The organism is Peribacillus sp. NPDC097264 (genome assembly GCF_050277925.1).
Lineage (GTDB): Bacteria > Bacillota > Bacilli > Bacillales > DSM-1321 > Peribacillus.
The window spans coordinates 403,701-461,371 of sequence record NZ_JBNNSR010000001.1 but is presented as its reverse complement, the minus strand read 5'-3'; the positions used below and the strand labels follow the sequence as shown (position 1 = coordinate 461,371).

Here is a 57,671-nt window from a genome sequence, read left to right as displayed (position 1 = left end):
ATATCCCATTGCCTTTCGGTAATCCGCAACGCAGTATCGATATGATTGAAGAATTTGTAGACGGTGTGCTTGATGCCGGTAAATTCCCATTGGGCATGGGGGGAGAACACCTTGTTACATGGCCTGTCATAAAAGCCATGTTTAAAAAGTACCCCGATATGGCCATTATCCATATGGACGCCCATACAGATTTGCGGGAGGATTATGAAGGAGAGCCACTTTCCCATGCTTCCATCATCCGAAAATCAGCAGAGCTTATCGGGCCAAGTAATGTTTATTCATTTGGAATCCGTTCCGGGCTAAAGGAAGAATTTCAATGGGCAAGGGAAAATGGCATGCACATCTCTAAGTTTGAAGTGCTTGAGCCCCTGAAGGAAGTATTGCCGCAATTAGCGGGTCGTCCGGTTTATGTGACGATAGACATCGACGTGCTTGACCCTGCGCATGCGCCGGGTACAGGGACCGTCGACTGCGGTGGTATTACGTCCAAAGAGCTTTTAGCTTCGATCCACGAGATAGCCCGTTCAGAAGTGAATGTGGTTGGCTGTGATTTAGTAGAAGTGGCCCCGATTTATGATCCATCTGAACAAACGGCGAATACGGCAAGCAAGCTGATTCGTGAAATGATTCTTGGTTGGGTTCAAAAGGGTTAAATATGATAGGGGAGGCTGTTCCTGCATTTTAGCGGGAATGGCCTTTTTTGTATGTATTCGGGAAATATCATCGCTTTCCCTTCGTAATTAAGAGCTTGTCTTGCGTTACATTCAAATGAATTGCATACTAAGACAAGATATGAAACTTTATTTTCCGCTCCAAGTTGAAACTTCATTGAAGAATATTTATACTTATAAAGTTAAGAACGAGATGATGAAGGAAGTGTAGCTTTGACTCTTCATGATATAGATAAGCAGAATGTTAAAGTGACATTGCAGACAAAAATCAGGCATGGCTCTGAAACGGAAACGTATGAGCTTGTCACTTTTGGTACAAGGATGTATAAAGGATCCGATTTGTATTTGCAATATGCAGAGGAAAATGAAGCCGGCAAAACGCAGACAACCATCAAGCATAAAACGAACGAAACGATTCTGCTTAGGAACGGTGCCGTTAAAATGAGACAGCTTTTCCGCTTGCAGGAAGCGACAAATGGACATTATGAAAGTATATATGGCAGGTTGGGGCTATCGACGACCACAAAGAAAATTCAGCATCAATGGGATGAAAAGAAAAAGGAAGGGAAACTGATCCTTCGCTATGCACTACATATGCAGGGAAGCGAACCCGGGCAATATGAAATGACGATTTCCTACAAGGAGGAAGCTTAGAACATGAATATAGTAAATGAGGTACAGGCAAAACTGAAACAGGAAATTAAAAATGCGGTTATTAAAGCTGGTCTGGCAACGGAAGAACAGGTTCCCCAAGTAGTGTTGGAACTTCCAAAAGATAAGACACACGGAGATTACTCCACGAATATGGCAATGCAATTAACGAAAATCGCAAAAAAAGCACCGAAAATGATTGCTGAAGCGATCATCGAAAACTTTGACCAGTCCAAGGCATCCATTGAAAAAATTGAAATCGCAGGCCCGGGATTCATAAACTTTTACATGGATAATGCTTATCTGACAGAGTTGGTTCCAGTGATTCTGAAAGCAGATGAAGCCTATGGGGAAAGCGATTATGGTAAAGGCGAAAAAATCCAGGTGGAGTTCGTATCCGCAAACCCGACTGGTGACCTTCACCTTGGTCATGCGCGTGGTGCTGCTGTTGGTGACACGTTATGTAATGTTCTATCAAAAGCGGGATATGACGTTTCGCGCGAATACTATATCAATGATGCAGGTAACCAAATCAATAACTTGGCAATTTCAATCGAAGCACGGTACTTCCAAGCACTTGGCCTTGATAAAGAAATGCCTGAAGACGGTTACCGCGGCGAAGATATTATCGGGATTGGTAAAACGCTTGCGAAGGAATATGGAGATAAGTATGTTAACGTCGATGAAAAAGAACGTTATGACTTTTTCCGTAAGTACGGATTGAAATGTGAAATGGCTAAGCTGAAAACGGACTTGGAAAATTTCCGTGTCGGTTTTGATGTGTGGTTCTCGGAAACGTCCCTTTATCAAAATGGGAAAATCGACGAAGCACTAAGCGTTCTGAAGGAGAGAGGCCATGTTTATGAAGAAGACGGGGCAACTTGGTTCCGTTCAACAGAACTTGGCGATGATAAGGACCGCGTTCTTATCAAAAAGGATGGCTCCTACACATACCTGACACCGGATATTGCGTACCACCGCAATAAATTGGAGCGTGGATTCGACACCCTCATCAATATTTGGGGAGCGGATCACCATGGTTATATTCCACGTATGAAAGCGGCAATCGAAGCGTTAGGCTATAATCGTGAGCAGCTTGAAGTGGAAATCATTCAGCTTGTTCATCTATTCAAAGATGGCGAGAAAATGAAAATGAGCAAGCGTACCGGTAAAGCGGTAACGATGCGCGACTTGATTGAAATGGTCGGCCTGGATGCCACACGGTATTTCTTTGCCATGAGAAGTGCGGACACACATATGGACTTTGACCTTGATCTAGCTGTATCACAATCCAATGATAACCCGGTCTATTATTCACAATATGCTCATGCCCGTATTTCAAGCATCTTGCGTCAAGGTGTGGAACAAGGGATTAGCTATGAAGGCATCACTGATTTTACTGCTCTTTCTACGGAGAAGGAATTCGAGCTATTGAAGAAATTAGGGGAATTCCCACAGGCAATCGCGGAAGCGGCCGAAAAACGGATGCCGCACCGCATGACGAATTATATTTTCGACCTGGCTTCTACATTCCACAGCTTCTACAATGCGGATAAAGTATTGGATAGTGAGAAAATGGATAGAAGTAAAGCTCGTCTTGCTCTAGTGAAATCGGTTCAAATTACGTTGAGAAACGCACTGGCACTAATCGGCGTTTCTGCACCGGAAAAAATGTAATAAGAAAAAGCGGTCGTTTCCCGTGAAACGGCCGCTTTTTTATTTAATGAAAACAGATCCCCCGCTTACTCTTTTCACTCCACGGATTCTAGACATCTCTTCAATCAATTTCAGCATCGCCTGATCCTTCATTTTTGCTTCAATCATGAAATCAACATCCTTCCCCAACTCCGTGAGTGCTTTTAGGAGGGGCATAATGAAGGCTATATCAATATAATCGGCATGTGAACGAAACGCACTGGCTGACTTTGGGGAAGAAATATGGATTGTAGGGACCGAATTGCTGTCTTCCCATGTAGTGTAGACATCGGTGAGTAGCTCGTTAAGCGGCTCCACGGATAGATTGGCAAGATGGTGATGATAATCAAAGACGAAAGGAATGCCTTCCCGCTTACATACACGTAACGTTTCGGAAGCTGTATAGGTTTTATCATCATTCTCCAGGGTCATCCTTGCTTTTACATGTTCAGGGAGCGACCTGAGGTTGTCATGAAAGCGAATGATTGCTGAATCTTTATCACCGTAGGCGCCGCCAATATGGATATTGATGAAGGATTGGTCTGCAATGCCCATCGCTTGAAGCATTTTATAGTGAAATTCCATATCCTTCACGGCATTTTCAGTAATGCTTGGTTTCGGGCTAGTGAAAAGCGTAAATTGGTTCGGATGAAAGCTGACCCGCATGTTGTTCGCCAATACCCAATCCCCAAGTTTTTCCCATTCTTTTGCAAAAGGGGTGACAAAATCCCATTTTACGTCCGGGTGAGTCGCCAAGGGCACGATGGAACTGGAAAGTCGGTAAAGCTCGACCTGATGGGCCGTATTATACTGAAGGACCCGCAATGTGTTCTCGATATTTTGTTTGGTCACCTCCAATAGCTTTTGCCTTCCTTCTTCCTGACCAAGCTCGTTATATCGTTTGAAGGTCAGGGTCTTTGCAGGGGAGGCCTCCCAAAGACAGGTTGCATTGGAAACAAATCCGAATCGTATTTTCATTTTCTTCTCTCCCATTACCCGATTTTTAAAGAAAAGGGGAAAGGATGGCAGCTAGTGATTCTTTTGCTGAACGTAAGATATTAGGGGAGGAGAGTGTCTTTTCCGCTATTGGGTTAGATTCAGCAATGTCGATCGCCAATTCATCCTTCACATCTTCTATGCAGCGGCGGTCATATATTAAACAATTGATTTCGCTATTCAGGAATAAACTCCGTTTATCAAAGTTTGCCGTACCGATATCACACATAATATCATCGATCAAGATCACTTTAGAATGGTAGAACCCTCTCTGAAATTGCATGATGGAGGCGCCTTCTCTTAATAAAATTCTAAAGTAGCGGAATGATGCCTCTTTAACTAGGGCATGGTCCGAAACGTCCGGAACGATGACGGTGACCGCTACCTTTCTGGAAAGGGCTTCCCTTAATGCTTCAAACAATTTATGGCTTGGGATGAAGTAGGGTGTCCCAATAATAATTTCCGTATCAGCTTTTTGAATCAGGTTTATCAGAGTTTGTTCAAGGTCGCTTCCATTAGTCACGATGAACTGTTGAGCTTGTGAGCCAGGAACTAATTCAGGAAAATAGGCGGGAGTCCCCCTGAAATCTTCTTTTGTATCATAAAACCAATCAGAAAGGAAAACTTCCTGTAAATCCTTCACTCCTTCCCCCGTGATTTTCAGGTGGTAATCACGCCAAGGGTTTAGCTTTTCTCCTTGATTAATATATTCCTTCCCAATATTAAAACCGCCCAGATACCCAATCCTTCCGTCAATGACGGTGATTTTCCGGTGATTTCTTCTTTGCGTGGAATAGAAAAGGAAAGGGGTCTTCGGTTTAAAGCTATATGAAAAGTGAACATTGCTTTTCTTTAATTCTTGAATGGACTGCCGGGACATTTTTTTACCTCCGACCCTATCTACCAACAGCCTCACCTCCACACCCGATTCTGCCTTTTTTTGAAGCAACTTCAAAAAGTCATTGCTAAATTGATCCTCTTTCACGATATAAAAAAGAATATGTATGGACTCCTGGGCCCGTTCAATTTCTTTCAGGAAATCTTCGAATAGGATTTTCCCTGATGTAAAGACGGTCATTTCACTTTTACGGGGCGGGAAAGTGATGTTCGTTGCCCGCTTTACCTGCTGCTTATAGCCTAATTTGAAATCAACCCAGCACCAAGTGAGGATTAACATTAATATAGAAAAAAACGTAACGAACACCTTCAACACGATCCCCCCCTTAATGGTTTAAGTTAGTTTGACTCAAACAACCTATTTGTAACCATTAATTAAGTACAAGAGAAAGTGGATTTTTTTAAAAAATAAGAAGGGTAATTGACGGAATTGTCGAACTTTACTAGTGGGTGTAGAAAAATAACAATATTTACAAAGAAAAAAGTTGACTGAATGCTCATTCATTATATAATGGAGATAATCAAATTTCAGGAAAATGCCATTTTTTCTATAATTTTAAAGTGGTGATCTGGCATTTTTACACGATTCACGAATATATAAAAGGGGGAACGCATGCAATGGAAATGAATGGCCTGCTGTGGATTAACTTAATTGCATTTTTACTTGTAACCGCTTACGCTGCTGGATTATTTGTCTATTTAATCAGGACTCGAATGGCCTATATAAAGCTTGGCAAAAAGGTGGAATTCGATAATCGCGTCAAAGAACGGCTGGTTAAAATTGGGGTTTATGTATTCGGACAAAAGAAGCTCTTTAAAGACAAGAAGAGCGGGATCATACACTCCATGTTATTTTATGGTTTCATCTTAGTACAATTTGGAGCCATTGACTTTTTTATCAAAGGGTTAAAGCCAGGATGGCATTTACCATTTGGTCCGGTATACCCGGCGTTCACTTTCTTTCAGGAAGCCGTGACACTCACGGTTCTTGCTGCAATCTTATGGGCAGCATACCGCCGTTATGTTGAGAAGCTTGTTCGATTGAAAAGAGATTTTAAAGCAGGGTTGGTCGTCATTTTCATTACCGGAATCATGGTTACCGTATTAACAGGTAATGGAATGGGAATGATTTGGCACGGTCATGATGCAACGTGGTCAGAACCCGTAGCATCCAGCATTGCGTTTTTATTCAACTGGATCGGACCGACCGCAGCGACTGTCGTGTTTTACGTAGCTTGGTGGTTGCATTTAATCATCATATTATCGTTCCTTGTCTATATCCCGCAGTCCAAGCACGCTCATTTAATTGCTGGACCCGTTAATGTATTCCTGAATCGTTTGGATAATCCGGGTAAGCTGAAGCCGGTCGATTTAGAGGAAGAGATTTTGGATAAAGAAGGAAATCAATATTATGGTGCCAAATATATCGAAGACTTAACGCAATATCAAATGATTGACCTATATGCCTGCGTAGAGTGTGGTCGCTGTACGAATATGTGTCCGGCCACAGGTACGGGGAAAATGCTATCGCCGATGGATATCATTATCAAAATGCGTGATCACTTAACGAATACAGGGGCAGCCGTTACGACTAAGCAACCTTGGGTTCCGTCTTTCGTATTTGGAAATACAAAGGGCAACCAAATCGCTTTAGCGAGTGCGGGGCAGGGGGCGCAGGAGTCTGCAGCAGCAACCGAGGCCTATAGCGCTAGCCTTATTGGGGAAGTCATCACGGAAGAGGAACTATGGGCATGTACAACGTGCCGGAACTGTGAAGATCAATGTCCGGTCATGAATGAACATGTTGATAAAATCATTGATATGCGCCGTTACTTGGTGCTGACGGAAGGTCGTTTGGATCCCGATGCCCAACGTGCGATGACAAACATCGAACGCCAAGGTAATCCTTGGGGATTGAACCGTAAAGAAAGAGAAGACTGGATAGGTTTACGTGACGACGTTGTCATCCCAACCGTCAAGGAAATGAAAAAAGCGGATGAGGAATTTGAATATTTATTCTGGGTAGGCTCGATGGGGTCGTATGATAACCGAAGCCAAAAAATCGCCCTTTCTTTTGCTAAATTAATGAATGAAGCTGGCGTCAAATTTGCCATCTTAGGAAATAAGGAGAAAAATTCGGGCGATACTCCACGCCGTCTAGGAAATGAGTTTGTTTTCCAAGAACTGGCCATGAAAAATATCGAAGAATTCCAGAAAAACGATATCCAAAAAATCGTGACCATCGATCCACATGCATATAATATCTTCAAGAATGAATATCCGGACTTTGGACTGGAAGCGGAAGTGTACCATCACACTGAATTACTTGCTCAGCTTGTTAAGGAAGGAAGACTGGTACCGCAATTCCCGGTCAATGAAACGATTACCTTCCATGACTCCTGTTACTTGGGAAGATATAACGATGTATACAGCCCACCACGTGAAATCTTGCAATCCATTGAAGGCGTCAAACTTGTCGAGATGGAACGTAACCGTGAAAAAGGAATGTGCTGTGGAGCTGGGGGCGGCTTGATGTGGATGGAAGAGGAAACGGGTAACCGAATTAACGTTTCTCGTACCGAACAAGCTCTTGCAGTAAACCCAACTGTTATTAGCTCAGGTTGCCCATACTGTTTGACGATGTTGTCGGACGGGACGAAGGCAAAAGAAGTCGAAGAGAATGTGAAAACGTATGATGTTGCCGAATTACTCGAAAAGGCAATCCTGGGAGATAGTAAGCCAGTAGCGTCTTAAGTTAAATAGAATTGCCTGCTTCTTTTAAATGAATACATTCACTAGAAGCAGGCAATTTCTCTTTTATATAAACTAAATATTTTAATTTTTGTAAAAAATATGTAAAATGGAATTAAGCGCTTTCAAAATTTTTTATACGGACATCGAGCGAGCGTTCAATCAATTTACCTGAGGAGGAAATGAATAATGACGAAAACAGTGATCATTAGCGGTGTGAGAACACCTTTTGGTAAGTTCGGCGGGGGCCTCAGCAGTTTGACAGCCTCACAGCTTGGTGGAATAGCAATCAAAGAAGCGGTTGAACGGGCAGGGATTGATGGAAGCAAGGTAGGCGAGGTCATTATGGGGAATGTGCTCCAAGCGGGGCAAGGGCAGATCCCTTCTCGGCAAGCAGCACGTAATGCAGGGTTACCTTGGGAAGTGAAAACGGAAACGATAAACAAAGTTTGCGCCTCAGGTCTTCGAAGCGTGACATTGGCAGATCAGATTATTCGCTTAGGGGAGGAAGAAATCATCGTTGCTGGTGGAATGGAATCGATGAGCAACGCACCATACATTCTCCCGAAAGCGAGATGGGGACTACGGATGGGCGATGGTCAGCTGAAGGATACGATGATCTCGGATGGCCTTAGCTGTAGCTTTACAGGCGTACATATGGGGACGTATGGAAACAGTACAGCTGCAGAACTGGAGCTTACGCGTGAGCAGCAGGATAGCTGGGCTTATGAAAGTCACCAAAAGGCCATTAAGGCAATCGATGCCGGTATTTTGGCTGAAGAGATCATTGCCGTAGAGGTTCCGGTAAGAAAAGGAACGCCTATGACGATTGAGCATGATGAAGGCCCAAGAAAAGATACATCGGCCGAGAAGCTGGCCAAATTAGGTCCGGCCTTTAATAACGAAGGGACCATCACGGCTGGAAATGCCCCAGGGGTCAATGACGGAGCGGGAGCCCTTGTCTTAATGAGTGAAGAACGTGCAGAAAAAGAAGGGGTAACGCCTTTTGCCTATATTTTGAGCCATGCAGAAGTGGCTGTGGAAGCCAAAGACTTTCCAAAAACACCTGGTTTGGTCATCAATGAACTCTTGAAAAAGTCCGGTAAATCCATCGAGGACATAGATTTATTTGAAATCAATGAAGCCTTTGCCGCTGTCGCCCTAGCCAGTGGGAAGATTGCGAATGTCAATCCTGAAAAAGTAAATGTAAACGGTGGTGCCGTAGCATTAGGACATCCGATTGGGGCTAGTGGAGCCCGCATCATCATCACGCTTATGCATGAATTGAAACGTCGCGGCGGCGGATTGGGCATTGCAGCCATTTGTAGTGGCGGCGGTCAGGGAGATGCCATTTTAATAGAAGTGCCAACGCAGGGAAAATAGATTGCTAGATAACTAAGGAGGGATTTTGGATGGGCATTCAAAAGGTGATGGTCATTGGTGCAGGGCAAATGGGTTCTGGTATTGCCCAGGTATGCGCAATGAGCGGCTATGATGTTCTATTGCATGACTTGAAAGAAGAATATGTAGAAAAGGGATTAGGTACGATTACCAAGAACCTTTCCCGACAAGTAGAAAAAGGAAAACTGCCTGCTGAAGATAAAGAGGCAACGTTATCCCGGTTGGCAGCATCAACGGATTTGAATCAAGCGAAAGATGTGGATTTGGTCATTGAAGCAGCCATTGAAAATATGGAAATCAAAACGAAGCTTTTTGCCCAATTGGATGAAATCGCCCCGAAGCATGTCATACTGGCGACCAATACGTCATCGCTTCCCATTACGGAAATAGCTGCTGCGACAAAAAGGCCGGAGAAGGTGATCGGCATGCATTTCATGAATCCGGTTCCGGTCATGAAGCTGGTCGAGATCATCCGTGGCCTTGCTACAGCAGACGACGTATATGAAGAAATTGAGGAAATGGCAAAGTCCTTAAGTAAGGTCCCGGTCGAAGTGAATGATTTTCCTGGATTCGTTGCGAACCGGATACTGATGCCAATGATCAATGAGGCGGTTTATACCCTATACGAGGGTGTAGCAACCAAAGAGGCGATCGATGACGTCATGAAGTTAGGTATGAATCATCCCATGGGACCACTTACACTCGCGGACTTCATTGGCCTGGATACTTGTTTATACATAATGGAAACCCTCCATGATGGGTTAGGGGACGACAAATACCGTCCATGTCCGTTATTAAGGAAATATGTAAAAGCAGGTTGGCTTGGTAAGAAGTCAGGACGTGGTTTTTATGAATACAGTTAGTCTTCAGGTAGAGCAAGGGCATCAGGGGAGGAATGTAGGGATGGATTTCCAATTCACAGAAGAGCAGGAAATGATGCGCAAGATGGTCCGTGATTTTGCCGAAAAGGAGATAGAGCCCCATATAGAATCGATGGAAAGAGGGGAGTTTCCCAAAAAGATCCTCCGTAAAATGGGTGAACTTGGACTGATGGGTATCCCGATCCCAGAGCAATATGGTGGAGCAGGGATGGATTTCATGTCTTATATCATTGCCATCAATGAAATTTCTAAAGTGAGCCCGACTCTGGGTGTCATACTTTCGGTCCATACTTCCGTTGGCACGAATCCAATCGTTTACTTCGGAACGGAAGAACAGAAAGAGAGGTTTGTCCCGAAGCTTGCTGCAGGTGAATACTTAGGTGCCTTCTGTTTGACGGAACAAAGTTCAGGATCCGATGCTGCGAGTTTGAAAACAAAAGCCGTAAAGGAAGGCGACACCTACCGGCTGAACGGTTCAAAGGTATTCATCACAAATGGAGCGGAGGCAGATGTTTACATTGTATTCGCTTCCAGTGATCCGAGTAAGAAAAGCAAGGGCATTTCTGCTTTTATCGTAGAAAGAGGAACACCTGGCCTTATTTTCGGGAAAAATGAGCGGAAAATGGGACTTCATGGTTCCAGTACGGTACAGGTAACCTTTGAAGATATGAAAATACCAGCTGAGAATCTCCTTGGTAACGAGGGTGAAGGGTTCAAAATTGCAATGGCCAACCTGAACGTTGGAAGAATAGGCATTGCTTCTCAAGCCCTCGGTATTGCCGAAGGCGCCATGAAACATGCTGTAGAGTATGCAAAGAGCAGGGTGCAATTCGGCAGACCGATTGCCATGCAGCAAGGCATCGGTTTCAAATTGGCCGAAATGGCCACAAACATCGAGGCTTCCAGGCTATTAGTCTATCAAGCGACCTATCTTCAGTCGCTTGGGTTACCTTGTGGCAAGGAGGCATCGATGGCAAAGTTGTTTTCATCGAAGACGGCTGTAGAAGTGACAACTGAGGCCATTCAGGTATACGGAGGGTACGGGTATACAACGGAATACCCGGTCGAACGTTACTTCCGGGATGCCAAGGTGACGGAAATTTATGAAGGAACCAGTGAGATACAAAGGATCGTCATTAATAAACATCTCTAAAACCAAGAAGATGGGGGACATGGATATGCAATTTAAATTAACGGAAGAACATGAAATGATCAGGAAAATGGTGCGTGATTTCGCTGAAAATGAAGTGGCTCCAACAGCAGCCGAAAGAGATGAAGAAGAACGGTTTGACCGTGAGATTTTTGATAAAATGGCTGAACTTGGACTGACCGGAATTCCATGGCCAGAAGAATACGGTGGCATCGGAAGCGATTATCTTGCGTATTGTATCGCAATCGAAGAACTATCCCGTGTATGTGCCTCTACAGGGGTTACACTTTCGGCCCATACATCCCTTGCTGGTTGGCCGATCTATAAATTTGGTTCGGAAGAACAGAAACAAAAATACCTTCGCCCGATGGCTCAAGGTGAAAAAATCGGTGCATATGGTTTGACGGAACCAAGCTCAGGGTCTGATGCCGGTGGCATGAGAACAACTGCCAAGCTTGTAGGAGATGAATACGTCATCAATGGTTCGAAGATATTCATCACGAACGGTGGTATCGCCGATACGTATGTAGTATTTGCATTGACAGATCCGGAGTCTAAACAAAAAGGAACAAGTGCCTTTATTGTCGAGAAGGATTTCCCAGGCTTCAGTGTAGGTAAAAAAGAGAAAAAACTCGGAATTCGTTCTTCACCGACAACTGAAATCATTTTTGATGAATGCCGTGTACCAAAAGAAAATCTTTTGGGAAAAGAAGGCGAAGGGTTCAAAATCGCGATGATGACTCTTGATGGCGGACGTAACGGAATTGCCGCTCAGGCAGTCGGTATTGCCCAAGGAGCCTTGGATGCGGCGGTTGGTTATGCAAAAGAACGCGTCCAGTTTGGAAAACCTATTTCTGCACAGCAGGGAATCGGTTTTAAATTGGCGGATATGGCGACAGGTGTCGAGGCTTCTCGACTCTTAACGTATCAAGCGGCTTGGCTGGAGTCAGTGGGCCTCCCTTATGGAAAGGAATCCGCCATGTCGAAACTTTTTGCCGGGGACACAGCCATGAAAGTAACAACGGAGGCTGTTCAAGTGTTTGGCGGGTATGGATATACAAAAGATTACCCGGTTGAACGCTTTATGCGCGATGCAAAGATCACCCAAATTTATGAGGGAACGCAGGAAATTCAAAAACTGGTCATCTCAAGGATGATAACTAAATAGAGTTGAAACCAGGTTTTCCGGAGAGGCCCTTCCGCCTCCCGGAATACCCTTTTCATTTTTCTGAAAGGCTCCCTGAAGGTGAAGGGTGAGCTTTCTAAAAGGGGTTTAAGAAATGGAAAAAAGAGAAGTTCAAGCGTCTGTCAAGGATGAGAGGCTGATCGAGAAAAGGCGTAAGCAGATGATTAAAGGTGCCGTTAACCTATTTAAAGAGAAGGGGTTTCACCGGACGACAACAAGGGAGATTGCTAAAGCATCCGGTTTTAGTATCGGTACGTTATACGAGTATATCCGGACCAAGGAAGACATTTTATATCTCGTCTGTGACTTTATTTATGATGAGGTCCGGGAGAAACTTCAGAGGGAAATCGAACAGAGTGATGGGACGCTAGATAGCCTGAAACTGACGATCGCCTATTTTTATCAGGTAATGGATGAGATGCAGGATGAAGTATTGGTCATGTATCAAGAGGTGAAAGCCTTGACCAAGGATGCCTTACCATACGTTTTAAACAAGGAAATCGAAATGGTGGGCATGTTCGAAAAGGTCATCACCAATTGTGTCAAGAACGGGGAGCTTCACTTGACGAAGCAACAGATCAGCCTCGTCTCCCATAACATTTTCGTTCAGGGACAGATGTGGAGTTTTAGAAGATGGGCTTTACACAAAAGATTTACGCTTCAAGAGTATGTTGAAATCCAAACAGAATTATTGACCCATAGTGTATCGATTCAGAAACATGCTGATATCAATTCATTTCAATAAGGAGGAGTCAAATGAGTACAATTGAAGTGTATCAACCTAAAAACCATATTCGGTTCGTGACGGCTTCGAGTTTATTCGATGGCCATGATGCATCCATTAACATTATGAGAAGGATTCTTCAGGCAAGCGGGGCGGAAGTCATTCATCTAGGCCATAACCGCTCGGTCGAGGAAATCGTGAATGCAGCGATTCAAGAGGATGTCCAGGGTATCGCGATGTCATCCTACCAAGGTGGGCACGTGGAATACTTTAAATATATGTATGACTTATTGAAAGAAAAGGGAGCCGAACACATTCGAATATTCGCTGGTGGCGGCGGTGTCATCCTACCAAGGGAGATTCAGGAACTCCATGAATATGGGATTGCCCGTATCTTCTCTCCTGATGAGGGCCGAGAGTACGGGCTACAGGGAATGATCAACGTTTTGATGGCAGAATGTGACTTCTCGACAGTAAAGCCATCCTTGCAGGACCGTTTTGATGAACTGATTGCAGGAGAGACGAGTGCCGTTGCCCAATATATTACCTGTGCAGAAAATAGGCTCGACGCCGCCCAGGAATCGGCCGCAACAGTAGAAAGTCTCCTTGAACAGGTCAAGACATCGGAAAAGCAGGTGCCGGTACTCGGCATTACAGGAACGGGAGGAGCTGGGAAAAGCTCACTGACTGATGAGTTGATCCGACGTTTCCTCAATGAAATTCCGGAGAAGAATGTGGCGATCCTTTCTGTCGATCCGACAAAACAAAAAACTGGTGGGGCGTTGCTGGGTGACCGGATTCGAATGAACGCCATTTTTTCGAATCGGGTCTATATGCGAAGCTTGGCGACTCGCCATTCAAAAAGTGAGCTTTCACTAGCCATTCAAGATGCCATTTCTGTGGTCAAGGCGGCAGGCTTTGATTTAATCGTCGTAGAAACGAGTGGAATCGGCCAGGGCGATGCGGGCATTACCGAGATTTGCGATGTGTCCATGTATGTCATGACAAGTGAATTCGGAGCCCCTTCACAGCTTGAGAAAATTGACATGATCGATTATGCCGATTTGATCGTCATCAATAAATATGAGCGTAAAGGGTCTGAAGATGCTAAAAATCAGGTTCAGAAACAGTATCAAAGAAGCCACACTTTATTTGATCGAGATACTTCTGAAATGCCTGTATATGGTACCATCGCCTCGCAATTCAATGACCCAGGCACGAATGCTTTATTCGCTGTTCTTATAGAAAAGTTAAATGAAAAGGCCGGGACGAATTGGAGCACGACTTTTTCAAAAGAAGCGGATGTCTACAAGCAGAATGTCATCATTCCAACTGACCGGCGGTACTACTTACGTGAAATCAGTGAGACGGTCCGGAATTATCATAAGCAGGCCCGTGAACAAGTCAAGCTGGCAAGAAGATTGTTCCAGCTGGAAGGGGCGATTGTGGCGGTCAAGGAAAATGGGTGTGAGGAAGCTGTCGTGGAGTCACTTGAGGCATCAAAAAAAGAAACCGTTTCCAAGTTATCGGCCGAATCGAAAGCCATCCTGACTGGCTGGAACGAGTTAAAAGATAAATATTCGGCCACACAGCTTGTCACGAAAATCAGGGATAAGGAAATCGTCACAAATCTAAAGACGAAAAGTTTGTCCGGGTTAATGATCCCAAGGGTTTCCCTTCCTAAATACGAAGACTATGGGGAGATACTAGGGTGGGTCTATCGAGAAAATGTACCTGGCCATTTCCCGTATACGGCCGGAGTTTTCCCATTCAAACGCGAGGGGGAGGATCCCAAGCGCCAGTTTGCCGGCGAAGGGTCACCGGATAGAACGAACCGCCGTTTTCATTACCTATCTAAAGATGATGATGCAAAACGCCTTAGCACCGCCTTTGATTCGGTTACGTTATATGGGGAAGACCCTGATTACCGGCCGGATATTTACGGGAAGGTAGGAGAGAGTGGCGTCAACATCTGCACGTTGGATGATATGAGGAAATTGTATGCCGGTTTTGATTTATGCGCCCCATCCACCTCGGTGTCCATGACGATCAATGGCCCTGCGCCCATTATCTTGGCCATGTACATGAACACGGCAATCGAACAGCAAGTTCGCCTGAAAGAAGGGGAATTAGGCCGTTCGCTCACAAAGGAAGAATATGAACAAGTTCAGGATTATACGCTTCAAACGGTCCGTGGGACAGTTCAGGCTGATATTCTCAAAGAAGATCAAGGGCAAAATACCTGCATCTTCTCTACTGAATTTGCCTTAAGGCTGATGGGGGACATCCAAGCATATTTCATAGATAAAAAGGTCCGGAATTATTACTCGGTTTCGATTTCCGGCTATCATATCGCAGAAGCGGGAGCCAATCCTATTTCCCAATTGGCCTTCACGTTGGCGAATGGCTTTACGTATGTCGAATATTACTTAAGCCGCGGCATGGATATCAATGACTTTGCTCCAAATCTGTCATTTTTCTTTTCCAACGGCCTTGACCCGGAATACACTGTTATCGGAAGGGTCGCGAGACGAATATGGGCGACAGTCATGCGTGATAAATATGGTGCCAATGAACGCAGCCAGAAGCTAAAATACCACATCCAGACATCGGGACGTTCCCTGCATGCACAGGAAATCGACTTCAATGATATACGGACAACTCTACAGGCCTTAATGGCCCTGCAAGATAATTGCAACTCGCTTCATACCAATGCATACGACGAAGCCATCACTACGCCTACAGAAGAGTCTGTACGCCGTGCCATGGCCATTCAGATGATCATCACGAAAGAACATGGACTATCCAAGAATGAAAATCCGATGCAAGGTGCCTTCATTATTGAAGAGTTGACTGAACTAGTCGAGGAAGCCGTCTTGAGGGAGTTCGATAGCATTAATGATAGAGGCGGTGTGTTGGGCGCCATGGAAACCCAGTATCAACGAGGGAAGATTCAGGATGAATCCATGCATTATGAAATGAAAAAACATACAGGGGAACTCCCAATCATTGGGGTGAATACGTATTTAAATCCGAATCCCCCAACAGAAGAAGCTGTGAACAGCATGGAAGTTGCCCGAGCTACAAAAGAGGAAAAGGAAGGGCAAATCGCGAATCTTCGTGCATTCCAGGAAGAAAACAAGGAAAGTGTTGAGGAAGCCTTGAACCGATTAAAGGACACGGCAATGAACGGGGGAAATATTTTTGCCGAACTGATGGCGTGCGTGCAAGTCGCGAGCTTGGGTCAGATAACAAGTGCATTATATGAGGTTGGCGGACAATACAGAAGAAATATGTAAAAGGGAAGGGGTATCCTTAAGGGATGCTCCTTTTTCAGAACCAATTTTCATCATTTTTCGGAAAATGAAACATTTACCTTATAAATTCCTTGAAAAGGGGCAAAGATGATGATTCACCCCTATCTGTGATTGGTAGAATCAACTCGAAGATACTGATGTTAAAAAATAAGGATTAATTCGCACATCAATCTCAAATCTTTTTTAACGTTATTTGTGGGTGCTTTTTCCCTTATACCTTCCTTGAAATAGATTTAGTTTTTATAAGCCAGTAGGGAAAATCTGTGAAAGTATCAGATAGAACTAGCATAAACCCATTTAGATTGTTTATAATGGATAATATGTCTAGCAGGAATTGTCGTTATTTTACCGAAATACTGTTTTAGATTATTTTTTTATGTGAAAAAACATGACTAGTCGTGTTCGAATAGAGAAGGGAAGTGCGGAACTTGAGTTTGAAAAAATACTCGAAAGAGCAAATTATGGAAATGTCCTTGATAGAAATCGCATATGAAGTGTTGGTTGAAAAAAACGAACCCATTCTATTTAAAGACTTAATGAGTGAAATAGCTTCACTTCAGCATTTATCAAAAGCGGAAGTGGCAAAGAGAATTGCCCAGTTCTATACGGATTTGAATGTAGATGGCCGATTTACTTCACTTGGGGAAAACCGCTGGGGATTGAAAACTTGGTACCCGGTTGACCAAATTGAAGAAGAAGTTGTGCACGTTGTAAAAGTGAAGAAGAAAAAGAAAGCGAAGAAAGCTGCAGTGGTCGTTGAAGACTTCGATGATATTGAAGACGAAGATCTTGATTTCGAGGAAGATATTGATGACTTGGATGAAGATGATGACGATGACGACGATGATGAAATCTTAGGCAGCGCAGTTATCGACGAAGTACTTTTAGAAGACGACGTGGATGATGACGACGATTTAGAAGAGGAAATTATTGAAGATGAAGTTTTCGAAATCGACGAAGATGAAGACGAAGATGAAGAAGACGACGAAAAAGAGAAATAAATAATCGCCCCTTGACTTTTTAAGGCGAAATTTGTAGAATCATTTTTGGGCTCCTTAAAAAAGGACACAATCTTAAAATTATATCGCTCCCTTACTTTTTTGTAAGAGGAGCGTTTTTGTTTTTGATGATGGAATGTTAAAATGACATCATTTTTTTATTTTTACAATGAATACGCGTAAAGTGGTAAAAACTATAGATATCAGTAAAAAGTTCATGTTAAACACAGGGAACTTATCTAATTGGCATGCCAGGCATACCCCATCTTACCGTCCGAATTCTTGGTTACTTCTAAGAGATAAGATTGTAAGACCTGGTTTGTTCGTCTATATCTGCCGGAATAAACAAAGGCAGAAGGTTCAATGGAATCAAGAGAACGGCAGTTGATGAAAACATTCATAGGAGGATATGAGATGACTAAATATATTTTTGTAACGGGTGGAGTAGTTTCCTCTTTGGGAAAAGGGATAACAGCAGCTTCTCTAGGAAGACTTTTAAAAAATAGAGGGTTAAATGTAACGATTCAAAAATTCGACCCATATATCAACTTGGACCCAGGAACAATGAGCCCATACCAACATGGTGAAGTGTTCGTAACGGATGATGGCGCCGAAACGGATTTGGACTTAGGTCACTATGAGCGTTTTATCGATATCAATCTTGGTAAACACAGCAATGTGACAACAGGTAAAATTTATTCAACCGTTTTACGAAAAGAACGTCGCGGAGACTACTTAGGCGGAACTGTTCAAGTTATCCCTCATATTACCAATGAAATCAAAGAACGGGTTTTCCGTTCAGGAAACGAAACGAATGCGGATATCGTAATCACTGAAATCGGTGGAACAGTCGGCGATATCGAATCTCTTCCATTCCTTGAAGCCATTCGTCAAATCAAAAGTGACATTGGAATCAATAACGTCATGTATATTCACTGTACTCTTGTTCCTTACATTAAAGCTGCCGGTGAAATGAAAACAAAACCAACACAGCATAGTGTTAAGGAATTACGCAGTCTTGGTATTCAACCGAATATCATCGTAGCACGTACTGAAAGACCGATATCACAAGATATGAAGGATAAGATCGCTTTATTCTGCGATATCGATAAAGATTCAGTAATCGAGTGTCTTGATGCGGATACACTTTATTCAATCCCGCTTGCCCTTCAAGCGCAAAATATGGATCAGATTGTGTGCGACCACCTACAACTAGATTGTGGAGTGGCAGAAATGGAAGATTGGAAAGAACTTGTTAAAAAAGTTACTTCTTTGACAAAGAAAACGAAAATTGCCCTTGTCGGTAAATATGTTGAATTGCAAGATGCATACCTTTCTGTTGTCGAAGCACTTAAACATGCAGGTTACGCATTTGATGCGGACGTTGAAGTAGATTGGATCAATTCCGAAGATGTATCGAAAGAAAATGTTGCTGAATTGCTTAAAGATGCAGATGGAATCCTTGTCCCTGGTGGATTTGGAGATCGTGGTATCGAAGGGAAAATCGCAGCAATCGAATATGCACGTACAACAAAAACGCCGTTCTTCGGTATTTGCTTGGGTATGCAATTGGCATCCATCGAATTTGCACGCAATGTTCTAGGTTTGTCTGAAGCGCATTCAGCAGAAATCAATGCAGATACACCAGACCCAATCATTGACCTTCTACCAGAACAGAAAGATGTGGAAGACTTGGGTGGTACTTTACGTCTTGGTCTATATCCATGTAAGCTTATCGAAGGTACAAAAGCATATGAGGCATATAACGATGAAGTCGTATATGAACGTCACCGCCATCGCTATGAATTCAACAACCATTATCGTCAAGCCATGGAAGAGGCAGGATTCATCTTCTCTGGTACAAGCCCAGATGGCCGTTTAGTGGAAATCGTAGAATTGCAAGATCACCCTTGGTTCGTGGCATCACAATTCCATCCGGAATTCATATCACGTCCAAACCGTCCACAACCACTTTTCCGTGACTTTGTGGGTATGTCTTTGAAACATAACGAAAAATAATAAAAACAAAAAAACAGCCGTTTGGCTGTTTTTTTTGTTTTGGTCTAGAAGTCGGGTCAACCTTCGGATTCATCTTCATATTCTTGTATGATTTCCTCGACCGTGAACTTAATCCCATGATAAGCAAAAAGGGCAGCGATGAGAGTCGGGTAACCGTAACGATTTCCCGTTTCATCCGGGATTAATCCACGTTGGATGCGTAAATCAATGTGGACATCCGCAAGCTCCACCAGTGTGGTTCGTTCGGATGGAACCACGGTTGAAACGGCAACGAAAGGTATGCCTTCCTGATGAAGTCGTTCAGCAAATTTGATGGCTTCTGGATCATCTGAGTGACGACTGAATAACAGAAGCCGATCCTCGTGGGAAATCCTACTATCATCTGTGTATCTTTTAGCTTTTGGAAAAGGTTCCTCCCCCTCGAGACTTTCCGCAACAACTCCTTGCATTTCCCCGAATCCATGAATGAAAACGGACCCATCTCCGACCACGGCCTGAGCTAATAGGCGTCCGGCATCCTCCATTTCGAAAGAATCCTTTTCCATGATCTTCTTAAATACACCACTTAACTGTGTAGAAAATATCTTCAACATATTTAGGAACTCCTTTAAAAAATAGTACCCCTATTATAAAGGACTTTTTGTTCCTTTAACAGATTTCCAGTCATTCGAGTCATTATCTGTCAGAAAGGTCATCCGAAAAATTAAAATCAATTTACTCTTATAGCAGGAATTTTGTTACAATTATTGAATATGAACATAGAGACATAGAACTCCAAAGAAGTTTTGCAGCAAGCCAAATTAATTACCCATAAGGGGGATCTATTATCTGATTCATTTTCACATTACAAATAGAGAACAGAGGTGGCTAAATGTCAGGGAAAATATTAATTGTCGATGACCAGTTTGGGATTCGAATTTTATTGAACGAGGTCTTACATAAAGCAGGGTATGAAACGTTTCAAGCTGCGAATGGCATTCAGGCTTTAGAAGTTCTTAACAATGATTCACCTGATCTTGTATTGTTGGATATGAAGATACCCGGTATGGATGGAATAGAAATCTTGAAGCGGATGAAAGCGGTCGATCCCGATATTCGGGTCATCATCATGACGGCGTATGGAGAACTTGACATGATACAAGAAGCAAAGGACTTAGGGGCGATGACTCATTTTGCAAAGCCTTTTGACATCGATGATATTAGAAATGCTGTCCGTGAATATTTACCCATCCAATCTAGTTAACTAGGTTTATGGATCTTTTCTCAATAAAGAAGCGTCACGGCATCTTCTTTAAGATAGCCGTGTTTTTTTTAGTGTGAAGCTTAAGTGATATGGTCAATTTGTTGCTGTTTTTTTCATGTATTGATATGCTAAACGAGTAGAGATATTCTGTTTATTATGTGTATGATGCTTTAGTTTTCGGGAATATCTAGATAGAAACAACTTTCAACAATACATTCATTATTAGGAGGAAATCAAATGCCTTTAGTTTCCATGAAAGATATGCTGAATAAAGCTCTTGATGAAAAGTATGCAGTAGGTCAATTTAACATTAATAACCTGGAGTGGACGCAAGCTATTCTGGCTGCTTCAGAAGAAGAAAAATCGCCGGTCATTCTTGGTGTTTCTGAAGGGGCTGCCCGTCACATGGGTGGATTCAAAACAACTGTGATGATGGTTCAAGGTTTAATGGAAGATATGAAAATCACCGTACCTGTGGCCATTCATCTTGACCATGGTTCTAGCTTTGATAAGTGTAAAGAAGCTATCGAGGCTGGTTTCACTTCAGTAATGATCGATGCTTCCCATCACCCGATTGAAGAGAACATTGAAACGACTAAGAAGGTTGTGGAATTCGCTCACGCCCGCAATGTGTCCGTTGAGGCTGAAGTAGGAACAGTAGGTGGACAAGAAGATGACGTCATCGCAGATGGTGTCGTTTATGCAGATCCTAAGGAATGTGAACTTCTTGTTAAGGAAACGGATGTAGACTGCTTTGCTCCGGCATTGGGTTCTGTCCATGGTCCATATAAAGGAGAACCGAACCTTGGGTATAAGGAAATGGAAGAGGTTCGTGATCTAACTAAAAAACCGCTTGTTCTTCATGGTGGCACTGGTATTCCGACAAAAGATATCCAAAAAGCCATTTCACTGGGAACATCAAAAATAAATGTGAATACGGAAAACCAAATCGTTTTCACTAAAGCTGTTCGAGAAGTCTTAAATAGTAATGCGGATGTATATGATCCACGCAAATTCTTAGGACCTGGTCGGGAAGCAATCAAACAAACGGTCATTGGTAAAATTCGCGAATTCGGTTCCAATAACAAAGCTTAATTTTTTTAAAAGGTAATTTGTCCATCAGAGATTTTTTTGTTCTCTGATGGCGACATAGGAACAAGGCGGTATTGCCCTTCGTTCATCAAACCATTAAAATGCAGTGTACAAGCACGTAAAATTCATTTACATATGGAGGAACTTTTCATGAAATTCTTTATTGATACAGCTAATATGGAAGAAATTAAACAAGCTTACGAACTTGGTGTCTTAGGAGGGGTTACGACCAACCCATCGCTTGTAGCAAGAGAAAAAGGCGTTTCTTTTCATGACCGTCTAAAAGAGATTACAAGCCTTGTAAAGGAATCTGTCTCTGCGGAAGTTATCTCCCTTGATTTTGAAGGAATGATGGCAGAGGCAAAAGAACTAGTTGCCATTGCACCAAATATCACAATCAAAGTACCAATGACACCGGATGGCTTGAAGGCTGTTGCAGCTTTAACAAAACAAGGGGTTAAAACGAATGTTACCCTTATTTTCAGTGCCAACCAAGCGTTACTTGCTGCTAGGGCAGGAGCGACATATGTGTCTCCATTCTTAGGACGTTTAGATGATATCGGTCAAAATGGATTGGACTTAATCTCCGATATCGCAGACATCTTTACAATCCATGGCATCCAATCAGAAATCATCGCGGCTTCAATTCGCCATCCGATGCATATCACACAAGCTGCGTTAAACGGAGCTCATATCGCAACAATTCCTTATAAAGTGTTAATGCAATTATTCCACCATCCTTTAACGGATAAAGGGATCGAAGCATTCTTGAAAGACTGGAACTCTCGTACAGAAGCATAATGAATCCTACCGCTAAGTTGCAAAAGAATGCTGAGTATTGGATGAAAAAGAAAAAAATTAGAAATTTTTCTCATTTTTCTACATGACTTTTCTATTTTTGTGTAAACTAAGAAACTAGATAGTGAATGATGTCGGATTACGTAATTTTCTTGTGGTAAAATATTACTTTTATTTAAAATACAGCTTCTTGAGTGCTTAGCGTGGAAGGGAGTTCATTATGGAAAAACTTAAAATTGCCGGTGGTTATCCTCTTAAGGGGACCATTCGGGTCAGTGGTGCGAAAAACAGTGCTGTCGCTTTAATTCCTGCAACGATTTTGGCAGATTCCCCAGTCACGATAGAAGGCCTGCCGGATATCTCTGATGTACAGATGCTAAAAGAATTAATGGAGGAAATTGGCGGTACTGTTGTTTTTAACGATGGTGAAATGACTGTCGATCCCAGCAAAATGATTTCTATGCCTCTACCTAACGGAAAGGTGAAAAAATTGCGTGCCTCTTATTATTTGATGGGTGCGATGCTAGGGAAATTTAAAAAAGCTGTAATTGGACTGCCTGGAGGATGTCATTTAGGACCTCGTCCAATCGATCAGCATATTAAAGGGTTCGAAGCACTAGGAGCACAAGTGACGAATGAACAAGGCGCCATTTATTTAAGGGCGGAAGAGTTACGTGGTGCCCGTATCTATTTGGATGTAGTCAGTGTCGGGGCAACGATCAATATCATGTTGGCTGCTGTCTTGGCTAAAGGGCGGACCGTAATTGAAAATGCAGCAAAAGAGCCAGAAATTATTGATGTTGCTACCTTGTTGACCAATATGGGAGCGAAAATCAAGGGAGCCGGAACGGATATCATTCGGATTGATGGTGTGGATAGCCTTCATGGGTGCAAACATACGATTATCCCCGATCGGATAGAAGCGGGAACTTTCATGATTCTAGCTGCTGCTGTTGGTGAGGGCATATTGATCGATAATGTTATTCCCCAACATTTAGAGTCACTCACGTCCAAAATGCGGGAAATGGGCGTCGGTATCGAAGCTGGGGACGATCAAGTATTTGTGGCTCCTGGTCAGGTCCTGAAATCTGTTGATATAAAGACCTTGGTTTATCCAGGGTTCCCGACTGACTTACAGCAGCCTTTTACGTCGTTATTAACAAAAGCGAGCGGTTCAAGCATGGTGACTGACACGATTTACGGAGCACGCTTTAAGCATATAGACGAATTACGCCGCATGAATGCAAAGATTAAAGCAGAAGGCAGGACGGGTATCATTAGCGGCCCGGTCCAACTTCATGGGGCAAAGGTAAAAGCGAGCGATTTGCGTGCAGGAGCAGCTTTGGTAATTGCAGGTTTAATGGCAGAAGGAATAACGGAAGTGACGGGTCTTGAACATATAGACCGTGGATATAGTCATCTTGTAGAGAAACTTTCTGGCTTAGGTGCAACGATCTGGCGTGAAAAAATGACAGAAGAAGAAGTGGAGCAGCTGAAAAGCTGATCCCTTTCTTATTGCCTTATTGTGTTACGTTATATGCTTTAATGTGCTATACTATTATATAAATAAAACATGTTTGCACATTGAGGGGGAACGAAAAATGGAAAGAAGTTTGTCGATGGAGCTTGTCCGTGTAACGGAAGCGGCTGCTCTTGCATCTGCGCGTTGGATGGGTAGAGGAAAGAAAGAAGAAGCAGATGATGCGGCAACAACGGCGATGAGGGATGTTTTTAATAGCATACCCATGCAAGGTACGGTCGTTATCGGTGAAGGGGAAATGGACGAAGCACCCATGCTTTATATCGGTGAGAAACTTGGTACAGGCCTTGGACCACTAGTGGATGTTGCAGTCGATCCTTTAGAAGGAACGAATATCGTTGCATCAGGCGGATGGAATGCACTAGCAGTTTTGGCTGTTGCCGATCAAGGGAACTTGCTGCATGCTCCTGATATGTATATGGATAAAATTGCCGTCGGTCCTGAAGCGGTAGGTCTGATCGATATCAATGCATCCGTATTAGATAACCTTAAGGCAGTTGCCAAAGCGAAAAATAAGGATATTCAAGACGTGGTAGCTACGGTCTTGAACCGTAAACGCCATTCTAAAATCATCGAAGAACTTCGCGATGCGGGTGCCCGTATCAAGTTGATCAACGATGGAGATGTAGCCGGTGCCATTAATACGGCTTTCGATCATACAGGTGTTGATATTCTATTCGGATCTGGTGGAGCTCCTGAGGGAGTCATTTCAGCTGTAGCATTAAAATGTCTTGGAGGAGAAATCCAAGGTAAGCTTCTTCCTCAAAATGAAGAAGAAGTGAAACGCTGTGGGAAAATGGGACTTGATCTTGGTAAAGTCTTGAGAATGGAAGACCTTGTCCGTGGTGATGACGCGATTTTTGCTGCGACTGGCGTTACGGATGGTGAACTTCTTCGTGGCGTACAATTTAAGGCTCATCATGGCGAGACACAATCCGTGGTCATGCGTGCCAAATCAGGAACGGTCCGTTTCATCGATGGACGCCATATTCTGAAAATGAAGCCAAACGGCTTGATTAGATAAGACCATTTACTCTTGAATAGTTATGAGGGAAAGCGCGCGTGTTTCATGCACGCTTTCTCTTTTAAAAAATTAAGTTGAATAATTTAATTAAAAAAAGTAAAATAAAGCTTGTTCTACTAATTGATTTAATTCTGCCCTTTCACTCCAAACTTCAAGAAGCCTTCAAATAATTTTCTTCTTTACATGTAAAATGTATCATCCTTTCTACGAAAACTCTGGTCAGGTACATGGATTGTGGATTCTCTTCCATTTAACAAACCAATCCTTTTTCAGTATGGGTGAAAACGTTTAATTAATAAAAGTGTGGTGTCATGATGAATTTAACGATTTCCAATTTAGAAAACATGAAATTAAAAGATCTCTATGAGCATGCACGGGAATATAAAGTTTCTTATTACAGCAAGCTGTCGAAAAAAGAACTTATATTTGCGATCCTAAAAGCTCAAGCCGAACAAGATGGCCTTCTATTCATGGAAGGTGTTTTAGAGATTATCCCTTCAGAGGGATTTGGTTTCCTGCGTCCGATTAATTACTCTCCAAGCTCGGAGGATATCTATATTTCAGCTTCCCAAATCCGCAGGTTTGATTTGCGTAATGGTGATAAGGTATCCGGAAAGGTTAGGCCGCCGAAAGAAAACGAACGCTATTATGGATTATTACATGTAGAAGCCGTTAATGGCGACAATCCTGAGTCTGCTAAGGAACGTGTCCATTTCCCTGGGTTGACTCCGTTGTATCCAAATAGACAGATTACATTAGAAACAACGACGAAGAATTTATCAACAAGAATTATGGATGTCCTTGCTCCTGTCGGGTTTGGCCAACGTGGGTTAATCGTGGCTCCCCCTAAGGCGGGTAAAACGATGTTGATTAAAGAAATGGCCAATGCCATTACAACGAATCATCCCGAGGCGGAATTAATTGTCTTACTCATTGACGAACGCCCCGAAGAAGTAACGGATATTGAACGTTCAGTGGCTGGTGACGTCGTTAGTTCGACATTCGATGAAGTGCCGGAGAACCATATCAAAGTGGCTGAACTGGTATTGGAACGGGCAATGCGCCTAGTTGAGCATAAACGCGATGTCATCATTCTAATGGATAGTATTACTCGTTTGGCACGTGCTTATAACCTAGTGATTCCCCCAAGCGGTAGAACGTTATCGGGTGGGATTGATCCAGCTGCATTCCATCGGCCGAAACGCTTCTTTGGAGCAGCCAGGAACATCGAAGAAGGCGGTAGCTTAACGATTCTTGCTACAGCTTTGGTAGATACTGGATCACGTATGGATGATGTTATTTATGAAGAATTTAAAGGTACGGGAAATATGGAGCTTCACTTAGACCGCTCCCTTGCTGAAAGACGCATTTTCCCTGCGATTGACATTCGCCGTTCAGGTACCCGTAAAGAAGAATTATTAATTCCGAAAGACCGTTTGGATAAGCTTTGGGCCATTCGTAAAACGATGTCCGATTCCCCAGATTTTGCAGAGAAATTCCTTCGCCGTCTAAAACAGACAAAAAGCAATGAGGAATTTTTCAGTAAGTTGGACGAAGAGATGCTTGAAATGAAAAAAGGATCATCGAGTTTAAAGCGCTCTTAAACAGGTTGAAAACAAAATGTTGCACAACGAGTTTTAAATTGCTATAATGAGGTCATGTGTTTTTACAATAAATGTGAGGATGCATTTTCCTCATCTTGAAGTATATAACTCTGTTTCGAATGATTCAGGGCAGAAGGAGCTGAAAAGAATGAAAACTGGAATTCATCCAAATTATAAACTATCAAAAGTAATTTGCTCTTGCGGGAATACTTTTGAAACTGGTTCAGTTAAAGAAGAAATCAAAGTTGAGACTTGTTCAGAATGCCATCCATTCTACACTGGTCGTCAAAAATTCGCTGAAGCTGGCGGACGTGTTGATCGCTTCAACAAAAAATACGGTATTAAATAAGCCGGACTTTCAAAAAACAGGCAAGTATTCTTCTTGCCTGTTTTTTTCTTTTCTGAAAATTAATGAGATTTATATAAAACCGGGTCCAAAAAAATTATGGCCAAGGGATCGACAGGTGGAAGGAGTAGCTGTTTCCATGTATGTAATGAAACAAACAGGCTGGATCGAGGTTATTTGCGGAAGCATGTTTTCAGGTAAATCTGAGGAATTGATAAAACGGGTCAGCCGTGCTCAATTTGCAAAAGAGAGTATAGCGGTTTTTAAACCAGCTATAGATAACCGCTATGCGGAAGAGGCTGTCGTATCACACAACGGTTCCTCCGTGATGGCAAAGCCGATTGCCCATTCAACAGATATATTTAAGTATCTGGATCAGCCCTTGGATATTATTGCGATAGATGAAGTTCAATTCTTTGATCCTGAAATTATCGGGGTTGCCCAGCATCTTGCGGACAGCGGTTATCGAGTGATTATGGCTGGACTGGACCAAGATTTCAGAGGTGAACCATTCGGCCCCATGCCTACTTTATTATCACTTGCTGAATCCGTTACGAAGCTGCAAGCTGTATGTGAAGTATGTGGGTCACCTGCGAGTAGGACTCAGCGTTTGATTGATGGTTCGCCTGCTTCCTATGATGAACCCATCATTCTTGTTGGTGCATCGGAGTCATATGAGCCCCGTTGCCGTCATCATCACGAAGTTCCAGGTAAACAAGCGGTGGAAGTAAAAGAACAAATATGAATGTAAAACGATGTCCTAGGATTCCGATCCTAGGGCATTTTTTATTAGGTAAAGGGAACATATAGAAGAAAGGTCATCCCAATACATGGAAGAGAATTAAAGAAACTTTTACCTTCATTTTGGGAATGCTGAAGAGGAAGCACTCTAATAAGACATAACCTAATGGAGGTAAAAACATGAAAATCACTTTGCCTTTTTTGGCGGCTGTTTTTCTTAGTATATTGACAGCTTGCGGTCAAAATGACAATGCAATTGATAATGATTCAGAATACGGAGATCAAACTAGAAATGGTCAAGAATTTGTTGGTAATCATACGAAGAATGTCACGCATGATTGGGATAATGAAGCGGAACGCCCTTCCGATCAGCTGCTGAATACACCTCATCATACAAGTAATAATTCACCCTCAATGGGACAAGAAGTAGATAAAATCCGGGCGGTCATTAAATCGGAAACCGATTATGATACTGGGATGGTGTGGCATAATGGCAATACGATTCATGTGACCGTCCTTGCCAAAGGCAAAATAAAGACGGATCAGGAAAGAGAAAAGGAAAAGAGACGGATTGAGGATCTTATCTTACGGGCGGTTCCCCAATATAATATAGATGTGAAAGTAAAGAAATAACCACATATTTGAATCAGCTTTGACGTTGATTATTCACCTATACTATAATTAACCTTAGAAGTGAACTCGAATGGGGCACTGAATTAATTATATGTAGAAATAAAAAGATCCTTTCAACATCATGCCAAGTAGGTGTTGGATAACTTAAGAGGTGAATAACTTGTTTGATCGACTGCAAGCAGTAGAAGATAGATATGAGAGATTGAATGAACTATTGAGTGACCCTGAAATCATCAATGATACGAATAAGCTAAGGGAATATTCGAAGGAACAAGCTAGTATTCAGGAAACGGCTTCCACTTATAAGGAATACAAAGAGGTCCGGGATCAACACAAGGAAGCTAAAGCAATGCTTGAGGATAAATTGGATGCGGATATGCGCGATATGGTTAAGGAAGAAATCAGTGAACTCGAATCCACGATACAACGACTCGAGGAAAAGCTGAAGATCTTGCTGATTCCGAAAGATCCTAATGATGACAAAAACGTTATCATGGAGATACGTGGAGCGGCAGGCGGAGATGAAGCGGCGCTATTTGCAGGAAGTCTTTACCGCATGTACAGCCGTTTTGCTGAGGTGCAAGGTTGGAAGACTGAGGTCATTGAAGCGAGTCCTACCGGGCTTGGCGGTTATAAGGAAATCATTTTCATGATCAATGGGAATGGTGCTTATTCCAAGTTGAAGTTTGAAAATGGAGCCCATCGTGTTCAACGTGTCCCTGAAACGGAGTCGGGTGGACGAATTCATACATCAACGGCAACGGTCGCCGTTTTACCAGAAGCCGAAGAAGTGGAAATACAAATCCATGATAAGGATGTACGTGTAGATACTTTTGCATCCAGCGGACCTGGAGGGCAAAGTGTTAACACGACCATGTCGGCCGTACGTTTAACACATATACCAACGAATACGGTAGTGTCTTGTCAGGACGAAAAATCACAAATCAAAAATAAAGACAAAGCGATGAAAGTATTACGGGCTCGGGTATATGACAAAATCAATCGCGAAGTACAGGCAGAATATGACCAGAACCGGAAGCTTGCGGTTGGTACAGGGGACCGTTCAGAACGAATCCGCACGTATAATTTCCCGCAAAACCGTGTTACCGACCATCGGATTGGCTTAACGATTCAAAAGCTGGATCAAATCATGGAAGGAAAGCTGGATGATGTCGTGGATGCCTTGATCATGGAAGATCAATCATCAAGGCTGGAAAATGCAGATGAATAATCCGGTTGTGAAAGTATATGAAGCCCTGAAGTGGGCTTCTTCTTTTTTAATGGAGAATGGTCGCGATGCCAATGCGGGAGAGATTTTGCTGCAACATTATTTAAAACAGACGAGATCGCAACTTTTGGCCAATCTGCACACAGAACTCAGTCCAGAACAGCTTGAACAATTCAAGTCGGGAGTGGCGCAACACGTAAAAGGAGAACCGGTCCAGTATATAATCGGAAGCGAGGAGTTTTATGGCCGTACCTTCCTTGTGAATGAAGAAGTATTGATTCCCAGACCGGAAACGGAAGAATTGATATACTATACGCTTCGAAAACTTCCCGGCATTTTTAAAGGGGCCCAGAAGCTGAATATGGCAGATATCGGGACGGGTAGTGGAGCAATTGCTATAACGATGAAACTGGAGGAACCAAGACTGCACGTGACGGCTACGGATATCGCAGCACCTTCACTTGAGGTGGCGCGAAGGAATGCTGGATTACTGGATGCGGATGTGCAATTTATCCAAGGTGATTTACTTCAGCCCTTCATCCAGCAAAATAAGAAGGTGGACATCCTTTTATCGAATCCTCCATATATCCCGGATGAAGATGAAAAGACGATGTCTACGGTCGTAACGGATCATGAGCCCCATCGTGCTTTATTTGCAGGTGTCGATGGACTCGATTTTTACCGCCGGTTTATGGAACAATTGCCGCAAGTCATGCAAGTGCCTGGTTTCATCGGTTTTGAAGTGGGGGCAGGACAAGGGCAAGCTGTGGCTGGATTACTGAAAGAAACGTTTGTGCACGCGGATGTTTCCGTTGAACATGATATTAATGGGAAAGATCGGATGGTCTTTGCTATATTGAGTTGATTCGTCTCCGTTGGGGACGGATTTTTTCCTTTTGGAAAATCGTGAACCTTAAATCATATTTACTAGTTTAAGATAGCCGGGTATTGGCGAGACTAGTTTGTATGAGGGGGGCGAGAGTAATGAAAACTAAACATTTAGCCATTATTTATCTATTAATCTTAACAATAGGAACGATTATAAGTATATACATGCCGAAAGCGGAAGCGGTCGGAACCGAGGCGACCATGGTCATACCGGATGAGGCGATTCGACTTAGGATTTTAGCTAACAGCGATAAGGAAGCGGACCAATCCGTTAAACGCCTGATCCGTGACGAAGTGAATGCCGATATTACCGAGTGGGTAAAAGATCTTACCTCATTAGATGAAGCGAGAAAAGTAATTCAATCCCATTTGGGTGATATTGAGGCCACGGCCAGGGAAGTGGTAAAGGAGAATGGTTTGGAGCAGTCCGTTTCCGTGGATTTTGGACAAGCAGAGTTTCCCACAAAGCTTTATGGCCAGTATTTATACCCTGCAGGTGAGTACGAAGCGGTGATCATCACGCTTGGTGAAGGGGAAGGGGCTAACTGGTGGTGTGTGTTGTTTCCTCCATTATGCTTCCTTGATTTTTCAAACGGTACAGCAGTAAGCCAAAGTCCTATTGTAGAGGATGAAGAAAAGGAAACGGTGACGGTGGAAAAGGCAAAAGTGTCCGCGGCTGTAAAGGACACGAAAGCAAAAGCGAAGGATAAGATAGTAGAAGGGGTGAAGGAGGAGGCTAGAGAAGAGGATGAAGAAGTAGAGAATGCCGAATATACGGCCTCTGCCGATAAGGGACAACAAGTGTACGACGGAGAAGATGAGTCCGAAGTTGAAGTGAAGTCACTTTTTGCGGAAATTTTCCATGAGATTTTTTGAAATGGGGGCAACTGTCCCCAATTTTCAGGTTTAGAAAGGGAAAACCGTACATATCCACAGGCATATTAACAAAATATCGAAAAAGTCAGTCTTTAATGGCCAATATCCACAATATTATCCACAGTTTACTTGTAGTTACCCACAATTTGTGGATAACACTTGAATATTGTGTATACTTCTTTTATACTTTCAAAGTATCTTTTAAGCAAAAACCATCTAAAACGGCTGAAAAACCGTTCATATATAAGCAATTATCAAAAATAAGATAAGTAAAAAAGTGAAGGTGTTAATAATGGAAACGAAAGTCTGGTTAGTGGATAAAGATGTGGATAATTTACAAAGTTATCCCCAGATCATACAATCGGCCGAATTATTAGAGGCCAATCAGGTGGTAGCCTTTCCTACTGAAACCGTTTACGGCTTGGGAGCTAATGCAAAAAGTGATGAAGCGGTAAAAAAGGTGTTCGAAGCAAAGGGGCGACCAAGTGACAATCCATTGATTGTCCACATCGCTTCTGAGAAGCAATTAAACGAGATAGTTGAAGAGGTCCCAGAACAAGCAAGGAAACTGATGGATGAGTTTTGGCCGGGGCCATTGACTCTCATTATGAAACGAAAACCTGGAAAGTTGTCGGACATAGTGACAGCTGGCTTGGAGTCCGTTGCAATCAGGATGCCGAATCATCCGATTGCCTTGGCCCTTATTAAGGCGAGTGGCTTGCCGATAGCGGCACCGAGTGCAAATACTTCGGGGAAACCGAGCCCGACTACCGCTAAGCATGTCGAAGATGATTTGGTAGGTCGAATTGCAGGTATCGTCGATGGCGGGGCAACAGGGGTAGGCGTTGAGTCCACAGTGCTTGATTGTACCGTAGAAACCCCGGTTATATTAAGACCCGGTGGGATTACACTCGAACAAATCGAAGCGGTCATCGGTACGGTAAGGCATGATGTCGCTTTGAAAAGTAAAGATGCGGCCCCAAAAGCACCGGGAATGAAATATACACATTATGCACCGAAAGCGCCACTTTTTTTAGTGAAGGGCAATCAAGCTTTTCTTCAAAGACTTGTGGATGAAAAAAGAAAAGATGGGTTGAAAGTTGGCGTCATATGTTCTACTGAGCATCAACCTGAATATAAAGCGGATTATGTCATAGCGCCTGGATCATTGGCAGACTTGCATACGGTTGCAGCCGGGTTGTACGATACGTTAAGACAATTTGATGCCCTTGATACGGATATCATCTTTAGCGAAATGTTCCCGGAGTCCGGAATTGGCGTTGCCATCATGAACAGGCTCGTTAAAGCTGCCGGTCACCAAACTATCGAGGGATAGGTAATCACAGCTAAAACACAGGATTTTTCCTTCTATTTCTTTTCGGACATGCATAACATGTAGTAGGCACGTCCGAGGGGGGTTGGAATGAATACGGTTTCTGGGGAAATCATCACCTTATTGATCATGGCTTTTGCGTTAGGCATGGACGCCTTTTCTGTGGGATTGGGAATGGGCATGTTCAAGCTAAGGCTGAGGCAGATTTTCTTCATCGGGCTGACAGTCGGTTTTTTTCATGTATGGATGCCGTTGCTTGGAATGGGGGCGGGGCGTTTTATCTCTGATAAATTCGGAACTTTTGCTACATATGCGGGCGGCCTCTTGTTGATTTTTCTTGGCATCCAGATGTTCCTACCCGGGAAGGTGAATGAATCAGGGAGCAGAGATCAAAAACTACTTGCCCCGGTAGGAAAAGGGTTGCTCATATTTGCGCTTGGGGTGAGCCTGGATAGTTTTTCAGTGGGTTTGACTCTCGGAATCTATGGGGCGAAAACGCTCGTGACCATTTTATGCTTTGGCCTTGCCGCCACTCTTTTAACGTGGGCGGGACTTCTGCTTGGGAGAAAGATGCAGGGACTCTTGGGAGTATACAGTGAGATCCTTGGTGGAAGTATTCTATGTGCATTCGGCTTAAAGCTATTATTCTCTTTTTAGACATATTCATATCCTATCTTTTCATCATCAAACTGTTCCGAATGCCGGAGCGGTTTTTATTTTTATCAGGACTAGGTAAAAAGGTTTATAAAATCGCCTTATTTTATTCAAATTATCGATGTTTTTTATGTTATTTTAATTAAGAGTAGGCTTTTAGACGGACTATTCAAATTGGATCTATGCCTTATAATGAATAAAAAAGGAGGCGTTACATATGATCCGAGTATTGTTTGTATGCACCGGTAACACGTGCAGGAGCCCCATGGCAGAAGCAATTTTAAAAAGTAAGAACATATCGGGCATCGAAGTGAGGTCCGCAGGCGTATATGCTACACCTGGTCAGGACGCATCAGAATATGCCAAAAGAGTATTGGACGAAAATGATATGTGGAATCACCATCGCTCCACACTATTATCCCAGCAGGATTTAGACTGGGCCACACATATTTTTACGATGACGGAAGGACATAAATCGGTCATTCTGAATACATTCCCAACCATAGATCACAAAACTTTCACTTTAAAAGAATTCATTCAGGACGATAAATATGATAAAGACATACTAGATCCGTTTGGCGGTTCGGAAAACCTGTATCGGGAAACGTTCAAGGAGCTTCATGGTTTAATTGTAGAATTGGTTAAAAGGCTCAAAGAGTAAGTCTACAGGGGGAAAGAGAATGGCAGAAAGAGCACATTATAAGTTTGGTTTACGAAAGAAATTGGTTGTCTTCATTACAGTCCTTGCTTTAATCACGTATTCAACCTCGGCATTTTTCATTTTCGTTGTACACCCAATGTTTTTTGAAAATATCAGTTCGATAAGTTTTAGCATTGCTACGTTGTTACTAGGCATAATGTGGTCGGGCCTTCTCGCCTTTTTTGCAGCCGGTGTCATTACTAAACCACTACAAAGGTTAGAAAAAGTTGCTCTAAGTGCAGCACAAGGAAGCATTAACGAAGAAGTGGTCCTATCGAAGGCGGATGATGAGATACGTTCACTCGGCATGGCTTTTAACTTGATGCTGTTTAACCTCCGGGAAATGGTACAGAGCATTGAAGAGAACTTTCAAGAGACCAATAATAAAGTCATTCATATCTCCCAAGAGTCTTCGAGAGCTTCGGACCAGGCTGAGAACATCGCAAGGACCATTGAAGAAATATCCAAAGGTGCCGACAACTCGGCAGTCTCCATCATGAATACGGCTGAATCCATCGATGATGTCATCATGATTGCGCAGCAGGTTCAAAGCAAGGCGAAGGCATCGGTTGGACTGTCAAGTGAAATGGCGGAAGAACTGTTTCAGAGTAAGGAAGTCGTCAATTCTTTGGTTTCCGGTATTAAACAATTGGCTCAAGAAAACCAAGAGTCACTCAAAACGGTGAAGCGCTTGGAGGAAAATGCGAAAAAGGTAGAACAAATCATTGAACTCGTCGGTGATATCGCAGCTCAGACCAACCTTTTGGCCTTGAATGCCTCGATTGAAGCAGCCCGAGCCGGAGAACACGGTAAAGGATTTGCCGTTGTAGCGGAGGAAGTCCGTCTCTTGGCGGATGAGAGCGCGAAAGCTGTTCAGGGCATTTCAAGTCTTATCAAAAACATTCAAGTTGAAGTTCAGGCGGTCGTCAAACAAATCAGTGAGCAGGTGGTATCGGCGAATAAAGAAGCGCAAAAAGGGACCGATACAGACATAGCGATCGAAGGCATGACAAAAACGGTACATAACGTTGTCGTAGCGGTCAAGGATATTACCGAGCTTGTTGATCGTCAGATGGAAAGTGTGGAGGAAACATCCAGGCAGTCACAGGAAGTCGCTGCCATTGCTGAAGAGACATCCGCTGGTGCAGAAGAAGTCACGGCTGCAACCCATGAACAGGCTTCCGTTATGGAAAATGTAGATAAGTTGGCCATGGAACTTAAGGATCAAGCCGACAAACTTAAGCAGACCATCACCCGTTTTCATACGTAAACCGCTTCCTTGCAGGAAATCAGTCGCTGATTTCCTGCTTTTGTAGTGTGCCCGGCATGGGTGCAATCTATAGGGTGTGAGTCCCGAACCATGAAGGCAGTAGTAATGGTTAGCTTAATGCAAGGGTGTCCACGGTGACGTGGAATCTGAAGGAAGCAAGCGGCAAACCTCCGGTCTGAGGAACACGAACTTCATATAAGGCTAGGTATCATTGGATGAGTTTGCTACACAAAACAAAATCCATACTGCCGAAGGTGGTACAGAGTAAATGAAGCAGATAGGTGGAGGGAAAGATTGCACTCTTACCCGGGGAGGTCTGGTGACAACCAAGTAAACTTGGCAACCTGTCCAGTGATGGACAGCTGAATCATCAGAAGTCAGCAGAGGTCATATTACTTATCTACTCGAGAAGATAAGGAAGGACCGAACAGATTAAGGAGGATAAATACTAGGCGTTCGTTATCTTGCAAAGAAGCAAACAATTCCAAACGGAACTTATTTGAAGGAAGAAGTGGTGAATACACGGGGAACTTCAAAAGGGCGGAGCAGATAAAGGCACAAATAGACCATTTATCCACGTAGAAAGGATATCAACGATGTTAATGGAACAGGTACTAGAAAGGGACAACTTAATACAGGCATTAAAGCGTGTAGAGAGAAATAAGGGAAGCCACGGAGTCGATGGAATGCCGGTTCAAAACCTGAGACCGCACCTCGTAACAGCGTGGCATCACATGAAAACATCCTTACTAGAGGGTACTTATCAACCGCAACCCGTCCGTCGTATCGAAATCCCGAAACCAAACGGCGGAGTTCGGTTATTGGGAATTCCCACCGTTCTTGACCGTTTCATTCAACAAGCGATTGCCCAGATATTGAACAAGATATACGACTCCACCTTTTCAGAGAATAGCTACGGATTTCGCCCTAATAAACAGGGCCACCAGGCTGTTCGAAAGGCGAAATCGTATATAGCCGAAGGGTATACATGGGTTGTAGATATGGACTTAGAGAAATTTTTCGATAAAGTGAATCATGATAAACTCATGGGAAAGCTTGAGCTGAAAATTGAAGATAAACGAGTTCTAAAACTGATTCGTAAATTCTTACAAGCAGGGATTATGATTGGCGGACTATTCCATAAGAGTAATGAGGGAACTCCGCAAGGGGGACCCTTAAGTCCTCTATTATCTAATATCATGTTAGATGAGTTAGATAAAGAACTGGAGAAGCGAAATCTTCGATTTGTGAGGTATGCGGATGACTGTAATGTCTTCGTAAAGACAAGAAAAGCGGCAAATCGAGCCATGAGTAACCTTTCCTCCTTCATAGAACGTAAACTAAAACTAAAGGTTAATTATGAGAAATCAAAAGTAGATCGTCCTTGGAATCGAACATTTCTCGGTTTTAGTTACACAAGGTCAAAGAAGAACCCGAAGGTTCGATTGGCACAACAAACGGTAAAGAGAGTGAAGAACCGAATCAGAGAAATGACCTCGAGGAAATCCCCGATACCCATGGAACTCAAAATAGGTAGGTTAAAACAGTACCTTAGAGGATGGGTAGGTTATTTTTCTCTCATTGATACTCCAAGTATATTGAGAAAATTAGATTCATGGATTCGAAGAAGGCTCAGAATGTGCCTCTGGAAACAGTGGAAACTCCCAAAGACGAGAGTACGAAAACTCAAAGGGCTTGGTGTACCTTCTAGAAAAGCATATGAATGGGGGAATAGTAGAAAGGGTTACTGGCGAATTACCCAAAGTCCTATTCTACATAAAACCCTCGACAATGCTTATTGGCATAATCAAGGGTTAGAAAGTTTATATGAACGATATACAAAACTACGTCAGACTTAAACTGAACCGCCGTATACCGAACGGTACGTACGGTGGTGTGAGAGGTCGGAGGCTAGGCGCCTCCTCCTACTCGATTAGAGGGGACCTGCTTCCCTTTATCTTTTCATAACTTTGTGACACAATAAAAATAAATGAGAACATCTAGGAGGACTTTATTATGAAAGTTGCAATTGCTTCAGACCATGGAGGAATTCAAATCCGTGAAGAAATAAAGAACTTGATGAATGAGTTGAATATTCCATATGAGGATTTCGGCTGTGAATGCAGTACATCCGTGGATTATCCCGACTTTGCCCTGCCGGTTGCTGAAAAAGTGGCGAAAGGCGAATTTGATCGAGGCATCCTAATCTGTGGTACAGGCATCGGAATGAGCATTGCTGCCAATAAAGTCAAAGGGATACGTTGTGCGCTGGTTCATGATGTGTATAGTGCAAAATTAACCCGTCAGCATAATGACAGCAATGTGTTAGCGATGGGGGAACGTGTCATTGGGCCTGGTCTTGCAAGGGAGATAGCCCAAACATGGTTGACTTATGAATTTGAGGGCGGTCGTCACCAAAATCGGATTGGCAAGATTGCAGAGTATGAGGACAAAAGTAACTAAGTCATTCATCATCCGTAATGCTAATGCGAGGTATCCACAATGAAAGGATGCGTTTTTCATGACAAGTGATGCTTTATTATCAGAAGAGCTTGAGATATGGAAAAACCAGTTTCAAAAACTGTTACAGGAGTTCCAGGAAACCGCCGCTTTAGGGAAGCGCCAGCTACTTGTAATTGGTTGCTCTACAAGTGAAGTGGCTGGGAAACGGATTGGTACCGAAGGATCGGTTGATGTGGCGGGCATGCTTTTTTCTGTAGTGAAGGAATTTCAAGAAGAAACCGGAGTGCAGGTTGCCTATCAGTGTTGTGAACACTTGAATAGGGCGCTCGTCCTCCCAAGGGAGTCGGCGGATTCACGAGGCTATGAAGAAGTTGCGGTTGTACCCGTACGCACAGCTGGAGGGTCAATGGCCACCCACGCTTATCAGCAATGGGATGATGCTGTAGTTGTCGAGCACATCAAGGCGGATGCAGGGATTGATATTGGCGATACGTTTATCGGCATGCATTTGAAACATGTAGCTGTTCCAGTTAGAACATCCATTAAGGAAATAGGCCATGCCCATGTGACAATGGCTAGAACCCGTCCTAAACTAATTGGTGGGGAACGGGCCGTTTATCAAGCTGCTTCTGTAAATAAGAGTTGTACATGATAATTAAAAAGGCGAACAGCATTCCTTTAATGAGGGGATGCTGTTTTCAAATAACAGAGGAACAATCTTAAATAATCGCAAATTGATTGTATGGAAAATGTTTTTTGCTGATTAAATCTAAGGATACTAAGGGTTTTTTCGGGAAAACTCTATAAAATACGAACAATATTTTAATATTATAGAAGGAATATTCGATAAAAATAAACTACCACTTCTAAAATAGACATGTTAAAATAGAGTAGAATTTTCAAACAATTATAGCTGAGGCTTTTTCATGTCCTTTTGAGGGCATGTTGTACATAATGGAAAAAGCGAATAATCCCGCACAATTTGAGGAGGAGTTACGGAATGAATCGTTTGGCAAAACAAGATGAACAAGTATTTAACGCAATCCAACTGGAATTAGGGCGACAAAGAAGCAAGATTGAGCTTATTGCATCTGAGAACTTCGTTAGTGAAGCTGTCATGGAGGCTCAAGGATCTGTTCTAACGAATAAATATGCTGAAGGGTATCCTGGAAAACGTTACTATGGTGGATGTGAATATGTCGACATCGTAGAAGACTTGGCACGCGATCGCGCAAAGGAAATATTTGGTGGTGAGTATGTAAATGTACAACCTCACTCTGGTGCCCAAGCGAATATGGCCGTTTACTTTACTGTTCTTCAAACAGGTGACACAGTGCTTGGGATGAACCTTTCCCATGGTGGCCACTTAACGCACGGCAGTCCTGTTAACTTCAGTGGAGTGAACTATAACTTCGTTGAATATGGTGTGGACGAAAAAGATCACCGTATCGATTATAATGATGTATTGGAAAAAGCCCGTCAGCATAAACCGAAATTGATCGTAGCGGGTGCTAGCGCATATCCACGTGAAATTGACTTTAAACGCTTCCGTGAAATTGCCGATGAAGTTGGAGCATATTTAATGGTGGACATGGCACATATCGCCGGTTTAGTGGCTGCAGGTTTGCATCCAAGCCCAGTTCCATATGCTGATTTCGTAACGACAACAACCCATAAAACACTTCGCGGACCACGTGGCGGAATGATTATTTGTAAAGAAGAGTTCGGCAAGAAAATCGATAAATCTATCTTCCCTGGTATTCAAGGCGGCCCGTTAATGCATGTTATTGCGGCTAAGGCAGTGGCATTCGGTGAAGCGCTTCAAGATGATTTTAAAGGATATGCTCAACAAATCATCGATAATGCTAAACGCTTGGGTGAAGGTCTTAAGAAAGAAGGATTCACGCTTGTATCTGACGGTACGGATAATCATTTAATCTTACTTGATGTTCGTTCAACAGGACTTACAGGAAAGATTGCAGAAAAAGCATTGGATGAAATCGGAATCACCGTCAATAAAAACGCAATTCCTTATGATCCGGAAAAACCATTCGTTACAAGTGGTATCCGTATCGGAACGGCGGCCGTGACTTCTCGTGGCTTCGGGTTAGAAGACATGGATGAAATTGCGTCACTCATTGGTCTTGTTTTGAAAAATAATGAAGATGAAGCGAAACTTGAAGAAGCGAAACAACGCGTTGAAGCTTTGACAAGTAAATTCGATTTGTATCCTTCATTCTAATATGTAGAGCCGCTTCCTTTCTGGGGAAGTGGTTTTTTTACGTAGTGCACGTGATGGAAAAAAGATATATAAGTCATCGTGTTCCGAAAAATCTAAATACTAAAAATAGGTCTGACATCTAAAGGCTTATTGAAGATTGAATCTTTTTTCTGTAAAATGAGTAGAAGTGAAATTTAAAGGGCATAAAAAGACTTTAGATGACTATGGCAAGTATGAAATATAAACAAAATCAGGCACTGGAATGGGAGAGATGAAAAATGGGAAAAGTTTTTGTTTTTGACCACCCGTTAATTCAACACAAATTAGCTTATATACGCGATATAAATACAGGAACAAAGGAATTCCGTGAACTAGTGGATGAAGTGGCATCATTGATGGCATTTGAAATCACTAGAGACATGCAACTTGAAGAAGTTGAAATCCAAACACCTGTAAGCAAGGCGAAGGTGAAAATGCTTGCTGGTAAGAAAGTGGGCATCGTTCCGATCCTACGTGCGGGAATAGGGATGGTTGACGGAATCATTAAGTTGATCCCAGCTGCAAAAGTAGGACATGTGGGTCTGTACCGTGACCCTGAAACATTAAAGCCTGTTGAATACTATGTGAAAATGCCAAGCGATTTGGCTGAAAGAGAATGTATTGTTGTTGACCCAATGTTAGCTACGGGCGGTTCTGCTATTGAAGCGATCAATTCGATTAAGAACCGTGGGGCAATCAATATCAAGTTCATGTGTCTCATTGCGGCTCCAGAGGGAGTGGAAGCATTAAAAGAAGCACATCCGGATGTTGATATTTACATTGCAGGACTTGATGAGAAGTTGGATGAACACGGATATATCGTTCCAGGTCTAGGTGACGCAGGAGATCGTTTATTCGGCACAAAATAGAAAGAAACTGAGGTGTCACGAATGAAACAACCGATCAAGGTCATGACGATTTTCGGAACGAGGCCGGAAGCTGTCAAAATGGCTCCCTTAGTACTCGAATTTCAAAAGCACCCAGAATTTTTCGAACCTATAGTTGCTGTAACGGCACAGCATCGACAAATGCTAGATCAAGTTTTGGACTTGTTTTCCATCGTTCCCGATTATGACTTGAATATAATGAAGGAAAGGCAAACGTTAGCGGATATTACAACCAGGGCTTTAAGTGGGCTTGATTCCGTAATGAAAGAAGCCAAACCCGATATTGTTCTGGTACACGGTGATACCACCACAACTTTTGTTGCGAGCTTAGCCGCCTTTTATAATCAAATCGTCATTGGACATGTGGAAGCGGGGTTGCGTACGTGGAATAAATATTCCCCTTACCCTGAAGAGATGAACCGCCAATTAACGGGCACGATGGCTGACCTTCATTTCGCACCGACTGCCAAAGCGGAAGAGAACTTGTTGAATGAAAACAAGAGAGGCAATATCTTCGTGACCGGTAATACGGCAACGGATGCTTTGAAAACGACGGTTCGCTCCACGTATTCCCATCCGGTTTTAACTGGGTTGGGCAAAGACAGGCTTGTTTTACTGACGGCTCATCGTAGGGAAAATCTAGGAGAACCGATGCGCAATATCTTCAGGGCCGTTAAAAGAATCGTGGCGGACCATGAAGATGTTCAAGTGGTTTATCCAGTACACTTGAATCCTGCTGTACAAGAACTTGCCAATGAGATTCTCGGCGATCATCCCCGTGTCCATTTAATTGAACCGCTGGATGTTTTGGATTTTCATAACTTTGCTTCCAGAGCGTATTTGATTTTGACGGATTCCGGGGGGATTCAAGAAGAGGCCCCTTCACTAGGGGTCCCTGTCCTTGTATTGCGGGATACGACTGAACGTCCTGAAGGAATCAACGCGGGTACCTTGAAGCTGGCAGGAACGGACGAGCGGACAATTGTACAAATGGCGCATGAATTGCTGAACGATCCCGAAGAGCACGAAAGAATGTCAAAGGCCTCAAATCCATATGGTGACGGAAACGCATCAGCCCGGATTGCTGAAGCGGTCCGATACTATTTCAAGCAAATAAGTGAACCACCAACAAGATTTGAATAATAAAAAAGGAAAAGCCAATATCCAAGGGCTTTTCCTTTTTTTATTGTATACTCCTCAATCGTTGAGAAGAAGATAATGGGGAAGGAGGGTGCATTAAAATGAGAGCAATCATTATAGGTATATTTATATTTATTTTTTTATCCACATTCCCCCTTCCGATTGAAAGGGGAGTGGCGTCTGTCATACTGCCCCCACTACCCAAAACGGCTGAATCCCAAAAAGTTAGGGCTGTTGTCACGACGGATCGACCGCTAAGCAATAGGGAGATTATAAAGGTACTTTCTAAATATCCATCATTGAATCTGCGCAATGTTTTTACGGTCGCCCTTGACGGATTTTCCGTACAAGGGAACAGGGAGGAGGTTAAGCGGCTTTGGAAGGAAGATCATATTCAAGCTGTTTCGGAAGTGTCGAAATATCATCCGGCGCTTGATGAAAGTGTCCCATATATTGGCGGCGATCGGGTAAGGAGCTTCTTCGATCAGAAACATCGTCGCATAACTGGAAAAGGAGTGAAGGTCGGTATTATCGATACGGGAATGGATTATACCCATCCGGATTTACAGCATGCGTACAGAGGCGGAAAGGACTTAGTGGATGACGATTCTGACCCGATGGAGACAATGAATCAGGGGGAAATGAACACGATTCATGGAACTCATGTGGCTGGCATCATTGCCGCAAATGGCAAGATGAGGGGAGTGGCCCCGGAAGCTGAAATCTATGCTTACCGTGCATTAGGACCTGGCGGGGCAGGAGATACTGAGCAAGTTTTGGCGGCCGTCGAGTCGGCCATCAAGGATAAAGTCGATGTTTTGAATCTTTCTCTTGGGAATGACATCAACGGACCTGATTTACCGATTTCACTTGCACTAAATAAGGCGGTGGAATCAGGAATTGTTGCTGTCACATCCAATGGTAATTCAGGTCCGGCCGTATGGACGGTCGGATCACCCGGAACGGCGGAGAAAGCGATATCCGTCGGGGCCTCGACTCCTCCTTTGAAAGTGCCTGTTATGGAATACGGGCTTGGTTCAAACCACTATCAATCAGATTTAACCTTGTTGCAAGGGTCGAAAAAATGGAATCTGACCTTTTCGGAAGATATCATGTATGGAGGTATTGGGGAGGAAAGTGACCTAAAGAGGGTGAAGGATAAGATTGTTTTAATGGAGCGCGGAGTACTCACTTTTCAAGAAAAAGCGACCAATGCTGAGAAGGCTGGGGCCAAGGGCGTCATCATCTTTAATAATACAAATGGTATGTTCACCGGTAGCCTAGAGAAAGAGATGAGAATACCAGTTGCTTCTATTAAAAGAAAAGATGGGTTACGCCTTAAAAAGGAATTGGAAGGTCAAGCACATGGAAAAGTTCACTTTGTAAACAAGAAGGAACAAGATAGGCTGGCTGATTTTAGCTCAAGAGGTCCTGTGACGGTGTCATGGGATATTAAGCCAGATGTGCTTGCCCCAGGAGTGGAAATCACGAGCACAATTCCAAAAGGGTACATGGCTCTAGCGGGAACGAGCATGTCCGCTCCGCATGTAGCCGGAGCATGTGCACTTATCTTGCAAAAGCACCCGAACTGGACACCCGAACAAGTGAAGTCTGCATTGATGAGCACGTCCAAGCCATTAAGTAAATCCGTTCAGCATTTGTATCATACCTATGAGCAAGGGGCAGGGCGAATCCAAATTGATGAAGCGATAAAAGCGGATACACTCTTATACCCGAGTTCCTTATCATTTGGAATGTACACTAAAAGGGATGGTATCGAGGAGCACCAACAAGCATTGATTCTTGAAAATACAGGAAAGAATAAAAAACGGTACACGATGATCGTTCCTTTACAAGAAAAAGGGCTGAATTGGGATTTGCCACAATCCCTTACTTTAAACCCTGGGGAAAAGAAGGAAGTGCAATTGGGGCTTCAAGTAAGTCCAGAGAAACTTAGTAAGGGTGTGTATGATGGCTATCTCTTCATAATGGAAGGTAATAAGAAAATATCGCTCCCTTATTTATATGTAAAAGAAGAGCCCGATTACCCAAGGGTGATGGGATTTGAATTCGGAAAAGGAGATCAAGCCAGCACGTACCGTTATGAAATGTATCTCCCTCGTGGAGCAGAGGAATTCGGGATTGCACTCTATGAGGCAGATAGTCTGAGATTTGCGGGGTTCATGGATTGGTCCAGACCAGCTTCATCCGGTATGACGAAAAAAACCATTTTCAAAAAGGATTTACCACCCAATGGAGTGTATAAAGCGATTATCTTTGCGAGGAGGGGAGGAAGGGAAGATCGGATAGAAAAGACGTTACTTATTGAGTGAACATGACAGATGTGTAAAATAAAACTGATGTCAATAGTCAAAAAAAGATATTCTGTGAACAATTCAGTAATATTTACAAACCTGTGACAAATTTCACTAACGACACATTGACATTGATTCTAGCCTATTGTATGCTAACTAAGGATGTAAAATGAGAGGGTTTTCAAATGCCCGACATGCAGAATTTTACAGCATGAATTTTTTTTCTATCCTCCACCAAATTCAACCGCGAGGATGCAACTTTGCATCAAAAGAATTGCCTTCCTTTATGGCAGGGGCTGTTGTTTTGATGTCAGCGATTCTTTCTCAACTAGTCGGATCTTTTGTCAATCCATTTCACCTTCTAAGGGAAATGAATGGACGAACTATGATTCGAACCGCTGCAATTATAATAATTGGCCTTCTTTGTGAACTTGCGTCAGTTAGTTTACAAGCAATGCTCCATTCAGTACGAAAATATTTCTCAGGAGATTAAATGTAAAATGCCAGAAATAAAAATCATGTTCAACAGGCAGAGTAAATATATAGTTTATCTTCTGGCGGTTTATGTTGTTGGATGGGGACTTACGAGTTACCAAGCCGTGTTTGCGGGGCTTATACTGGGTACGATTTTGAGTTTATATAATTTATGGCTGATCAATCAAAAAATCAAGAAATTCAGTCGAGCGCTTGATGAGGGCAAAAAAGTCAAATCTCTTGGTACATTGACACGAATGGCATCCGCAGGTTTTGCGGTACTCGTTGCATTGGAATATCCGGAGCATTTTCATCTGATTAGTGTTGTATGGGGATTAATGACAGCTTATATTGTCATTTTTATAGATTTTTTCATCCAATTAATACGTCGATAGCGGGGAAGAGAGGTGAATATAGTTGAATCATGAAGCACCCTTACATGAATTTATGGGTCTAACCTTTAACTTAAGTAATGTCCTAATGATAACGATAGCAAGCCTGGTTGTATTTATCCTTGCAGTAATTAGCACACGCAAACTTGCGATGAAGCCAACTGGCATGCAGAATTTCATGGAATGGATTATGGATTTCGTTAAGGGTATTATCAATAGTAACATGGACTGGAGAACAGGTGGTCAGTTTCAACTGCTTGGTATGACTTTGCTGATGTACATTTTTGTGTCCAATATGCTCGGTCTTCCATTTGCAATTAGTTACGATGGTGTCCTTTGGTGGAAATCACCAACAGCCGACCCAGTTATCACATTGACTCTTGCAGTCATGGTCCTAGGTTTAACGCATTATTATGCTATAAAAATGAAAGGCGCGAAGGGTTATTTCAAAGCTTATAAAAACCCAATGACTTTCGTAGAGGAATTTACCAATTCCTTGACACTTGGTCTGCGTCTGTATGGTAATATTTATGCTGGTGAGGTTTTATTAAGTCTATTAGCTGGTTCTTTAGCTATGAGTGGAGCTCTAGGTTTTGTCGGAGCGATCGTTCCTACTTTAGTATGGCAAGGCTATAGTATTTTCGTCGGCAGTATCCAAGCATTTATCTTTGTTACGTTAACAATGGTTTATCTGTCTCATAAAGTCAGTGACGACCATTAATTATAAGTTCATTTTGAACTGAAATAATAAAATTTTGATACAATTTTAAGGAGGATATTTATAATGACAGGTTCAGTAGGTCTTCTTGCAGCAGCAATCGCAATTGGTTTAGCAGCACTAGGTGCTGGTATTGGTAATGGTCTTATCGTTTCAAGAACAGTAGAAGGTATCGCTCGTCAACCAGAAGCTCGCGGTATGCTTCAAACTACAATGTTCATCGGGGTAGGTTTAGTTGAGGCGATGCCTATCATCGCAGTAGTTATCGCATTCATGGTATACGGTAGTTAATAGAACCTTTAAAAAGTTCAAAAATGGCGAAGTTCGTTCCATGTGAACCTTCGCCTTTCCTTTATGTCCACAATCCTGTTTTAATACATTTTAAGAGCACAGTTTTCTAAAAGTTCATTTATAAATGAACGCTTAAGAAGTGAAACTCGTGAAGGGAGTGAACCAAGCGTGTTAACAAGCAGCTTTGTACTTGGGTCATCAACTGCCGGCTTCAATGGCGGAGATATGATTTTCCAATTAGTTATGTTTATTATTTTGTTAGCGTTGCTGAAGAAATTTGCATGGGGTCCTCTAATGGGCATCATGACTCAACGTGAAGAACACGTTGCAAATGAAATTCAAGCAGCTGAAGCTAGCAGACAAGAAGCACTTAAATATTTAGAAGAACAACGTGAGATCGTTAAGCAATCTCGCACTGAAGCTGGACAACTTATCGAAAATGCAAAACTTCAAGGTGAAGCGCAGCGTGAAGATATCGTGAAACAAGCACGTCTTGAGGCTGATCGTGTGAAAGAATCAGCGAAGCGTGAAATCGTACAGGAAAAAGAAAAAGCCATCAATGCATTACGCGAGCAAGTGGCATCTTTATCCGTTCTTATTGCTTCTAAAGTAATTGAAAAAGAACTATCTGAAGCTGATCAAGAGCAATTGATTAATGAATACATTCAAGAGGCAGGAGAAGGTAAATGAGCGATATAACAGTAGCAAAACGTTATGCCGTTGCCCTTTTCCAAATTGCGAAAGAGCAAAATCTCATTAACCAACTTGAAGCTGAACTTCGCGTAGTGAATGAAGTTTTTACAAACGATAATGAGCTATTAAGCTTTTTAGCTCATCCTAAAATGACTAAAGATGCTAAGCGTACTGTACTTATCAATGCTTTTACAAGCATTTCTCCTTCCATTCTAAACACTGTACTGTTAATGGTAGAACGTCATCGTACAGATGAAGTACCTGCCATGGCACAAGAGTTTATAGAACTTGCGAATGAAGAAAATTCAGTGGCAGACGCTACAGTCTATACAGTACGTCCATTAACTGAAAACGAAATGGAAGCTGTGTCTTCATCTTTTGCTGCAAAAATCGGCAAAAAACATTTACGCATCACTAATGTTACGGATAGCAATATTCTTGGCGGCATCAAACTTCAAATCGGTAACCGTATTTATGACGGAACGATTAGCGGTAAGCTTGATCGCCTAAGCAAACAACTATTAGGTTAATATTCACAGATAGGGGTGAAATTCATGAGCATCAAAGCTGAAGAAATCAGTGCGCTGATTAAAAAGCAGATTGAAAACTATCAGTCGGAAATTAAAGTAAGCGATGTAGGTACAGTTATCACTGTTGGTGATGGTATCGCTCGCGTTCATGGTTTAGATAATGCAATGGCTGGGGAGCTCTTAGAATTTTCTAATGGTTCAATGGGATTAGCACAAAACCTTGAGCAAAATAACGTAGGTGTTGTTATTCTTGGACCTTTCAGAGATATTCAAGAAGGCAGTGAAGTACGCCGTACGGGCAGAATCATGGAAGTACCAGTTGGAGAAGAATTAATCGGACGTGTTGTAAACCCGCTTGGACAACCTATTGATGGTCTTGGTCCAATCGCTACTACAAAAACTCGCCCAATCGAAAGTCCTGCTACAGGTGTTATGGACCGTAAATCCGTTCATGAACCACTACAAACAGGTATTAAAGCAATCGATGCTCTTGTTCCAATCGGACGTGGACAACGTGAGTTAATCATCGGTGACCGTCAAACTGGTAAAACATCAGTTGCAATCGATACAATCTTGAACCAAGCTGACCAAGATATGATTTGTATCTACGTAGCTATCGGTCAAAAAGAATCAACAGTTCGTGGAACAGTTGAAACACTACGTAAGAATGGTGCTCTAGATTACACAATCGTTGTATCTGCATCAGCTTCTCAACCAGCTCCACTATTATACCTAGCTCCTTATGCTGGTGTAACTATGGCTGAAGAATTCATGTTCTCAGGCAAGCACGTTCTAGTGGTTTACGATGATCTTTCTAAACAAGCATCTGCATACCGCGAACTTTCCTTGCTGCTTCGCCGTCCTCCAGGTCGTGAAGCATTCCCAGGGGATGTATTCTACTTGCATTCACGTTTACTTGAACGTGCTGCTAAATTGAACGACACTTTAGGTGCTGGTTCAATCACTGCACTACCATTTGTTGAAACACAAGCAGGCGACATTTCTGCATACATTCCAACAAACGTTATTTCCATCACTGATGGACAAATCTTCTTACAATCTGATTTGTTCTTCTCAGGTGTACGTCCTGCGATTAACGCTGGTCTTTCCGTATCACGTGTTGGTGGATCTGCGCAAATTAAAGCGATGAAAAAAGTTGCCGGTACATTACGTCTTGACTTGGCTTCTTATCGCGAATTAGAAGCATTCTCTCAATTCGGATCTGACCTTGATGCTGCTACTCAAGCTAAACTTAACCGTGGTGCTCGTACAGTTGAAGTTCTTAAACAAGATTTGAATAAACCAATTAAAGTAGAAAAACAAGTTATGATTTTCTACGCATTAACAAAAGGCTTCCTAGATGATATTCCGGTTTCGGATATCCTTCGTTTCGAAGAAGAATACTATGTGTTCCTAGATCGTTCTCATCCAGAATTATTAGATCACATTCGCACAACAAAAGGTCTTCCTGAAGACGCTGCTATGGTTGCTGCTATTAACGAATTCAAAAAGAACTTCGTTATTTCTGAATAATAAGGTCTAAATAATTTTTAAAGGGTGGTGAGAATGAATGGCCTCTTTACGCGATATTAAGTCTCGGATAACTTCAACGAAAAAGACGAGTCAAATTACAAAAGCGATGCAAATGGTATCCGCTTCAAAAATGAACCGTGCGGAAGCTAATGCTAAAGCATATGTTCCATATATGGAAAAAATTCAAGAAGTAGTATCTAGTATTGCGAACGGAAGCGCGGATGCATCTCATCCAATGCTTGCCAAGCGTCCAGTGAAGAAAACCGGTTACCTGGTGATCACATCGGACCGTGGTTTGGCAGGGGCATACAACAGTAGCGTCCTTCGTCAAGTTCATAAAACAATTCTTGAACGCCATAAATCCAATGATGAGTTTGTCATTATCGCAATCGGAAGGGTTGGCCGTGATTTCTTTGTCAGCCGTGGCATGCATGTAGAGCTTGAAGTAATAGGTGTTCCTGATCAGCCGTCTTTCGCTGACATCAACACACTTGCTAAATCGACAGTGAATTTGTATCTAAATGAACTGTGTGATGAGCTTTATATGTACTATAACCATTATGTCAGCCCAATCCAACAGGACGTAACGGAAAAGCAAGTCCTTCCGTTATCGGACTTTGATACTTCCAATGCTAAATTGACATCTTATGAATTTGAACCGAATGCGGAAGAAATTCTTGAGGTTTTACTTCCTCAGTACGCTGAAAGTTTAATTTATGGTGCATTGTTAGATGGTAAAGCAAGTGAGCACTCTGCACGTATGACAGCAATGAAAAATGCAACCGACAATGCGAAAGAATTGATCGATTCACTTTCATTGCAATATAACCGTGCACGTCAAGCCGCAATCACTCAAGAAATTACTGAAATTGTCGGTGGCGCAGCTGCTTTAGAATAGATGTAATGATGGGGGCGGTCCGGCGGACGATGCTTGGCCGTTCCATAAATATGATAGTCGTTATAAGCAACGTAAGGAGGGAAAACGATGAATATAGGACGCGTTACTCAAGTTATGGGTCCGGTTGTTGACGTGAAATTCGAAGACGGACAACTTCCTAAGATCTATAACGCGTTAAGAATCGAAAATAAAGCGTCTGGTACAGGACTAACTCTCGAAGTAGCCCTTCAACTAGGTGATAATACAGTTCGTACTGTTGCAATGTCTTCCACGGACGGTTTAACTCGTGGTGCAGAAGCACTTGATACAGGAGCACCGATTTCCGTTCCTGTAGGTGATGTAACTCTAGGTCGCGTTTTCAACGTATTAGGGGAAAATATCGATCTATTTGATCCACTTACAGCAGATGTACGTCGTGATCCAATTCACAGACAAGCACCAACTTTTGAGGAACTTTCAACACAAGTTGAAATCCTTGAAACTGGTATCAAAGTAGTAGATTTACTTGCACCTTACATCAAAGGTGGTAAAATCGGTCTCTTCGGTGGAGCCGGTGTTGGTAAAACTGTACTTATCCAAGAACTTATTAACAACATCGCCCAAGAACACGGTGGTATTTCCGTATTCGCTGGTGTAGGTGAGCGTACTCGTGAAGGGAATGACCTTTTCTACGAGATGACTGACTCTGGTGTTATTAAGAAAACAGCGATGGTATTCGGACAAATGAATGAGCCACCAGGTGCACGTATGCGTGTAGCTCTTAGTGGTTTGACAATGGCTGAATATTTCCGTGACGAACAAGGACAAGACGTTCTTTTCTTCATCGATAACATCTTCCGTTTCACTCAAGCAGGTTCTGAGGTTTCTGCCCTACTAGGACGTATGCCTTCAGCGGTTGGTTACCAACCTACCCTTGCTACAGAAATGGGTCAATTACAAGAGCGTATCACTTCAACTAATAAAGGTTCTGTTACATCTATCCAAGCAATTTATGTACCTGCCGATGACTATACGGATCCGGCTCCAGCTACAACTTTCGCTCACTTAGATGCAACGACTAACCTTGAACGTAAACTTTCTGAAATGGGTATCTACCCTGCGGTTGATCCATTGGCTTCTTCTTCTCGTGCGCTTAGCCCAGAGGTTGTTGGAGCAGAGCACTATAATGTTGCTCGTCAAGTACAATCAACATTACAGAAATATAAAGAACTTCAAGATATCATCGCAATCTTGGGTATGGATGAATTAAGCGAAGACGAGAAAGTAATCGTTGCTCGTGCTCGTAGAATCCAAAACTTCTTGTCACAAAACTTCCACGTGGCTGAACAATTTACTGGTCAAAAAGGTTCTTACGTACCAGTAAAAGAAACAGTTCAAGGATTCAAAGATATCCTAGCTGGAAAATATGACGAGCTTCCTGAAGATGCATTCCGTTTAGTTGGCCGTATCGAAGAAGTTATTGCTAAAGCAAAAGAAATGGCTTAATTAAGGGAACTAGGAGGTAATGAAATGAAGACCATTAAAGTCAATGTTGTTACTCCCGATGGCCCAGTATATGAAGCAGAAGTTGAAATGGTAAGCACGAAAGCTAAAAGTGGTGAGCTGGGAATTATGGCTGGACACGTTCCAACCGTAGCTCCCCTTACTATCGGTGCTGTTCGTCTTAAAAATGGAAACAACACAGACTATGTAGCTGTAAATGGTGGCTTCCTAGAAGTTCGCCCTGATGTGGTAACCATTTTAGCTCAATCTGCTGAAAGAGCTGAAACTATCGATCTTGCACGTGCTCAAGCAGCAAAAACACGTGCAGAACAAAGATTGCAGAACAATGATGGATCTAATGACTCGAAAAGAGCTAATTTAGCACTTAAACGGGCTGTAAACCGGATTCAAATTGCAGAAATGCGATAAATTTCAAAGAAAAAGCACCTCACTTTCCACTTGGAAAGTGGGGTGCTTTTTTATGTTTTAGCAAAAGGCCACATTGAATTAATCGGTTGTCACATCATGTAGTACGATGTTGACAATTATAAAATATTATCGGATTAGGAGGAAAAGTATTTCCCTATTTGATTCGCTGAGCCATGACACTGCATTTTACGGAATGTTATAATGTATACACTTACATTTATTGGATGTAGTCTCGGAATATCAGATTGCTTCTAAAAAAAGGTGTACCCGCATACTTTTTTAAAACGGGGTTACTTACCTAAAATGAAGACAAGTGTACCATTTAAACATGATTCTTCTATAAAGGGTGATGGACATGGGACAGCTGCATATTTACCAAAATAATTATTTAATTGTATTCGTTTTCCTCAGCTTAGGAATCTTACTTCCACTAGTGGCACTATTTCTTGGAAAGCTTCTTAGACCAAATAAACCGAATGAGATGAAATATACGACCTACGAAAGTGGAGTGGAACCTTTTCAGGACTCCAGGGTTCAGTTCAATGTCAGGTATTATTTATTTGGATTGATGTTCGTCATCTTTGATGTAGAAACCGTTTTTCTTTATCCTTGGGCGGTTGCATATGATGAATTGGGATTGTTTGCTCTGATTGAGCTGCTATTTTTTGTCCTTATCCTATTGTTAGGCCTAATTTATGCTTGGAAAAAGAAGGTGTTAAAGTGGAATTGAAATTAGATAACCTCACCCGTGAAGAAATGGAAGAAATGCGTCAAAGTGTCTTTTTATCCACGCTTGAGCAAGTAAAGGCGTGGGCTAGAAGCAATTCATTATGGCCAATGACTTTCGGGCTCGCATGTTGTGCCATTGAAATGATGGGGGTGGGATCCTCCCATTATGATTTGGATCGATTTGGTTCCTTTTTTCGTACTTCACCGAGACAATCGGATGTCATGATCGTTTCTGGCACAGTGACGAAAAAAATGGCCCCTATTTTAAGGCGCCTATATGACCAAATGCCAGAACCGAAATGGGTGATTGCAATGGGATCCTGTGCAACGGCTGGAGGCCCGTATGTCCATTCCTATTCAGTCGTTAAAGGGGTAGACCAGATTGTGCCCGTTGATGTTTATATTCCTGGGTGCCCTCCTAATCCGGCAGCACTGATTTACGGAATCAATAAATTGAAAGAAAAAATCAGATATGAAGCCAAAACCGGAAAGCGGGTGATTTAAATGAGTGATGAGCAAGACTTAGCTCAGCAGAAAAAGGAGGCCGCTGCAAAAGCGAAAGCAGCAGCCCAGGCCCGAAAGCAGGCAAAAGAGAGTAAATCAGAAGCAGAAGAGGACAACCTAGATATAGCGAAGCAGAAGGCAGCCGCAGCAGCAAAAGCGAAAGCAGCCGCCCTAGCCCGAAAACAGGCAAAAGAGAGCGGAACAGAAGGAGGAGAAGAAGACAACCTAGATATAGCGAAGCAGAAGGCAGCCGCCGCGGCAAAAGCGAAAGCAGCAGCCCTGGCACGAAAACAGGCAAAAGAGAGCGGAACAGAAGGGGGAGGAGACAACTTAGATATAGCAAAGCAGAAGGCAGCCGCCGTAGCGAAGGCCAAGGCTGCTGCATTAGCCAAAAAGAAAGGAGCGACCAATAAAGAAGAAGATCCCGAAAAGGCGAAGGCCAAAGCTATCGCTGCAGCAAAAGCAAAGGCAGCGGCGGCCGCAAAGGCAAAGAATACTGTAAAAGAAAGTCCCGAAGCGACCCCAGAAGCACCTTCACCCAACCAACCTATCCTCGATCAACTTATTCAGGCCATTGAACGGCATTTGGGAGAAGATGTCCTAGTAGATTACTATATTAATACCCTTTCCAAAGATATTCCCACCTTGGTAGCTAAACCTGATACATATTTCCAAATTGCAGACTTTCTACGCCATGATAAAACGTTAAGTTTTCAGTACTTATCAGAGTTGCATGGCACCGACTTTGAGACCCATATGGAAATGTATGTACAGCTGTACTCCTTTCTAATAAATCATTCAGTTGCACTGAAGGTGAAACTTGATAGGAATACTCCTTCTGTCCCGTCGTTGGTGCCCTTATGGCCGGGAGCAAATTGGCCGGAGTGTGAGGCATACGACTTACTCGGCATCGTATTCCAAGGGCATCCGGATTTAAAGCGGATCTTGCTTGGAGAAGATTGGATTGGATATCCGCTTCGTAAAGATTATCAGCCCTATGACGTGGAGGTGTAGCTCAATGTTACGGACGGAAGAGATGTTGCTTAATGTCGGGCCACAGCATCCCAGTACGCATGGCGTGTTCCGGCTTATCATCAAAATCGACGGTGAAATCATTAAAGAGGCCACCCCAGTCATTGGGTATCTTCATCGGGGAACGGAAAAGCTGGCTGAAAATCTGCAATATACACAGATCATCCCCTATACCGATCGGTTGGATTACTTAGCGGCGATGACTAATAATTATGTACTTTGCCATGCAGTTGAAACCATGATGGGGGTGGAGGTACCTGACCGCGCGGAATATTTGCGTGTTATCGCGATGGAGTTGGGCCGTGTGGCCAGCCACCTTGTGTGGTGGGGAACGTACTTACTTGATATTGGAGCGACAAGTCCCTTTTTATACGCCTTTCGTGAACGGGAAATGATCATCAATTTATTGACCGAATTGTCGGGGGCACGGCTGACGTTTAATTACATGAGGGTTGGAGGCGTGAAGTGGGACGCTCCGGAGGATTGGATAGAAAAGGTGGCAGAGTTTGTCCCCTACATGAGGGAGCAACTGGCTGGGTACCACCAACTGGTTACAGGCAATGAGATTTTTATGAACCGGGTCAGGGGTGTGGGCGTTTATTCAAAGGAAGATGCACTTTCCTATTCATTGAGCGGCGCTAATTTAAGGTGTACGGGTGTGAAATTTGATTTAAGAAAAGATGAGCCTTACTCCATTTATGACCGGTTCCAATTCGATGTACCCACCCGTGAAGAAGGTGATGCCTTTTCCCGTTATCATTGCAGGATGGAAGAAATAGAAGAGTCCTTGAAAATCCTGGAACAGGCCGTAAAGCAATTTCCTGCTGAGGGGCCGATCCTTGCCAAGGTCCCGAAAATCATCAAGGTCCCAAAAGGGGAGGCGTTAGTCCGAATCGAATCGCCAAGAGGGGAAATAGGCTGCTATATTGCGAGTGAAGGGAAAAAGGAGCCGTACCGTTTGAAATTCCGGCGACCATCCTTTTATAATCTGCAAATCCTGCCCAAATTGCTTGAAGGGGAAAATATGGCGAATCTGATAACGATACTTGGGGCGATTGACATCGTTTTAGGGGAGGTGGATGGCTAGATGATCCACAATCTACTTCAATCAGCTCCTAGCCTTCTCAACTTTGGCATCTTCTTTGGCTTGGCGGTCCTGCTCCTATTCGTAGTGTTAGGGTTTGTCACCTATGGCATCCTCTCGGAACGGAAGATCATGGGGTTCATGCAGATGCGGGTGGGTCCGAATCAACTTGGGGGTAAATGGGGGCTTTTACAGACCGTTGCCGATGTTTTAAAGCTTTTGATTAAGGAAGACACCATACCGAAAAAAGCGGATAAACCGCTGTATATATTAGCTCCCGTGATCGCCTTTGCTCCGGCTTTCATGGTCCTGGCGACCTTGCCTTTCACAGAAGCTTTTCAATTTGCGGATATAGGTGTCGGCCTCCTTTATTATGTGGCGGTATCGGGCATATCGACGATTGGCATCGTGACCGCTGGATGGGCATCCAACAATAAGTATTCTTTGATTGGCGGGATGCGCGCGGCGGCACAAATGATTTCATATGAAATCCCGCTTGTCATGTCAGTAGTGGGAATCGTCCTTTTGACGGGGAGCCTAAACCTGAACGAAATAGTTGCCGCTCAGGATAAAGTTTGGTTCATTTTCCTTCAGCCCATTGCATTCTTCGTATTCTTTATCGCATCGGTGGCCGAGTTGAATCGGGTACCTTTTGATCTTCCAGAAGCGGAATCAGAGCTCGTTTCAGGCTACCATGTCGAGTATTCCGGCTTTCGTTGGGCTTTCTTTATGTTATCGGAATATGTCTATATGTTTGCAATGGCTACGTTAACCACTGTATTATTTTTAGGTGGATGGAATTCTATACCGTTTATGGATTTTATTCCAGGAGCCATCTGGTTTGGCTTGAAGTTTAGTCTTGTCTTTTACGTATTGGTTTGGATTCGCGTTACGTTTCCACGGATAAGAGTGGACCAATTGATGGAGTTTGGTTGGAAGGTCTTGTTGCCCGTAGCGTTAGCCAATATATTTTTGACTGCGCTTTTCAAAGAACTATTCAAACTATTTTAGACGTTAAAGATTTTCAGAAAGTGGGGGATCCATATGCTGGGGTTAGCAAAAGGTCTAACGTACACGCTGAAGAACCTGACCCGGAAAAAGGTGACGTATGACTATCCGAATGAGCCACTGCCACTCCCTGATCGGTTCCGGGGAATTCAAAAATTTTATCCTGAAAAGTGTATTGTTTGTAATCAGTGCGTGACGATTTGTCCGACGGATTGCATTCAGTTAACGGGAAAAAGACATCCAGATCCTACGAAAAAAGGAAAGATCATCGATACCTATGACATCAATTTTGAAATATGCATTTTATGCGATTTATGCACGGAGGTTTGTCCGACCGAAGCAATCGTGATGACGAACGAATTTGAACTGGCTGAGTATAGCCGGGATCAGTTATTTAAAAATCTGGAGTGGTTGGATGAGAATGATGAGAATATTCGAAAGGTGAATAAGGTATGAGTGTGTCTGGTGAATTACTTGCTTTTATCGGCTTGGCAACCGTCGCGATAGTGGGCGGGGTACTGCTGATTACGTTAACGAAAGTGGTGCACATGGTGGTTGCACTGGTCTTTACATTCCTAAGCATTGCAGGCATTTACTTGCTTTTATCGGCGGAATTTGTCGCTGTCGTACAAATCCTCATCTATTCCGGGGCGATTACGATCGTGATGCTGTTTGGAATCATGCTGACGCGCCATCATGAAAAGGAGGAACCGGCAAAGGACGGTTGGCGAAAGTTCTTTTTGATCTTAGGAATTGCCGGCTTTGCCTTAGTGGTTTATCTAGGCATTTACAACCTGGATATACCGGTTCAGCCATCGACCCTGCATGAGGAAAATACGAAACAAATCGGAATCGAGCTGTTCTCAAAGTATGTGATTCCATTTGAAGTGCTTTCCGTGCTCCTGCTCGTCGCTTTGGTCGGTGCCATAGTCTTGGCAAAAAAAGATGATGAGGAAGAGGAGGGAGGAAAGTTATGACAGGTGTTCCCTTGTCTGCTTACCTCGTCTTGGCACTCGTTTTATTTTGCATCGGGCTATACGGTGCCTTGACGAAAAGAAATGCAGTTATTGTTTTGATATCGATTGAACTGATGCTGAATGCCGCGAATGTCAATCTGGTTGCCTTCAGTAAATTTGGGGTAACTCCGTCTATTACGGGTCAGGTGTTTTCATTATTTACGATTACAATCGCTGCAGCCGAAGCGGCTGTGGGGCTAGCCATTTTAATGGCTCTGTACCGAAATCGAAAAACAGTCAATGTGGATGAAATGGATACGATGAAGCATTGACGGTTCATACAAATGAAGGTATGAAGAAGGGGATTTGATACGATGATGGAGAATGCTTGGGTCATACCGATCCTTCCACTCGTCTCGTTCGTGTTACTGCTTTTATACGGTAGACGGTGGCGGGAAAAAGGCGCCTATATTGGAATACTGTTCACACTCACATCGTTCATTTTATCTGTAATCGTTTTGGTGGAACGGCTGCAGGGACCTACTT

General features: G+C 43.0%; 56 protein-coding genes (2 of these 56 cut by a window edge). 53 read left to right on the top strand and 3 right to left on the bottom strand.

Annotated features, from left to right (window positions below; all coding sequences use genetic code 11):
- The 3 genes from speB to argS all read left to right on the top strand — a co-directional run.
- Window positions 1-653: the 3' portion of an agmatinase gene (speB, locus tag ACQKL0_RS02180; protein WP_402870244.1), read on the top strand. The gene continues 226 nt to the left of window position 1, outside the view; only the last 653 of its 879 coding nucleotides appear in the window; the start codon falls outside the window, past its left edge; it ends in the stop codon at window positions 651-653.
- A 231-nt stretch (window positions 654-884) separates the two neighbouring features.
- Complete coding sequence (locus ACQKL0_RS02175; RefSeq protein WP_402954930.1) at window positions 885-1,325, top strand: DUF1934 domain-containing protein; 441 nt, start codon at window positions 885-887, stop codon at window positions 1,323-1,325.
- A 3-nt stretch (window positions 1,326-1,328) separates the two neighbouring features.
- On the top strand, window positions 1,329-2,999 hold the full coding sequence (gene argS / locus ACQKL0_RS02170; protein WP_402954927.1) for an arginine--tRNA ligase: 1,671 nt from the start codon (window positions 1,329-1,331) through the stop codon (window positions 2,997-2,999).
- Between the two features lie 39 nt (window positions 3,000-3,038).
- Here argS and uvsE read toward each other — a convergent pair whose 3' ends face one another.
- Window positions 3,039-3,995, bottom strand: a complete 957-nt coding sequence (uvsE, locus tag ACQKL0_RS02165) for a UV DNA damage repair endonuclease UvsE (RefSeq protein WP_403079718.1) — start codon at window positions 3,993-3,995, stop codon at window positions 3,039-3,041.
- A gap of 25 nt (window positions 3,996-4,020) precedes the next feature.
- Window positions 4,021-5,226 (bottom strand): cardiolipin synthase, encoded by a 1,206-nt coding sequence (cls, locus tag ACQKL0_RS02160; protein ID WP_403079716.1) that lies wholly within the window; start codon window positions 5,224-5,226, stop codon window positions 4,021-4,023.
- A gap of 308 nt (window positions 5,227-5,534) precedes the next feature.
- On the opposite strand from cls, the gene ACQKL0_RS02155 reads away from it, so the two are divergent.
- The 9 genes from ACQKL0_RS02155 (at window position 5,535) to ACQKL0_RS02115 (ending at window position 19,337) form a co-directional block, all read left to right on the top strand.
- Window positions 5,535-7,664, top strand: coding sequence for a heterodisulfide reductase-related iron-sulfur binding cluster (locus ACQKL0_RS02155; protein ID WP_427686052.1), 2,130 nt, complete (start codon window positions 5,535-5,537; stop codon window positions 7,662-7,664).
- A 186-nt stretch (window positions 7,665-7,850) separates the two neighbouring features.
- Window positions 7,851-9,044 carry an acetyl-CoA C-acetyltransferase gene (locus tag ACQKL0_RS02150; RefSeq protein ID WP_402870253.1) on the top strand — a complete coding sequence of 398 codons (1,194 nt, stop codon included), beginning with the start codon at window positions 7,851-7,853 and terminating at the stop codon, window positions 9,042-9,044.
- A 29-nt stretch (window positions 9,045-9,073) separates the two neighbouring features.
- Window positions 9,074-9,925, top strand: coding sequence for a 3-hydroxybutyryl-CoA dehydrogenase (locus ACQKL0_RS02145; protein WP_427685948.1), 852 nt, complete (start codon window positions 9,074-9,076; stop codon window positions 9,923-9,925).
- A 40-nt stretch (window positions 9,926-9,965) separates the two neighbouring features.
- Window positions 9,966-11,096, top strand: a complete 1,131-nt coding sequence (locus ACQKL0_RS02140) for an acyl-CoA dehydrogenase (RefSeq protein WP_427685946.1) — start codon at window positions 9,966-9,968, stop codon at window positions 11,094-11,096.
- Between the two features lie 25 nt (window positions 11,097-11,121).
- Window positions 11,122-12,261 carry an acyl-CoA dehydrogenase gene (locus ACQKL0_RS02135; RefSeq protein ID WP_402870258.1) on the top strand — a complete coding sequence of 380 codons (1,140 nt, stop codon included), beginning with the start codon at window positions 11,122-11,124 and terminating at the stop codon, window positions 12,259-12,261.
- Window positions 12,262-12,373: 112 nt separating this feature from the next.
- Entirely contained in the window at window positions 12,374-13,024 is a 651-nt protein-coding gene (locus ACQKL0_RS02130) for a TetR/AcrR family transcriptional regulator (RefSeq protein ID WP_402990503.1), read from the top strand.
- Between the two features lie 11 nt (window positions 13,025-13,035).
- The gene (gene icmF, locus ACQKL0_RS02125; protein WP_427685944.1) at window positions 13,036-16,302 is read left to right on the top strand and encodes a fused isobutyryl-CoA mutase/GTPase IcmF; all 3,267 of its coding nucleotides are present in this window, start codon (window positions 13,036-13,038) and stop codon (window positions 16,300-16,302) included.
- Between the two features lie 446 nt (window positions 16,303-16,748).
- Window positions 16,749-17,321 carry a DNA-directed RNA polymerase subunit delta gene (gene rpoE, locus ACQKL0_RS02120; RefSeq protein ID WP_427685943.1) on the top strand — a complete coding sequence of 191 codons (573 nt, stop codon included), beginning with the start codon at window positions 16,749-16,751 and terminating at the stop codon, window positions 17,319-17,321.
- Window positions 17,322-17,732: 411 nt separating this feature from the next.
- Window positions 17,733-19,337 carry a CTP synthase gene (locus tag ACQKL0_RS02115; RefSeq protein WP_402954908.1) on the top strand — a complete coding sequence of 535 codons (1,605 nt, stop codon included), beginning with the start codon at window positions 17,733-17,735 and terminating at the stop codon, window positions 19,335-19,337.
- Between the two features lie 56 nt (window positions 19,338-19,393).
- On the opposite strand, the gene ACQKL0_RS02110 is transcribed toward ACQKL0_RS02115, so the two are convergent.
- The gene (locus ACQKL0_RS02110) at window positions 19,394-19,930 is read right to left on the bottom strand and encodes a DUF2529 domain-containing protein (RefSeq protein WP_427685941.1); all 537 of its coding nucleotides are present in this window, start codon (window positions 19,928-19,930) and stop codon (window positions 19,394-19,396) included.
- A 278-nt stretch (window positions 19,931-20,208) separates the two neighbouring features.
- On the opposite strand from ACQKL0_RS02110, the gene ACQKL0_RS02105 reads away from it, so the two are divergent.
- From ACQKL0_RS02105 to nuoL, 41 genes are all read left to right on the top strand, one after another.
- On the top strand, window positions 20,209-20,580 hold the full coding sequence (locus ACQKL0_RS02105; RefSeq protein WP_402870275.1) for a response regulator: 372 nt from the start codon (window positions 20,209-20,211) through the stop codon (window positions 20,578-20,580).
- 237 nt (window positions 20,581-20,817) lie between these two features.
- Window positions 20,818-21,675, top strand: coding sequence for a class II fructose-bisphosphate aldolase (locus ACQKL0_RS02100; protein WP_402870278.1), 858 nt, complete (start codon window positions 20,818-20,820; stop codon window positions 21,673-21,675).
- A 147-nt stretch (window positions 21,676-21,822) separates the two neighbouring features.
- A complete protein-coding gene (gene fsa, locus ACQKL0_RS02095) occupies window positions 21,823-22,473 on the top strand; it encodes a fructose-6-phosphate aldolase (protein ID WP_402870279.1) in 651 nt (216 codons plus the stop codon).
- A gap of 217 nt (window positions 22,474-22,690) precedes the next feature.
- Window positions 22,691-23,974 carry a UDP-N-acetylglucosamine 1-carboxyvinyltransferase gene (locus ACQKL0_RS02090; RefSeq protein WP_402870281.1) on the top strand — a complete coding sequence of 428 codons (1,284 nt, stop codon included), beginning with the start codon at window positions 22,691-22,693 and terminating at the stop codon, window positions 23,972-23,974.
- 97 nt (window positions 23,975-24,071) lie between these two features.
- Complete coding sequence (gene glpX, locus ACQKL0_RS02085) at window positions 24,072-25,034, top strand: class II fructose-bisphosphatase (RefSeq protein WP_402870284.1); 963 nt, start codon at window positions 24,072-24,074, stop codon at window positions 25,032-25,034.
- A 314-nt stretch (window positions 25,035-25,348) separates the two neighbouring features.
- Window positions 25,349-26,638: a transcription termination factor Rho gene (gene rho / locus ACQKL0_RS02080; RefSeq protein ID WP_402870287.1), complete on the top strand. Its 1,290-nt coding sequence runs from the start codon at window positions 25,349-25,351 to the stop codon at window positions 26,636-26,638.
- A 148-nt stretch (window positions 26,639-26,786) separates the two neighbouring features.
- A complete protein-coding gene (rpmE, locus tag ACQKL0_RS02075; protein ID WP_034315847.1) occupies window positions 26,787-26,987 on the top strand; it encodes a 50S ribosomal protein L31 in 201 nt (66 codons plus the stop codon).
- A gap of 136 nt (window positions 26,988-27,123) precedes the next feature.
- Window positions 27,124-27,729, top strand: a complete 606-nt coding sequence (locus tag ACQKL0_RS02070; protein WP_402870289.1) for a thymidine kinase — start codon at window positions 27,124-27,126, stop codon at window positions 27,727-27,729.
- 176 nt (window positions 27,730-27,905) lie between these two features.
- Window positions 27,906-28,358 (top strand): hypothetical protein, encoded by a 453-nt coding sequence (locus ACQKL0_RS02065; RefSeq protein ID WP_427685939.1) that lies wholly within the window; start codon window positions 27,906-27,908, stop codon window positions 28,356-28,358.
- Window positions 28,359-28,518: 160 nt separating this feature from the next.
- On the top strand, window positions 28,519-29,589 hold the full coding sequence (gene prfA / locus ACQKL0_RS02060) for a peptide chain release factor 1 (RefSeq protein WP_402870294.1): 1,071 nt from the start codon (window positions 28,519-28,521) through the stop codon (window positions 29,587-29,589).
- The gene (prmC, locus tag ACQKL0_RS02055) at window positions 29,582-30,451 is read left to right on the top strand and encodes a peptide chain release factor N(5)-glutamine methyltransferase (RefSeq protein WP_427685937.1); all 870 of its coding nucleotides are present in this window, start codon (window positions 29,582-29,584) and stop codon (window positions 30,449-30,451) included. The genes prfA and prmC overlap by 8 nt, the downstream gene beginning before the upstream one ends.
- 119 nt (window positions 30,452-30,570) lie before the next feature.
- Complete coding sequence (spoIIR, locus tag ACQKL0_RS02050) at window positions 30,571-31,350, top strand: stage II sporulation protein R (protein WP_427685935.1); 780 nt, start codon at window positions 30,571-30,573, stop codon at window positions 31,348-31,350.
- A 292-nt stretch (window positions 31,351-31,642) separates the two neighbouring features.
- Entirely contained in the window at window positions 31,643-32,686 is a 1,044-nt protein-coding gene (locus ACQKL0_RS02045) for an L-threonylcarbamoyladenylate synthase (protein ID WP_402870304.1), read from the top strand.
- An 87-nt stretch (window positions 32,687-32,773) separates the two neighbouring features.
- Window positions 32,774-33,340, top strand: coding sequence for a manganese efflux pump MntP family protein (locus ACQKL0_RS02040; protein WP_402870307.1), 567 nt, complete (start codon window positions 32,774-32,776; stop codon window positions 33,338-33,340).
- Window positions 33,341-33,554: 214 nt separating this feature from the next.
- Window positions 33,555-33,998, top strand: a complete 444-nt coding sequence (locus ACQKL0_RS02035) for a low molecular weight protein arginine phosphatase (protein WP_402870310.1) — start codon at window positions 33,555-33,557, stop codon at window positions 33,996-33,998.
- Between the two features lie 19 nt (window positions 33,999-34,017).
- Entirely contained in the window at window positions 34,018-35,307 is a 1,290-nt protein-coding gene (locus ACQKL0_RS02030) for a methyl-accepting chemotaxis protein (protein WP_427685933.1), read from the top strand.
- 596 nt (window positions 35,308-35,903) lie between these two features.
- Window positions 35,904-37,166: a group II intron reverse transcriptase/maturase gene (ltrA, locus tag ACQKL0_RS02025; protein ID WP_427685931.1), complete on the top strand. Its 1,263-nt coding sequence runs from the start codon at window positions 35,904-35,906 to the stop codon at window positions 37,164-37,166.
- A gap of 157 nt (window positions 37,167-37,323) precedes the next feature.
- Complete coding sequence (rpiB, locus tag ACQKL0_RS02020; RefSeq protein ID WP_402870315.1) at window positions 37,324-37,770, top strand: ribose 5-phosphate isomerase B; 447 nt, start codon at window positions 37,324-37,326, stop codon at window positions 37,768-37,770.
- A 58-nt stretch (window positions 37,771-37,828) separates the two neighbouring features.
- Window positions 37,829-38,422: a TIGR01440 family protein gene (locus ACQKL0_RS02015; protein ID WP_402870318.1), complete on the top strand. Its 594-nt coding sequence runs from the start codon at window positions 37,829-37,831 to the stop codon at window positions 38,420-38,422.
- Between the two features lie 348 nt (window positions 38,423-38,770).
- Window positions 38,771-40,012 (top strand): serine hydroxymethyltransferase, encoded by a 1,242-nt coding sequence (gene glyA, locus ACQKL0_RS02010; protein WP_402870321.1) that lies wholly within the window; start codon window positions 38,771-38,773, stop codon window positions 40,010-40,012.
- 257 nt (window positions 40,013-40,269) lie between these two features.
- On the top strand, window positions 40,270-40,899 hold the full coding sequence (upp, locus tag ACQKL0_RS02005) for a uracil phosphoribosyltransferase (RefSeq protein WP_402870323.1): 630 nt from the start codon (window positions 40,270-40,272) through the stop codon (window positions 40,897-40,899).
- 21 nt (window positions 40,900-40,920) lie between these two features.
- Entirely contained in the window at window positions 40,921-42,060 is a 1,140-nt protein-coding gene (gene wecB / locus ACQKL0_RS02000) for a non-hydrolyzing UDP-N-acetylglucosamine 2-epimerase (RefSeq protein WP_402870325.1), read from the top strand.
- A 98-nt stretch (window positions 42,061-42,158) separates the two neighbouring features.
- Window positions 42,159-44,390, top strand: a complete 2,232-nt coding sequence (locus tag ACQKL0_RS01995) for a S8 family serine peptidase (protein WP_402870328.1) — start codon at window positions 42,159-42,161, stop codon at window positions 44,388-44,390.
- A 482-nt stretch (window positions 44,391-44,872) separates the two neighbouring features.
- Window positions 44,873-45,241, top strand: coding sequence for an ATP synthase subunit I (locus tag ACQKL0_RS01990; RefSeq protein ID WP_402870330.1), 369 nt, complete (start codon window positions 44,873-44,875; stop codon window positions 45,239-45,241).
- Between the two features lie 22 nt (window positions 45,242-45,263).
- On the top strand, window positions 45,264-45,959 hold the full coding sequence (gene atpB, locus ACQKL0_RS01985) for a F0F1 ATP synthase subunit A (protein ID WP_402870331.1): 696 nt from the start codon (window positions 45,264-45,266) through the stop codon (window positions 45,957-45,959).
- Window positions 45,960-46,022: 63 nt separating this feature from the next.
- Window positions 46,023-46,247: a F0F1 ATP synthase subunit C gene (atpE, locus tag ACQKL0_RS01980; RefSeq protein WP_402870332.1), complete on the top strand. Its 225-nt coding sequence runs from the start codon at window positions 46,023-46,025 to the stop codon at window positions 46,245-46,247.
- A gap of 168 nt (window positions 46,248-46,415) precedes the next feature.
- The gene (gene atpF / locus ACQKL0_RS01975; protein WP_402870335.1) at window positions 46,416-46,937 is read left to right on the top strand and encodes a F0F1 ATP synthase subunit B; all 522 of its coding nucleotides are present in this window, start codon (window positions 46,416-46,418) and stop codon (window positions 46,935-46,937) included.
- Window positions 46,934-47,470 carry a F0F1 ATP synthase subunit delta gene (locus ACQKL0_RS01970; protein WP_402954879.1) on the top strand — a complete coding sequence of 179 codons (537 nt, stop codon included), beginning with the start codon at window positions 46,934-46,936 and terminating at the stop codon, window positions 47,468-47,470. Before atpF ends, ACQKL0_RS01970 begins: the two co-directional genes overlap by 4 nt.
- Before the next feature lie 24 nt (window positions 47,471-47,494).
- Complete coding sequence (atpA, locus tag ACQKL0_RS01965; RefSeq protein ID WP_402870337.1) at window positions 47,495-49,003, top strand: F0F1 ATP synthase subunit alpha; 1,509 nt, start codon at window positions 47,495-47,497, stop codon at window positions 49,001-49,003.
- A gap of 37 nt (window positions 49,004-49,040) precedes the next feature.
- Window positions 49,041-49,901, top strand: a complete 861-nt coding sequence (locus tag ACQKL0_RS01960; RefSeq protein ID WP_427685929.1) for a F0F1 ATP synthase subunit gamma — start codon at window positions 49,041-49,043, stop codon at window positions 49,899-49,901.
- Between the two features lie 87 nt (window positions 49,902-49,988).
- Window positions 49,989-51,386 carry a F0F1 ATP synthase subunit beta gene (atpD, locus tag ACQKL0_RS01955; RefSeq protein WP_402870343.1) on the top strand — a complete coding sequence of 466 codons (1,398 nt, stop codon included), beginning with the start codon at window positions 49,989-49,991 and terminating at the stop codon, window positions 51,384-51,386.
- Window positions 51,387-51,410: 24 nt separating this feature from the next.
- Entirely contained in the window at window positions 51,411-51,812 is a 402-nt protein-coding gene (locus ACQKL0_RS01950; protein WP_402870346.1) for a F0F1 ATP synthase subunit epsilon, read from the top strand.
- 355 nt (window positions 51,813-52,167) lie between these two features.
- Entirely contained in the window at window positions 52,168-52,542 is a 375-nt protein-coding gene (locus ACQKL0_RS01945; protein WP_427685927.1) for an NADH-quinone oxidoreductase subunit A, read from the top strand.
- A 26-nt stretch (window positions 52,543-52,568) separates the two neighbouring features.
- Entirely contained in the window at window positions 52,569-53,045 is a 477-nt protein-coding gene (locus ACQKL0_RS01940; protein WP_402871312.1) for a NuoB/complex I 20 kDa subunit family protein, read from the top strand.
- Complete coding sequence (locus ACQKL0_RS01935) at window positions 53,046-54,059, top strand: NADH-quinone oxidoreductase subunit C (RefSeq protein WP_427591711.1); 1,014 nt, start codon at window positions 53,046-53,048, stop codon at window positions 54,057-54,059.
- A 4-nt stretch (window positions 54,060-54,063) separates the two neighbouring features.
- Window positions 54,064-55,164: an NADH-quinone oxidoreductase subunit D gene (locus tag ACQKL0_RS01930; protein ID WP_427685926.1), complete on the top strand. Its 1,101-nt coding sequence runs from the start codon at window positions 54,064-54,066 to the stop codon at window positions 55,162-55,164.
- On the top strand, window positions 55,165-56,172 hold the full coding sequence (gene nuoH / locus ACQKL0_RS01925) for an NADH-quinone oxidoreductase subunit NuoH (protein ID WP_427685924.1): 1,008 nt from the start codon (window positions 55,165-55,167) through the stop codon (window positions 56,170-56,172).
- A 33-nt stretch (window positions 56,173-56,205) separates the two neighbouring features.
- Window positions 56,206-56,625 carry an NADH-quinone oxidoreductase subunit NuoI gene (nuoI, locus tag ACQKL0_RS01920; protein WP_402870364.1) on the top strand — a complete coding sequence of 140 codons (420 nt, stop codon included), beginning with the start codon at window positions 56,206-56,208 and terminating at the stop codon, window positions 56,623-56,625.
- Window positions 56,622-57,146 carry an NADH-quinone oxidoreductase subunit J gene (locus ACQKL0_RS01915; RefSeq protein ID WP_402870366.1) on the top strand — a complete coding sequence of 175 codons (525 nt, stop codon included), beginning with the start codon at window positions 56,622-56,624 and terminating at the stop codon, window positions 57,144-57,146. Before nuoI ends, ACQKL0_RS01915 begins: the two co-directional genes overlap by 4 nt.
- The gene (nuoK, locus tag ACQKL0_RS01910; protein ID WP_402870369.1) at window positions 57,143-57,457 is read left to right on the top strand and encodes an NADH-quinone oxidoreductase subunit NuoK; all 315 of its coding nucleotides are present in this window, start codon (window positions 57,143-57,145) and stop codon (window positions 57,455-57,457) included. Before ACQKL0_RS01915 ends, nuoK begins: the two co-directional genes overlap by 4 nt.
- Before the next feature lie 42 nt (window positions 57,458-57,499).
- Window positions 57,500-57,671 carry the beginning of an NADH-quinone oxidoreductase subunit L gene (gene nuoL, locus ACQKL0_RS01905; protein ID WP_427685922.1) on the top strand. 1,700 nt of this gene lie beyond the right edge of the window, so 172 of the gene's 1,872 nt are visible here — the first part of the coding sequence; the start codon lies at window positions 57,500-57,502; the stop codon falls past the right edge of the window.

Bases quoted from the DNA above. Each gene is read 5' to 3' on its own strand.
- argS (WP_402954927.1), top strand. From the start codon at position 1,329: ATGAATATAGTAAATGAGGTACAGGCAAAACTGAAACAGGAAATTAAA.
- uvsE (WP_403079718.1), bottom strand. From the start codon at position 3,995: ATGAAAATACGATTCGGATTTGTTTCCAATGCAACCTGTCTTTGGGAG.
- ACQKL0_RS02155 (WP_427686052.1), top strand. From the start codon at position 5,535: ATGAATGGCCTGCTGTGGATTAACTTAATTGCATTTTTACTTGTAACC.
- ACQKL0_RS02150 (WP_402870253.1), top strand. From the start codon at position 7,851: ATGACGAAAACAGTGATCATTAGCGGTGTGAGAACACCTTTTGGTAAG.
- ACQKL0_RS02145 (WP_427685948.1), top strand. From the start codon at position 9,074: ATGGGCATTCAAAAGGTGATGGTCATTGGTGCAGGGCAAATGGGTTCT.
- ACQKL0_RS02140 (WP_427685946.1), top strand. From the start codon at position 9,966: ATGGATTTCCAATTCACAGAAGAGCAGGAAATGATGCGCAAGATGGTC.
- ACQKL0_RS02135 (WP_402870258.1), top strand. From the start codon at position 11,122: ATGCAATTTAAATTAACGGAAGAACATGAAATGATCAGGAAAATGGTG.
- ACQKL0_RS02130 (WP_402990503.1), top strand. From the start codon at position 12,374: ATGGAAAAAAGAGAAGTTCAAGCGTCTGTCAAGGATGAGAGGCTGATC.
- icmF (WP_427685944.1), top strand. From the start codon at position 13,036: ATGAGTACAATTGAAGTGTATCAACCTAAAAACCATATTCGGTTCGTG.
- ACQKL0_RS02115 (WP_402954908.1), top strand. From the start codon at position 17,733: ATGACTAAATATATTTTTGTAACGGGTGGAGTAGTTTCCTCTTTGGGA.
- ACQKL0_RS02110 (WP_427685941.1), bottom strand. From the start codon at position 19,930: ATGTTGAAGATATTTTCTACACAGTTAAGTGGTGTATTTAAGAAGATC.
- ACQKL0_RS02105 (WP_402870275.1), top strand. From the start codon at position 20,209: ATGTCAGGGAAAATATTAATTGTCGATGACCAGTTTGGGATTCGAATT.
- ACQKL0_RS02100 (WP_402870278.1), top strand. From the start codon at position 20,818: ATGCCTTTAGTTTCCATGAAAGATATGCTGAATAAAGCTCTTGATGAA.
- fsa (WP_402870279.1), top strand. From the start codon at position 21,823: ATGAAATTCTTTATTGATACAGCTAATATGGAAGAAATTAAACAAGCT.
- ACQKL0_RS02090 (WP_402870281.1), top strand. From the start codon at position 22,691: ATGGAAAAACTTAAAATTGCCGGTGGTTATCCTCTTAAGGGGACCATT.
- glpX (WP_402870284.1), top strand. From the start codon at position 24,072: ATGGAAAGAAGTTTGTCGATGGAGCTTGTCCGTGTAACGGAAGCGGCT.
- rho (WP_402870287.1), top strand. From the start codon at position 25,349: ATGAATTTAACGATTTCCAATTTAGAAAACATGAAATTAAAAGATCTC.
- rpmE (WP_034315847.1), top strand. From the start codon at position 26,787: ATGAAAACTGGAATTCATCCAAATTATAAACTATCAAAAGTAATTTGC.
- ACQKL0_RS02070 (WP_402870289.1), top strand. From the start codon at position 27,124: ATGTATGTAATGAAACAAACAGGCTGGATCGAGGTTATTTGCGGAAGC.
- ACQKL0_RS02065 (WP_427685939.1), top strand. From the start codon at position 27,906: ATGAAAATCACTTTGCCTTTTTTGGCGGCTGTTTTTCTTAGTATATTG.
- prmC (WP_427685937.1), top strand. From the start codon at position 29,582: ATGAATAATCCGGTTGTGAAAGTATATGAAGCCCTGAAGTGGGCTTCT.
- spoIIR (WP_427685935.1), top strand. From the start codon at position 30,571: ATGAAAACTAAACATTTAGCCATTATTTATCTATTAATCTTAACAATA.
- ACQKL0_RS02045 (WP_402870304.1), top strand. From the start codon at position 31,643: ATGGAAACGAAAGTCTGGTTAGTGGATAAAGATGTGGATAATTTACAA.
- ACQKL0_RS02040 (WP_402870307.1), top strand. From the start codon at position 32,774: ATGAATACGGTTTCTGGGGAAATCATCACCTTATTGATCATGGCTTTT.
- ACQKL0_RS02035 (WP_402870310.1), top strand. From the start codon at position 33,555: ATGATCCGAGTATTGTTTGTATGCACCGGTAACACGTGCAGGAGCCCC.
- ACQKL0_RS02030 (WP_427685933.1), top strand. From the start codon at position 34,018: ATGGCAGAAAGAGCACATTATAAGTTTGGTTTACGAAAGAAATTGGTT.
- ltrA (WP_427685931.1), top strand. From the start codon at position 35,904: ATGTTAATGGAACAGGTACTAGAAAGGGACAACTTAATACAGGCATTA.
- rpiB (WP_402870315.1), top strand. From the start codon at position 37,324: ATGAAAGTTGCAATTGCTTCAGACCATGGAGGAATTCAAATCCGTGAA.
- ACQKL0_RS02015 (WP_402870318.1), top strand. From the start codon at position 37,829: ATGACAAGTGATGCTTTATTATCAGAAGAGCTTGAGATATGGAAAAAC.
- glyA (WP_402870321.1), top strand. From the start codon at position 38,771: ATGAATCGTTTGGCAAAACAAGATGAACAAGTATTTAACGCAATCCAA.
- upp (WP_402870323.1), top strand. From the start codon at position 40,270: ATGGGAAAAGTTTTTGTTTTTGACCACCCGTTAATTCAACACAAATTA.
- wecB (WP_402870325.1), top strand. From the start codon at position 40,921: ATGAAACAACCGATCAAGGTCATGACGATTTTCGGAACGAGGCCGGAA.
- ACQKL0_RS01995 (WP_402870328.1), top strand. From the start codon at position 42,159: ATGAGAGCAATCATTATAGGTATATTTATATTTATTTTTTTATCCACA.
- ACQKL0_RS01990 (WP_402870330.1), top strand. From the start codon at position 44,873: ATGCCAGAAATAAAAATCATGTTCAACAGGCAGAGTAAATATATAGTT.
- atpE (WP_402870332.1), top strand. From the start codon at position 46,023: ATGACAGGTTCAGTAGGTCTTCTTGCAGCAGCAATCGCAATTGGTTTA.
- ACQKL0_RS01970 (WP_402954879.1), top strand. From the start codon at position 46,934: ATGAGCGATATAACAGTAGCAAAACGTTATGCCGTTGCCCTTTTCCAA.
- atpA (WP_402870337.1), top strand. From the start codon at position 47,495: ATGAGCATCAAAGCTGAAGAAATCAGTGCGCTGATTAAAAAGCAGATT.
- ACQKL0_RS01960 (WP_427685929.1), top strand. From the start codon at position 49,041: ATGGCCTCTTTACGCGATATTAAGTCTCGGATAACTTCAACGAAAAAG.
- atpD (WP_402870343.1), top strand. From the start codon at position 49,989: ATGAATATAGGACGCGTTACTCAAGTTATGGGTCCGGTTGTTGACGTG.
- ACQKL0_RS01950 (WP_402870346.1), top strand. From the start codon at position 51,411: ATGAAGACCATTAAAGTCAATGTTGTTACTCCCGATGGCCCAGTATAT.
- ACQKL0_RS01945 (WP_427685927.1), top strand. From the start codon at position 52,168: ATGGGACAGCTGCATATTTACCAAAATAATTATTTAATTGTATTCGTT.
- ACQKL0_RS01940 (WP_402871312.1), top strand. From the start codon at position 52,569: ATGGAAGAAATGCGTCAAAGTGTCTTTTTATCCACGCTTGAGCAAGTA.
- ACQKL0_RS01935 (WP_427591711.1), top strand. From the start codon at position 53,046: ATGAGTGATGAGCAAGACTTAGCTCAGCAGAAAAAGGAGGCCGCTGCA.
- ACQKL0_RS01930 (WP_427685926.1), top strand. From the start codon at position 54,064: ATGTTACGGACGGAAGAGATGTTGCTTAATGTCGGGCCACAGCATCCC.
- nuoH (WP_427685924.1), top strand. From the start codon at position 55,165: ATGATCCACAATCTACTTCAATCAGCTCCTAGCCTTCTCAACTTTGGC.
- nuoI (WP_402870364.1), top strand. From the start codon at position 56,206: ATGCTGGGGTTAGCAAAAGGTCTAACGTACACGCTGAAGAACCTGACC.
- ACQKL0_RS01915 (WP_402870366.1), top strand. From the start codon at position 56,622: ATGAGTGTGTCTGGTGAATTACTTGCTTTTATCGGCTTGGCAACCGTC.
- nuoK (WP_402870369.1), top strand. From the start codon at position 57,143: ATGACAGGTGTTCCCTTGTCTGCTTACCTCGTCTTGGCACTCGTTTTA.